This window comes from Pseudooceanicola marinus, from assembly GCF_020177265.1.
Classification (GTDB): Bacteria; Pseudomonadota; Alphaproteobacteria; order Rhodobacterales; family Rhodobacteraceae; genus Pseudooceanicola; species Pseudooceanicola marinus_A.
On the sequence record NZ_JAIVMC010000002.1, the window covers coordinates 1 to 57671 of the forward strand.

Annotated in this window: 36 protein-coding genes and 1 pseudogene (1 of these 37 running past the window's edge); 18 read left to right on the top strand and 19 right to left on the bottom strand. The window is 63.1% G+C overall.

Annotation, left to right across the window (positions count from 1 at the left end; translation table 11 throughout):
- Positions 1-146 (bottom strand): annotated as a pseudogene (locus LC066_RS04505) (electron transfer flavoprotein subunit beta/FixA family protein); the annotation flags it as partial.
- Between the two features lie 392 nt (positions 147-538).
- Here LC066_RS04505 and LC066_RS04510 point away from each other — a divergent pair.
- Positions 539-3034, top strand: coding sequence for a GcvT family protein (locus LC066_RS04510; protein WP_224896758.1), 2496 nt, complete (start codon positions 539-541; stop codon positions 3032-3034).
- A gap of 193 nt (positions 3035-3227) precedes the next feature.
- Here the strand turns inward: LC066_RS04510 and LC066_RS04515 are convergent, their stop codons facing one another.
- The 8 genes from LC066_RS04515 to LC066_RS04550 all read right to left on the bottom strand — a co-directional run bounded on the left by LC066_RS04515 (position 3228) and on the right by LC066_RS04550 (position 13350).
- On the bottom strand, positions 3228-4325 hold the full coding sequence (locus tag LC066_RS04515; protein ID WP_222476254.1) for a BMP family ABC transporter substrate-binding protein: 1098 nt from the start codon (positions 4323-4325) through the stop codon (positions 3228-3230).
- Positions 4326-4381: 56 nt separating this feature from the next.
- Positions 4382-5302: an ABC transporter permease gene (locus tag LC066_RS04520; RefSeq protein ID WP_085886362.1), complete on the bottom strand. Its 921-nt coding sequence runs from the start codon at positions 5300-5302 to the stop codon at positions 4382-4384.
- On the bottom strand, positions 5302-6384 hold the full coding sequence (locus LC066_RS04525; protein WP_085886361.1) for an ABC transporter permease: 1083 nt from the start codon (positions 6382-6384) through the stop codon (positions 5302-5304). Before LC066_RS04525 ends, LC066_RS04520 begins: the two co-directional genes overlap by 1 nt.
- 102 nt (positions 6385-6486) lie before the next feature.
- On the bottom strand, positions 6487-8004 hold the full coding sequence (locus LC066_RS04530) for an ABC transporter ATP-binding protein (RefSeq protein WP_224896760.1): 1518 nt from the start codon (positions 8002-8004) through the stop codon (positions 6487-6489).
- Positions 8001-8939 carry a xanthine dehydrogenase accessory protein XdhC gene (gene xdhC, locus LC066_RS04535; protein ID WP_224896761.1) on the bottom strand — a complete coding sequence of 313 codons (939 nt, stop codon included), beginning with the start codon at positions 8937-8939 and terminating at the stop codon, positions 8001-8003. The genes LC066_RS04530 and xdhC overlap by 4 nt, the downstream gene beginning before the upstream one ends.
- Positions 8932-11364 (bottom strand): xanthine dehydrogenase molybdopterin binding subunit, encoded by a 2433-nt coding sequence (gene xdhB / locus LC066_RS04540; RefSeq protein ID WP_224896763.1) that lies wholly within the window; start codon positions 11362-11364, stop codon positions 8932-8934. Before xdhB ends, xdhC begins: the two co-directional genes overlap by 8 nt.
- Positions 11361-12728: a xanthine dehydrogenase small subunit gene (gene xdhA, locus LC066_RS04545; RefSeq protein ID WP_224896835.1), complete on the bottom strand. Its 1368-nt coding sequence runs from the start codon at positions 12726-12728 to the stop codon at positions 11361-11363. Before xdhA ends, xdhB begins: the two co-directional genes overlap by 4 nt.
- A 157-nt stretch (positions 12729-12885) precedes the next feature.
- Entirely contained in the window at positions 12886-13350 is a 465-nt protein-coding gene (locus tag LC066_RS04550) for an SRPBCC family protein (protein WP_224896766.1), read from the bottom strand.
- 100 nt (positions 13351-13450) lie between these two features.
- Between LC066_RS04550 and dnaE the strand changes: the two genes are divergently transcribed.
- Entirely contained in the window at positions 13451-16963 is a 3513-nt protein-coding gene (dnaE, locus tag LC066_RS04555) for a DNA polymerase III subunit alpha (RefSeq protein WP_224896768.1), read from the top strand.
- A gap of 72 nt (positions 16964-17035) precedes the next feature.
- Here dnaE and LC066_RS04560 read toward each other — a convergent pair whose 3' ends face one another.
- Positions 17036-17230 (bottom strand): SlyX family protein, encoded by a 195-nt coding sequence (locus tag LC066_RS04560; RefSeq protein ID WP_224896770.1) that lies wholly within the window; start codon positions 17228-17230, stop codon positions 17036-17038.
- Positions 17231-17405: 175 nt separating this feature from the next.
- Between LC066_RS04560 and hisS the strand changes: the two genes are divergently transcribed.
- From hisS to LC066_RS04585, 5 genes are all read left to right on the top strand, one after another.
- Positions 17406-18917 (top strand): histidine--tRNA ligase, encoded by a 1512-nt coding sequence (hisS, locus tag LC066_RS04565; RefSeq protein ID WP_224896772.1) that lies wholly within the window; start codon positions 17406-17408, stop codon positions 18915-18917.
- Positions 18917-20038, top strand: a complete 1122-nt coding sequence (locus LC066_RS04570) for an ATP phosphoribosyltransferase regulatory subunit (protein WP_224896774.1) — start codon at positions 18917-18919, stop codon at positions 20036-20038. The genes hisS and LC066_RS04570 overlap by 1 nt, the downstream gene beginning before the upstream one ends.
- Positions 20035-20730: an ATP phosphoribosyltransferase gene (gene hisG / locus LC066_RS04575; protein ID WP_085886353.1), complete on the top strand. Its 696-nt coding sequence runs from the start codon at positions 20035-20037 to the stop codon at positions 20728-20730. Before LC066_RS04570 ends, hisG begins: the two co-directional genes overlap by 4 nt.
- 328 nt (positions 20731-21058) lie before the next feature.
- The gene (locus LC066_RS04580; RefSeq protein ID WP_224896776.1) at positions 21059-21946 is read left to right on the top strand and encodes a porin; all 888 of its coding nucleotides are present in this window, start codon (positions 21059-21061) and stop codon (positions 21944-21946) included.
- Between the two features lie 460 nt (positions 21947-22406).
- Positions 22407-23330, top strand: a complete 924-nt coding sequence (locus LC066_RS04585) for a hypothetical protein (RefSeq protein ID WP_224896778.1) — start codon at positions 22407-22409, stop codon at positions 23328-23330.
- 110 nt (positions 23331-23440) lie between these two features.
- Here the strand turns inward: LC066_RS04585 and LC066_RS04590 are convergent, their stop codons facing one another.
- Positions 23441-23863: a DUF1489 family protein gene (locus tag LC066_RS04590; RefSeq protein WP_224896780.1), complete on the bottom strand. Its 423-nt coding sequence runs from the start codon at positions 23861-23863 to the stop codon at positions 23441-23443.
- Between the two features lie 242 nt (positions 23864-24105).
- Here LC066_RS04590 and LC066_RS04595 point away from each other — a divergent pair, with 242 nt between their 5' ends.
- Both LC066_RS04595 and LC066_RS04600 read left to right on the top strand, forming a co-directional pair.
- Positions 24106-26394 carry an adenosylcobalamin-dependent ribonucleoside-diphosphate reductase gene (locus LC066_RS04595; RefSeq protein WP_224896782.1) on the top strand — a complete coding sequence of 763 codons (2289 nt, stop codon included), beginning with the start codon at positions 24106-24108 and terminating at the stop codon, positions 26392-26394.
- A 344-nt stretch (positions 26395-26738) separates the two neighbouring features.
- Positions 26739-27275, top strand: coding sequence for a hypothetical protein (locus LC066_RS04600; protein WP_224896784.1), 537 nt, complete (start codon positions 26739-26741; stop codon positions 27273-27275).
- 131 nt (positions 27276-27406) lie between these two features.
- On the opposite strand, the gene LC066_RS04605 is transcribed toward LC066_RS04600, so the two are convergent.
- From LC066_RS04605 to LC066_RS04625, 5 genes are all read right to left on the bottom strand, one after another.
- Complete coding sequence (locus LC066_RS04605; RefSeq protein WP_224896786.1) at positions 27407-29347, bottom strand: tetratricopeptide repeat protein; 1941 nt, start codon at positions 29345-29347, stop codon at positions 27407-27409.
- A 127-nt stretch (positions 29348-29474) separates the two neighbouring features.
- A complete protein-coding gene (locus LC066_RS04610; protein ID WP_224896788.1) occupies positions 29475-32660 on the bottom strand; it encodes a hypothetical protein in 3186 nt (1061 codons plus the stop codon).
- Between the two features lie 48 nt (positions 32661-32708).
- A complete protein-coding gene (locus LC066_RS04615; RefSeq protein WP_224896789.1) occupies positions 32709-34013 on the bottom strand; it encodes an ATP-binding protein in 1305 nt (434 codons plus the stop codon).
- A gap of 87 nt (positions 34014-34100) precedes the next feature.
- Positions 34101-39095 carry a hypothetical protein gene (locus tag LC066_RS04620; protein WP_224896792.1) on the bottom strand — a complete coding sequence of 1665 codons (4995 nt, stop codon included), beginning with the start codon at positions 39093-39095 and terminating at the stop codon, positions 34101-34103.
- A 377-nt stretch (positions 39096-39472) separates the two neighbouring features.
- A complete protein-coding gene (locus tag LC066_RS04625) occupies positions 39473-40027 on the bottom strand; it encodes a metallophosphoesterase (RefSeq protein ID WP_318246703.1) in 555 nt (184 codons plus the stop codon).
- Positions 40028-40396: 369 nt separating this feature from the next.
- Between LC066_RS04625 and LC066_RS21560 the strand changes: the two genes are divergently transcribed.
- From LC066_RS21560 to LC066_RS04650, 5 genes are all read left to right on the top strand, one after another.
- Positions 40397-40585: a helix-turn-helix domain-containing protein gene (locus LC066_RS21560; RefSeq protein ID WP_224896837.1), complete on the top strand. Its 189-nt coding sequence runs from the start codon at positions 40397-40399 to the stop codon at positions 40583-40585.
- A gap of 224 nt (positions 40586-40809) precedes the next feature.
- Positions 40810-41487: a hypothetical protein gene (locus tag LC066_RS04635; RefSeq protein ID WP_224896796.1), complete on the top strand. Its 678-nt coding sequence runs from the start codon at positions 40810-40812 to the stop codon at positions 41485-41487.
- The gene (locus tag LC066_RS04640; protein ID WP_224896797.1) at positions 41484-43637 is read left to right on the top strand and encodes a hypothetical protein; all 2154 of its coding nucleotides are present in this window, start codon (positions 41484-41486) and stop codon (positions 43635-43637) included. The genes LC066_RS04635 and LC066_RS04640 overlap by 4 nt, the downstream gene beginning before the upstream one ends.
- Complete coding sequence (locus LC066_RS04645; protein ID WP_224896799.1) at positions 43634-44611, top strand: TniB family NTP-binding protein; 978 nt, start codon at positions 43634-43636, stop codon at positions 44609-44611. The genes LC066_RS04640 and LC066_RS04645 overlap by 4 nt, the downstream gene beginning before the upstream one ends.
- Complete coding sequence (locus tag LC066_RS04650) at positions 44608-46482, top strand: TniQ family protein (RefSeq protein WP_224896801.1); 1875 nt, start codon at positions 44608-44610, stop codon at positions 46480-46482. Before LC066_RS04645 ends, LC066_RS04650 begins: the two co-directional genes overlap by 4 nt.
- 326 nt (positions 46483-46808) lie before the next feature.
- On the opposite strand, the gene LC066_RS04655 is transcribed toward LC066_RS04650, so the two are convergent.
- The 3 genes from LC066_RS04655 to LC066_RS04665 all read right to left on the bottom strand — a co-directional run bounded on the left by LC066_RS04655 (position 46809) and on the right by LC066_RS04665 (position 53187).
- Positions 46809-47903: a topoisomerase II gene (locus LC066_RS04655; RefSeq protein WP_224896803.1), complete on the bottom strand. Its 1095-nt coding sequence runs from the start codon at positions 47901-47903 to the stop codon at positions 46809-46811.
- A gap of 1195 nt (positions 47904-49098) precedes the next feature.
- Positions 49099-49875: a DeoR/GlpR family DNA-binding transcription regulator gene (locus tag LC066_RS04660; RefSeq protein ID WP_222476326.1), complete on the bottom strand. Its 777-nt coding sequence runs from the start codon at positions 49873-49875 to the stop codon at positions 49099-49101.
- 114 nt (positions 49876-49989) lie between these two features.
- Positions 49990-53187: an autotransporter domain-containing protein gene (locus tag LC066_RS04665; RefSeq protein ID WP_224896805.1), complete on the bottom strand. Its 3198-nt coding sequence runs from the start codon at positions 53185-53187 to the stop codon at positions 49990-49992.
- 332 nt (positions 53188-53519) lie between these two features.
- Here LC066_RS04665 and LC066_RS04670 point away from each other — a divergent pair, with 332 nt between their 5' ends.
- The 4 genes from LC066_RS04670 to hflK form a co-directional block, all read left to right on the top strand.
- Complete coding sequence (locus LC066_RS04670) at positions 53520-55148, top strand: acyl-CoA synthetase (protein WP_224896807.1); 1629 nt, start codon at positions 53520-53522, stop codon at positions 55146-55148.
- Between the two features lie 137 nt (positions 55149-55285).
- Positions 55286-56074 carry a ribose-5-phosphate isomerase RpiA gene (gene rpiA / locus LC066_RS04675; protein WP_224896809.1) on the top strand — a complete coding sequence of 263 codons (789 nt, stop codon included), beginning with the start codon at positions 55286-55288 and terminating at the stop codon, positions 56072-56074.
- A gap of 102 nt (positions 56075-56176) precedes the next feature.
- Positions 56177-57565, top strand: a complete 1389-nt coding sequence (gene gor, locus LC066_RS04680) for a glutathione-disulfide reductase (RefSeq protein WP_224896811.1) — start codon at positions 56177-56179, stop codon at positions 57563-57565.
- Positions 57566-57650: 85 nt separating this feature from the next.
- Positions 57651-57671, top strand: partial view of an FtsH protease activity modulator HflK gene (hflK, locus tag LC066_RS04685; RefSeq protein ID WP_224896813.1) — the 5' portion only. 1149 nt of this gene lie beyond the right edge of the window; 21 of the gene's 1170 nt are visible here — the first part of the coding sequence; the start codon lies at positions 57651-57653; the stop codon falls past the right edge of the window.

The window sequence follows — 57671 nt, forward strand, 5'->3', positions numbered from 1 at the left end:
AGCCGGATCGCCTCTTCAACGGCGATCTCGTCGAACGGGTTCATCGACATCTTCACATTCGCAAGATCGACACCCGAACCGTCCGCTTTCACGCGAACCTTCACGTTGTAGTCGATCACGCGTTTGACAGGCACCAGCACCTTCATCGGCGGTCACTCCCTTTGCAACTGCGGCCCAGCTGGATTCGGCAAGGGCCATTCTTCTCCCCGGAGTTGATATAGGCTCGATCCCCGCGTTGACAGGCCAAAAGGGACGCTCTTCGGCACGGCAACGTCACGTTTTTTCCGCGATGCGGCGGTTGTTCCGCAGATCGGTGGGCCTATGAGGCCCGGGAACTGTGACCATGCATCCGGCTCATGAGATCCGCACGGCCGCGCATGGCGCCGGGGCCCGGGCGGGCCCGGGGCGGAAAAACGAAGCGGAATCGACGCGAGGTCGCATTCGGACGACTTTGCGTCGGCTGGACCCTTCGGAATCTGCCCGTGCTGCTAAAGCTGGGCCAGATAGCGTTCAGGCCGTGCTTCAGGGAAAGGTCATCATGAAAACCAACGTCAAAGCTCTCGTCGTCGGCGGTGGTGCCGTCGGCACTTCCATCGCCTACCATCTGGCCAAGGCCGGCTGGCAGGACGTGATGCTGCTGGAGCGGGACGAGCTGACCTCCGGCTCGACCTGGCACGCCGCCGGCCTGCTGCCGCTCTTCAACATGAGCTATGCCACCACCCACATCCACAAGTACTCGGTCGATTTCTACAAGACCCTGGAAGAAGAGACCGGGCTGAACGCCGGCTTCTCGGTCGTGGGCAACCTGCGCATGGCGCAGACCCAGGCGCGCATGGACGAATACATGGTCTATGCCACCACCGCCGAAACCTGCGACGTGCCCTACGAATGGATGACCCCGGCGCAGATCAAGGAGCGCTGGCCGCTGGTCAATGTCGAGGGCCTGAAGGGCGCGATCTTCCACCCCACCGACGGCTACATCAACCCCGCCGATGTCACCATGGCCATGGCCAAGGGCGCCCGTCAGCGCGGCGTGATGATCGAGCGGAAGTGGCAGGTGGACGGCTATCACTGGACCGGCGAGGCCTGGGAAGTGACCTGCACCAAGATGGTGGAGAAGGGCGGCAACCTCGTACCCTCCGAGGAGCAAATCGTCATCACCGCCGAGCATGTTGTCACCGCCACCGGCAACCACGCGCAGCGCACCGCGCGCCTGTTGGGTATCAAGACGCCTGCGATTCCGGTCGAGCACCAGTTCATCGTCACCGAGCCCGACCCCGCCCTGGTCGAATACCGCAAGCAGGGCGGCGAGGAGCACCCGGTGCTGCGCGATGCCGACGCCAAGTGGTACGTGCGCGAGGAACGTGGCGGCTGGATCCTCGGCCCCTATGAGCTGAACGCGCCGTCGCGCTTCCGCTTCGGGGTGCCCGACAGCTTCCGCGCCGACCTGTTCCCGCTGGATCTGGAGCGGATCGAGGAAGAGTACATGTCGATGATCCATCGTCTGCCATCTTCCGAAACCGTTGGTCTGAAAGACGATTTCAACGGCCCGATCTGCTATACTCCGGATGGCAACCCGCTGGTCGGCCCGGCGCCGGGGCTGCGCAACATGTGGCTGGCCGAGGGCTTCTCCTTCGGGATCACCGCCGCGGGCGGCACCGGCTATTACCTGGCGCAGATGATGGTCGAGGGCGAGGCCGAGATCGACATGGCGTCGCTCGACCCGAAACGCTACGGCGACTGGCAGACCAACGACTGGGCGGCGGCCAAGAACGAAGAGTCCTACGAGCACGTCTTCATCCTGCACCACCCCGATGAGGAGCGCGAAGCGGCGCGCCCCCTGCGCACTTCGCCCGCCTATGACCGCCAGAAGGCCGCCGGCGCGCAGTTCGGCTCCGTCAACGGCTGGGAACGCCCCAACTACTACGCGCCCGAAGGATTCGACGATCACGCTTCGCGCAGCTTCCGTCGTGGCGGCTGGTGGCAGTACGCCGTGGAGGAGGCCAAGGCCGTGCGCGAGGGCGTGGGCCTGATCGACGCCACCGCCTTCACCAAGCATACGGTGACCGGCAATGGCGCGACCGAGTTCCTTGATCGTTTCACCTGCAACAAGCTGCCCAAGGTCGGCCGCATCAACCTGACCTACGCGCTGACCACCGCCGGCACCACGCGCACCGAATACACCATCGTGCGCAACGGCGAGGACAATTACTACCTCGTCTCCGCCGGGGCCTGGGCGGCCTATGACCGCGACTACCTGCTGAAGGCGGCCGAGGATTTCATGGCCGAGACCGGCAAGCTGGTCATCGTGCAGGACGTCACGACCCAGTGGGGCGTCTTCGCGATCGCGGGCCCCAAATCCCGCGACGTTCTGAAGAAGCTGATCCGCGACGCGGAGCCCGAAACCGCGCTGTCCAACAAGCGCTTCCCCTGGCTGTCCGCGCGTCAGATCGAACTGGGCATGGTGCCGGTGAACGCTATCCGCGTCGCCTATACCGGCGAGCTGGGTTGGGAGCTGCATCACCCGATCGAGATGCAGAACCACCTGTGGGATGCGCTGGTCGCCGCCGGGGCCGAGTTCGACATGAAGCTGGTCGGCGCGCGTGCCCAGAACTGGCTGCGCCAGGAGAAGAGCTATCGCGCCTTCGGCAACGAGCTGGGCCGCGACGCGACCCCGGCCGAGGCTGACCTGCCGCGCTTCATCGACAGCTCGAAGGAGTTCTTCGGCAAGGCGGCGATGGAGGCCAAGGGCATCCGCTCGAAATGCGTCACCCTGCTGATCGATGGGCCCGAGGATGCCGATCCCTGGGGCCGCGAGGCGCTGTATCTGGACGGCACCAAGGTTGGCCGCCTGACCTCGGGCGGCTACTCGGTGGCCTTCGGCAAGTCCATCGGCATGGGCTACGTCAAACCGGAGCAGGCGGTCGTGGGCCAGAAGCTGAAGGTGAAGATGTTCGACCAGCTGTGGGATGCCGAGATCGTGGAGGACAGCCCCTACGATCCGAAGAACGCCACCATCCGCATGGACGGCTAAGGGCGGCGCCCGGGTTTCGGCCCTCCGGGCCGATGCCTCCGGCGGGAGTATTTTCAGCCATCGTATGAACAGGGCGCGTGCGGGCAACCGGGCGCGCCTTTTCGTATGTGGGGCGTTTGGGGCGGGCGCTGGATATGAAAACGCCCCGGCGGATGGATCCACCGGGGCGCTGCTGTCTGTCAGGCGGGGCCGCTTATTGCGGGACCGAGCCTTCGATGCCTTCGACGTAGAACATCATGCCGGCCAGGGTGCCGTCATCGGCCACTTCGCCCTCTTCCAGCCAGACGGAGCCGTCCTGCTTGTTGATCGGGCCGGTGAAGGGGTGGTACTCGCCCGAGGCGATCGCATCCTTGATCTCCAGCGCTTCGGCCTTCACGTCCTCGGGGACCACCTCGGTGATCTCGCCGATGCCGACCATGCCGGTGTCGATGCCTTCCCAGACGTTGTGGCTTTCCCAGGTGCCGTCCATGACCGCCTCGACGCGCTCGATGTAGTAGGGCGCCCAGTTGTCGATGATCGAGGACACGCGGGGGGAGGGGGCGTATTCCGCCATGTCACCCGCCTGGCCGAAGCCGATCACGCCACCGGCTTCCTGCGCGGCCGCCAGCGGCGCGGTGGAATCGGTGTGCTGCAGGATCACGTCGGCGCCCTGTTCGATCAGGGTGCGCGCCGCATCGGCCTCTTTCGCCGGGTCCATCCAGGTGTAGAGCCAGATGATCTTGAACTCGACGTCCGGGTTCACCTTCTTGGCGTGAAGGTAGGCGGAGTTGATGCCGCGCACCACTTCCGGAATCGGCACGGAAGCGATGTAGCCGATCACGTTGCTCTCGGTCATGTGGCCGGCGATGGTGCCCTGCACGGCGCGACCTTCGTAGAAGCGCGCGGAATAGGCGGCCATGTTGTCGCCGGTCTTGTAGCCGGTGGCATGCTCGAACTTCACGTCCGGGAACTTGGCCGCGACGTTCACCGTCGGGTCCATGTAGCCGAAGGAGGTGGAGAAAATGATGTCGGCGCCGTTCAGGGCCATCTGGGTCATCGCGCGTTCGGCGTCGGGGCCTTCGGGCACGTTCTCCTGGTAGACCAGCTCGACCTTGTCCGAGCCGATCTCCTCGACCATCTTCATCGCGGATTCATGGTGGTGCTGGGTCCAGCCGCCGTCATTGATCGGGCCGACGTAGACGAAGCCGACCTTGGTCACGTCGTCCTGCGCGAAGGCGGCGCCGGTGGACAGGGCGGTCATCGCGGCGGCCGTGGCGGCCCCGGCGAGGAAACTCCGTTTTTTCAGAAGCATTACAATCTCCCATTGCTTGGTTGTTTGGCCCCTTCGGGGCGCGATTTTGCCAGGCCTCACTGCGAGGCGTGGAAGGTGCGACCGAGGGAGGCAGGCGCCCCGCTGCGGTCGAAGGACATCAGGACCAGCACCACGATGGTGATCAGGTACGGGGACATGGAAAGGTATTCTGCGGGAATCGCAACCCCCGCCGCCTGCAGGTTCAGCTGCAGCACGGTGACGCCCCCGAAGAGGTAGGCGCCCAGGAGGACGCGCCAGGGTTTCCAGCTGGCGAAGACCACCAGCGCCAGGGCGATCCAGCCCACGCCGCCGGTCATCCCTTCGGTCCATTGCGGCACGCGGATCAGGCTGATGTAGGCCCCGCCCAGTCCAGCGCAGGCGCCGCCGAAGAGGATCGCCAGGATGCGGATGCGGATCACCTTGTAGCCAAGCGCATGGGCCGCGTCGTGGTTTTCGCCCACGGCCTTCAGGATCAGCCCGGCGCGGGTGTATTTCAGGAAGGCCCAGGTCAGCGCCACCAGGATCAGCCCGGCGTAGACCATCGGATCGTGGTTGAACAGGATCGGCCCGACGACCGGCAGATCGCTGAGCGGGCCGAAGTCGAGGCGCGGCGTGGGCGGCGGGCGGATGCCCACGTAGTTCTGCCCGATCAGCGACGACAGCCCCAGCCCGAACAGCGTCAGCGCCAGGCCCGAGGCGACCTGGTTGGCCAAGGCGAACTGGGTCAGCACGGCAAAGAGGAAGGACAGCACGGCCCCGCCGCCCGCCGCCGCCAGGAAGCCGAGGAAGGGCGATCCGGTGCCCACGGCCACGGCAAAGCCGCAGACCGCGCCGGTGATCATCATCCCTTCGACACCGAGGTTCAGCACACCGGCCTTTTCGGTGATCAGCTCGCCGATGGCGGCGATCATTACGGCGGTGGCCGCGACCATCAGCGAGGCGATGAGCAGGGCGGGATTGATCGCAGAGAAATCCATCAGGCGGTCTCCCCCAGGGTGATGCGGATACGGAAGTTGGTCAGCACGTCGACGGCCAGCAGGAAGAACAGCAGCATCCCCTGGAAGACCTGGATGGCAGCGGCCGGAAGCTGCAGCGCGCTTTGCGCTGCCTCGCCGCCGATGTAGGTCAGCGCCATCAGCAGACCCGCCAGCACGATGCCGATGGGATGCAGGCGCCCCAGGAAGGCTACGATGATCGCGGTGAACCCGTAGCCCACGTTGAACCCGGTGGTGATCTGGCCGGCGGGGCCCGCGACCTCGAACATGCCCGCAAGGCCCGCCAGCGCGCCGGCGGTGCCCATGCAGAACAGCACCAGCCGCGCCGGTTTCACGCCGGAGAACCGCGCGGCGCGCGGCGCCTCGCCGGTCAGCCGGATCTGGAAGCCCAGCAGGTGCCGGTTCAGCAGCACATAGGCCAGGATGGCGGCGATGAAGGCCGCGGCCACGCCCCAGTGCATGCCCGATCCGGCGATGATCTCGGTGTTATGGGCCGAAGGGTATTGTTGCAGGTTGCGCGAGCCGGGGAAGCCGAAGCCCTCGGGGTTTTTCATCGCGCCGATGGCCATTGCGGACAGGAAGTTCTCGGCCACGTAGACCAGCATCAGCGAGACAAGGATCTCGTTGGTGCCGAACTTCACCTTCAGAAGCGCCGGAATCATCGCCCAGGCCCAACCGCCAAGGGCGCCCGCGAGGATCATCAGCGGGAAGATCCACCAGGCTTCCAGCGGGTAGAGTGCCAGCGCGACACCGGCGCCCGCGATGGCGCCCATGATGTACTGTCCCTCGGCGCCGATGTTCCAGATTCCCGCCTTGAACCCCAGCGACAGGCCAAGCGCGATCAGGATCAGCGGCCCGCCCTTCACCAGAAGCTGCGGACGGTAGTAGAAGGCGAACTCGCCAAACAGCGGATCCCAGAAGATGATGCGGATCGCCGCCACCGGGTCCTTGCCCAGGATGGCAAACAGTAGCCCGCCGGCGACCATGGTGATCAGCACAGCGAGAACGGGCGTGATGTAGGACAGCGTCTTGGAGGGCTGCGGCCTCTTTTCCAGGAAGATCATGCGCGGCTCCCCCCGCGGGCGGGCGCGCGGCCCATCCCCTTCATCTCGTTCCAAATACTCATGCGACGGCCCGACAGGGACAGGCGGCCGAAAGCCTGGCGATCAGGCATGGGCCACCTCCATCCCGTGAGCGCCGCCCATCATCAGGCCGATCTCTTCCATGCTCAGCCCCTTGGCCGGCTTGATCTCCGACAGGCGGCCCTCGTTGAGGGCGGCGAAGTTGTCGGAGACCTCCATCAGCTCATCCAGGTCCTGGGAGATGACGATGACGGCCGTGCCGCCGGCGGCCAGATCGAGGATCGCCTGGCGGATGGTGGCAGCGGCGGCGGCATCGACGCCCCAGGTGGGCTGGTTCACGACCAGCACCTCGGGGCGCTGCATCACCTCGCGGCCGATGACGAATTTCTGCAGGTTGCCGCCCGACAGGGCACGCGCCACGGTCTCGGTCCCCGGTGTGCGCACGTCGAAACGCTCGATGATCGCCTCGGCAAAACTTTTCGCCTTGCCCCACTTGAGGAAGCCGTTGGACATCAGCCCCTCACGTTCCGCCCCGGTCAGCAGGGCGTTTTCGGTCAGGCTCATGTTGGGGGCGGCGGCGTGGCCCAGCCGTTCCTCTGGACCCGTCAGCAGGCCCATGCGGCGGCGGGGCGCGGGGCCCCGGGCACCGATCTCGGTCCCGTCCAGCACCACCATGCCGGGCGCGCTGGTGATCTCGCCCGACAGCGCGGCCAGCAGTTCGTCCTGCCCGTTGCCGGCGACACCGGCGAGGCCCAGGACCTCGCCCGCGCGCACCTCCAGCGTGATGTTCTTCAGCGAGGTGCCGAACTGGCTGGGGGAGGCGACCGACAGGTCCTTCAGCGCCAGACGCACATCGCCCGGCGTCGTCGGCTCTCGTTCGGGGCGGTGCAGCTCGCTGCCCACCATCATCTCGGCCATCTGCGCCGCCGTCACCTCGCGCGGGGTGCAGGTGCCCACCTTCTTGCCCAGTCGCAGGATCGTCGCCTCGTCACACAGCGCGCGGATCTCTTCCAGCTTGTGCGAGATGTAGAGGATCGAGGTCCCCTCGGACTTTAGCTTGCGCAGGGTGGCGAACAGGATCTCCACCTCCTGCGGGGTCAGCACGCTGGTCGGCTCGTCCATGATAAGCAGTTTCGGGTCCTGCAGCAGGCAGCGGATGATCTCAACCCGCTGACGTTCCCCGGCCGACAGGTCGCCGACCAGGCGCCAGGGGTCCAGCGGCAGCCCGTATTGTTCCGAGACGGTGCGGATGCGCTCGGCCAATTCCCGGGTCTTCGGCGGCTCGGCCATGCCAAGCGCCACGTTCTCGGCCACGTTCAGCGCGTCGAAGAGGCTGAAGTGCTGGAACACCATGGCCACGCCGCGCGCCCGCGCTTCCTGCGGCTCGGACGGCTCGTAGGCGGTGCCCTTGAAGGCCATATCGCCACTGTCGGGCTTCACCAGGCCATAGATCATCTTCACCAGGGTCGACTTGCCCGCGCCATTCTCCCCCAGCAAGGCGTGCACCTCGCCCTCCTGGATGTTGAAGGACACGTCGTCATTGGCGACCACCCCCGGGTAGGCCTTTGTCAGGCCCACGATTTTCAACAGCGTCCCCGTCACGCGGTTCTCCCCCTCTTGGCGTCTTGTCGCGCCGTGCGTCCCAGTATCTCGGCGGCCACGCCGACCGCAATCTCCTGCGGGTGCTTCCCGAAGGAAGGTTGACCAATTGGACAGGAAATGCCCGCAATCCGGGCAGGCTCATGTCCAAGGGCGGCCAGGCGTTTGCGGAACCGGGCCCATTTGCTGGCCGAGCCGATCAGCCCGCAGGCGGCGAAGCCCCGACGCAGCAGGGCATCGCATAGCGCCAGGTCCAGCGCATGGGAATAGGTCAGGATCAGATGTTCGGCCGTGACAGGCGCATGGGGCACCAGACGCGCCGGATCGGCGGCGGGCAACATGGTCACGTCCTCGGGGATATGCTCGGGGAAGCGGTCGCGCGCGGTATCTACCCAGGTCACCTCGATCCCCGGCAGTGGGGCCAGCGTGGCGACAATGGCGCGGCCCACGTGACCGGCGCCCCAGACCCAGATCGGGCGGGCGGCGCGCGCCAGCGGCTCGATCATCCAGCCCTCGCGCATCTGTGCCTCGGGGGGCGTGCCTTGGGCGCGGGCCTCGGCCAGCAGGCGCTTGACGGCAAAGGGCATCCCGGGCGTGCTGCCGGGCAGGGGGCGGGCATGCAGGTCGCCCTCCAGATCCTCCAGCCGCTTGGCATCCCAGACCTCGTAAAGCAGGGTGACAGCCCCGCCGCAGCACTGCCCCAGGTCGGGCCCAAGTGCGCGCCGGTCCAGCTGGTCCGCGTTCAGGCCTTGCGCCCGCCGGATCGCCTCATGTTCCAGCGTGCCGCCGCCGATGGTGCCGTCCAGAAGGCCCGCGGGGCCGACGATCATCGCCGCCCCTACCTCGCGCGGGACCGAGCCGCGGGTGTCCGCGACGACGACCCGCACCACCCGGGGAACCTGCGCCAAAGCGCGCGCGAGGGCCGCGCGGTCAAGCATTCTTCACCCTGTCGATGGCATCCAGCACCCGTTCCGGCGTGGCCGGCGCATCGAGGCAGGGATAGGTGGTCCCACAGGCCGCCACCGCGTCCGACAGGGCCAGCAGGGCCGAGATGCCCAGCATGAAGGGCGGCTCGCCCACGGCCTTCGAGCGATAGATGGTGGCCGCCGGGTTCGGCTCATCCCAGAGCGCCACGTTGAAGACACGGGGCCGGTCGGAACAGGCAGGGATCTTGTAGGTCGAGGGCGCATGCGTGCGCAGCCGCCCCTTGCCGTCCCAGACCAGTTCCTCGGTGGTCAGCCAGCCCGCGCCCTGCACGTAGCCGCCTTCCACCTGGCCGATGTCCAGCGCCGGGTTCAGCGAGGCGCCCGCGTCATGCAGGATGTCGGTGCGCAGGATGCGGTATTCGCCGGTCAGCGTGTCGACGACCACTTCGGTCAGCGCGGCGCCATGGGCGAAGTAGAAGAATGGCCGCCCGGCGCCCTTGATGCGGTCCCAGTTCAGCTCCGGTGTCTTGTAGAACCCGGTGGCCGAGAGGCTGACCTGCGCCTCGTAGGTCAGCTGCGCCGCCTTGGCGAAGGGCATCTCGTTGCCGCCCGCGTGGACCATGCCGTCGGCAAAGCTCACTTCCTCGACGGCCACCTGATGCAGCTCGGCCACCACGGCGGCGATGCGGTCGCGGATCGTGTCGCAGGCGGCCTTCACCGCCATGCCGTTCAGGTCGGAGCCCGACGAGGCCGCCGTGGCCGAGGTGTTGGGCACCTTGGCCGTGTCGGTGGCGGTGATGCGCACGTCTTCCATCCCGATGCCGAAGCGCGAGGCGGCCACCTGGGCCACCTTCTGGAACAGGCCCTGGCCCATTTCCGTGCCGCCGTGGTTCAGGTGCACCGACCCGTCCTGGTAGACATGCACCAGCGCGCCGGCCTGGTTCAGGTGGCTCAGGGTGAAGGAGATACCGAATTTCACCGGGCTGAACCCCAGCCCCTTCTTCAGCACCGGATTGTTTGCGTTCCAGGCCTCGATCGCCGCCTTGCGCGCGGGGTAGTCGGAGCTCTCCAGCAGCTTTGCGGTCAGCCGGTGCAGGACGAAATCCTCCACCTTCATGCCATAGGGCGTGGTCTGCCCTTCGGTTGCGGCTTCGGGGGTGCCCTCCACGGGGAAGGCGCCTGCTGCCCCGCGCGAGGCCACATCCATTTCCTGGTCGGAAGTATCCCGGGGGGCGGCCGCAGGCCGGGGGGCAGCGCCCCCTGCGGACGGCGCCGCATCCAGCGGACGGTCGGCATAGTAGTTCACCCGCCGCACCTCGACCGGGTCGAGCCGCAGGTCATGGGCGATATGGTCGATGACGCGCTCGATACCGACCACGCCCTGCGGGCCGCCGAAGCCGCGATAGGCAGTGGCGGAACACATGTTGGTGCGCAGCCGGTGGCTTTCGATCCGGGCGTGCGGCAGCAGGTAGGCGTTGTCGGCGTGCAGCATGGCGCGGTCGGCCACGGCCAGGGTCAGATCCTGGGACCAGCCGGCGCGGGTGTACTGGCGGAAATCGACGCCCAGGATACGGCCCGTGTCATCGACGCCGACGGTGTAGTCGATGCGGAAATCATGGCGCTTGCCGGTGATCTGCATGTCGTCGTCGCGGTCGTAGCGCATCTTGGCGGGCCGCCCCGTGAGGCTGGCCACGACGGCGCAGGCCACGGCCAGCGCGTTGCCCTGGCTTTCCTTCCCGCCGAAGCCCCCGCCCATGCGGCGGCTTTCGACGCGCACGGCATGCATCGGGCGCCCGATGGCCTCGGCCACCTTGTGCTGGATCTCGGTCGGGTGCTGGGTCGAGGAGTTGACGATCACGTCGCCGTTTTCCTGCGGCAGGGCAAGGGCCGCCTGGCCTTCGAGGTAGAAATGCTCCTGCCCTCCCATCTCGATCCGGCCCTCGATGATGCGGGGGGCGGATTTGATCGCGGCCTCGGCATCGCCCTTGGACCAGACCAGCGGCGGGTATTCGATGTAGCTCTCGGCCTCCAGCGCCTCTTCCACGGTCAGGATCGGTGCCTCTTCCGCGATCTCCACCTTGGCGCGCGCCGCGGCATGGCGCGCGGCGTGGTGCGAGGTGGCGGCGACGAGGAAGATCGGCTGGCCCACGTAGTTCACGCGACCGGTCGACAGCAGCGGCTCGTCATGGACGGGGGCCGAGGCCACGTCGTTGGCGAAGGGCAGGTCGGCGGCCTCGTAGACGGCGACCACGCCCGGCGCGGCGCGCACCGCGTCGAGGTCGATCGCGGTGATCTGGCCGCGCGCCACGGCGGAGGTGCCGAAGGCCAGGTGCAGCGTGTTCGCCGGCAGCGGGATGTCGTCGATGTAGCGGGCGCGGCCCGTGACATGCAGCGGGCCGGAATCATGGGGCAGGGGCTTGCGCACTTGTTCGGTCATGCCTCGATCTCCAGCACGTCAACGCTCTGGCCCAGGTCGGCCAGCAAGTAGCGGGTCAGCATGTTGCGGGCCGCGGTCAGCCGGTAGCGGGCCGAGGCGCGCATGTCGGACATTGGGGTGAAATCCGCCGCCCATTCCCCGGCGATGGCCGCCAGCGTGTCCTGGGTCCAGGGTTTGCCCAGCAGGGCGGATTCGACGTTGCGGGCGCGTTTCGGGATGCCGGCCATGCCGCCGAAGGCGATGCGTGCGGCGGTGACGATCTCGTCCTCCACCGTGATGCTGAAGCAGCCGCAGACGGCGGAGATGTCCTGGTCGAACCGTTTCGACAGCTTGTAGCAGGCCAGCCGGTCGGGCTGACGTGGGATCGTCACGGCCTCGACGAACTCGCCCTCGGCACGGTCCTGCTTGCCGTAGTCGAGGAAGAACTCCTCCAGCGGGATCGCACGCCGGGTGTCGCCCCGGCGCAGGTGCAGCGTGGCGTCCAGCGCGATCAGCGCGGGCGGGCCGTCCCCGATGGGGGAGCCGTTGGCGATATTGCCGCCCACGGTCGCGGCATTGCGCACCTGGACGGAGGCAAAGCGGCGCAGCATGGCGGCGAGACCCGGATGGTAGGGCGCGATCTCGGGCAGAAGCTCGGCCCAGGTGACCATGGCGCCGATGCGGATCTCGTCCTCGCTGACCGTCACGCCCTTCAGGTCCGCACAGCGGTTGAGGAAGGCGACCTCGCCCAGGTCGCGCATCAGCTTGGTGACATGCAGGCCCAGGTCCGTGGCGCCCGCGACCAGGGTCGCCTCTGGGTGATCGACGTACCAGGCGGCCAGTTGGTCGGCCGTCTCGGGCTGGAAGGCGGGGCCGGGGGCGTCCACCGGCATCTTGAAGGTCGTCGGCAGGTGGGCGGGCGCGGGTTTCGCCGCCGTCTCCTCCGCCGCGCGGATGATCGGTGCATAGCCGGTGCAGCGGCAGAGGTTGCCGGCCAGGGTCAGGTCGTGATCGGTCTCGCCGGTCAGCTGTGCCGTGGCCATGGAAACCGTGAAGCCCGGGGTGCAGAAACCGCATTGCGAGCCGTGGTGATCCACCATCGCCTGCTGCACGGGATGCAGCCCGCCCGAGGGCGGCGCCAGCCCTTCGACCGTGGTTACGGCCTTGCCCTGCAACTGCGGCAGGAACAGGATGCAGGCATTCAGCGCACGCGGCCCGCTTTCATCCGTCACCATGACGGTACAGGCGCCGCAATCGCCTTCGTTGCAACCTTCCTTGGTGCCTGTCAGGCCGCGCTCGATGCGCAGCCAGTCAAGCAGCGTCATCGTGGGCTCGGCCCCTGTCAGGTCCACCCGGTCTCCGTTCAGGTGAAAGGAGAGTGTCATATTGGTCATCACCGCCGCACTACCGTTGCGCCGTTCGTGCCTCTCCGATGCGGCGTAGGAGTGGCGGCGTTCCCCGTGTTGCAGCCCAGAAAAGCGGCGATGGCGCGGCTTGGCAAGCAATTACCGCCTGTATACTGCTGCTTTTTCGGGCGGCTGCCTAGGTCTTGATCTTTGCCGCCAGGGTGGCAAGCTGGTCCGTCGCGGCACCCCAGCCCTCGTGAAATCCCATGTCCAGATGGCGCTGGCGGGCGTCGGGCGTGGCATGCAGCACGGTGGCGGAATAGCGCGTGCCGCCGTCGATCTGCGCGAGGGAGATGATGGCCGTCATGAACCCCTCTGCCGTGGGCCGGAACCCGGCGCCGAGCGCATCGGTGAAGGCCAGCATCTGCCCGGACGCGGCGGCCAGCACGCAGCCTTCGGAGGCGACCTCCTCGCCCTCTGGCAGGCGCATCCGGGTGAAGAACCTCCCCCCGGCGCGGGCCTCGATCACCGCTTCGACCGTTTCCACCGGCGCCGGCGCGAACCATTGGCACAGCAGGTGCGGTTCCGTCCAGCAGCGCCAGATCGCGCCCGGCGGGGCGGCGATGTCGCGGCGCAGGGAGAGGTCTCGGGTCTCGTCCATCGGGGGCCTCCGGTTGGCTGCCCGGCAACTATGGCGGGCCGGGGCGCATGGGGCAAGCACGGCTCTTGTTGGCCCCGTCCGCCGCGCCTAGAACTGGGGGATGAGCGATCCCCGATTCATCCACCTCCGCGTCCATACCGAATATTCCCTGCTGGAAGGGGCCGTGCGGCTGAAGAAGCTGCCGGGCCTGTGCCAGAAGATGGAAATGCCCGCCGTCGCCGTGACGGATACCAACAACTGCTTCGCGGCGCTGGAATTTTCCGTGACCGCCAGCGGGCAGGGGGTGCAGCCGATCATCGGCTGCCAGGTCTCCGTCGCCTGGCACGAACCGCAGCCGGGGGAACGGGCGCAGCCCCCGGGCCCGGTCGTCCTGCTGGCGCAGAACGAACGCGGCTACGAGAACATCATGAAGCTGAACTCGTGCCTCTACGTCGACAAGCACGGGGCGCTGCCCACCGTCTCCCTGGCGGAACTGGAGCAACACTCCGACGGCCTGATCTGCCTGACCGGCGGCCCCGACGGCCCCGTGGGGGCGCTGTTGCAGACCGGGCACCGCCCCGAGGCGCAGGCGATGATGGATCGCTTTGCGCGGGCCTTCCCCGACCGTCTTTACGTCGAGCTGCAGCGTCACCCCGAGGACGGCGGCCTGCCGCAGGCCGAGCAGATGACCGAGCGCGGCTTCGTCGAAATGGCCTATGCCATGGACCTGCCGCTGGTCGCCACCAACGACGTCTACTTCCCCACCACGGACATGTACGAGGCGCATGATGCGCTGATCTGTATCGCCGAGGGCGCCTATGTCGATCAGGCGGAGCCGCGCCGCCGGCTGACGCCGCAGCACTACTTCAAGTCGCCGCAGGAGATGGCGACGCTGTTCGCCGATCTGCCCGAGGCGATCGAGAACACTGTCGAGATCGCCCGCCGCTGTGCCTTCATGGCCTACCGCCGCGACCCGATCCTGCCGAAGTTCGCGGACGACGAGGTGGAGGAACTGCGCCGTCAGGCCAACGAGGGCCTGAAGAACCGGCTGGAGGTGATCCCCCATGCAGTGCCGGTCGAGGAATACCAGAAGCGGCTGGATTTCGAGCTGGGCATCATCGAGGGGATGGGCTTCCCCGGCTACTTCCTGATCGTTGCCGATTTCATCAAGTGGGCCAAGGACCACGACATTCCGGTGGGGCCGGGGCGGGGCTCGGGCGCCGGCTCGCTGGTGGCCTATGCGCTGACCATCACCGACCTTGATCCGCTGCGCTACAGCCTGCTGTTCGAACGCTTCCTGAACCCGGAACGTGTGTCGATGCCCGACTTCGACATCGACTTCTGCATGGACCGTCGCGAAGAGGTGATCCGCTACGTGCAGGAGAAATACGGCCGCGACAAGGTGGGGCAGATCATCACCTTCGGTGCGCTGCTGTCGAAGGCCGCGGTGCGCGACGTCGGTCGGGTTCTGCAGCTGCCCTACGGGCAGGTCGACCGGCTGTCGAAACTGATCCCGGTGGAAGGGGTGAAACCCGTTTCCATCGAACAGGCGCTGCGGGACGAACCGCGCCTGGCCGAAGAGGCCCGCAACGAGGAGGTGGTGAACCGCCTGCTGACCTACGGCCAGCAGGTCGAGGGGCTTCTGCGGAACGCCTCCACCCACGCCGCAGGTGTGGTCATCGCCGACCGGCCCACGGATGAGCTGGTGCCGCTCTACCAGGATCCGCGGTCGGACATGCCGGCCACGCAGTTCAACATGAAATGGGTCGAACAGGCCGGTCTGGTGAAGTTCGACTTCCTGGGTCTGAAGACCCTGACCGTGATCCAGAACGCCATTCAGCAGATCCACCGCTCTGGCCGCGACCTGCATATCGCCGCCGATGGCACCCAGCTGTATGAACCCACGCCGGGCGGCGAGAACCAGATCAACCTGATCCCGCTGGACGACGAGAAAACCTACAAGCTTTACGCCCGCGCCAAGACGGTGGCCGTGTTCCAGGTGGAATCCACCGGCATGATGGACGCGCTGAAGCAGATGAAACCCACCTGCATCGAGGACATCGTGGCGCTGGTGGCGCTCTACCGTCCCGGTCCGATGGAAAACATCCCCGTCTATTGCGAGGTGAAGAACGGCCAGCGCGAGATCACCTCGGTCCACGAGTCGATCGACCATATCCTGGCGGAAACCCAGGGCATCATCGTCTACCAGGAACAGGTGATGCAGATCGCCCAGGAAATGGCGGGCTACTCGCTGGGGGGCGCCGACCTGCTGCGCCGCGCCATGGGCAAGAAGATCAAGGAGGCGATGGACGCCGAACGTCCCAAGTTCGAGGCGGGGGCCGCCAAGAACGGGGTGGACAAGAAGAAGGCGACCGAGGTCTTCGACCTTCTGGAGAAATTCGCCAACTACGGCTTCAACAAATCCCACGCCGCCGCCTATGCGGTGGTCAGCTATTACACCGCCTGGCTGAAGGCCAACCACCCGGTGGAGTTCATGGCCGGGGTCATGAACTGCGATATCCATCTGACGGATAAGCTGACCATCTATTTCCAGGAGGTGAAGAAGGGGCTCGAACTGCCCTACGTGCCGCCCTGCGTGAACCGCTCGGACGCCATGTTCAAGGTGGTGGACGGCGCGCTGGTCTATGGCCTGGGGGCGCTGAAGAACGTCGGTGTCGAGGCGATGAAGCTGGTCGAACTGGGCCGGATGCAGGAAGGTGGCGGCGAGAAACCCTTTGCCACGGTCTTCGATTTCGCCCGCCGGGTCGAGCTGAAGAAGGTCGGCAAGCGGCCGTTGGAAATGCTGGCCCGCGCCGGTGCTTTCGATGAGCTGGACCGCAACCGCCGCCGGATCTTCGAGAGCCTGGAGCCGCTGATGGCCTATTCGGCCGCCTTCTGGGAACAGAAAAGCTCCAACCAGGTGTCGCTGTTCGGCGATGCGGGGGACGACCTGCCCGAACCGCGCCTGGCGCCGGTCAACGACTGGATGCCCGCGGAACGGCTGGCGGAAGAGTTCAAGGCCATCGGGTTCTACCTGTCCGGCCATCCGCTGGACGACTACATGGGCGCGCTGAAGCGCAAGCAGGTGAAGACGCTGGACGAGGTGCACAAGCTGGCCATGGATCAGCCGGTGATCGCCAAGCTGGCGGGCATCGTCACCGGCCGGCAGGAGCGGAAGTCGGCCCGCGGCAACCGGTTCGCCTTTGCCCAGCTGAGCGACCCGACAGGCGCCTACGAAGTCACAATCTTCTCCGAGACGCTGGAGAAGTCGCGCGACTTCCTCGAAAACGGGTCGAAGGTGGTGATCCAGGTGGAGGCCAACGTCGAAGCCGACCAGCTGAAGCTGCTGGCGCGCTCCATCGCGCCGATGGATGGCGTGGTGACGGATGCCGGCGCCGTGGGGCTGAAGATCTTCATCGAGGGGACGGAGGCGATCCCCTCGGTCGCCACGGTGCTGCAGGGATCCGTGGAAACGGTGCGCGGGGTGACCAAGGGGCCGATCCTGTTCTGTCTGATGGATCCGGCCCTGCCCGGCGAGGTGGAGGTCGACGCCCATGCCGAGTTCGCGGTGACGCCCCAGATCAAGGGGGCGATCAAGTCGCTGCCGGGGGTGCTGGCGGTCGAAGAGGTCTGACGGCGCGGGGGCCGGGTTGGGCCCGGTCCCTGCGATCTGCTTTGCGGGCTGGGGTCGTCGCAGTCCGGGGCGTCAGTAGTGCGGGGGGCGTTCGTCACCGATGAACAGGCCGCCGGCGGCATTGGCCTCGCGCTCGGCCTCGCGTTCCATCAGAAGCTGGACCCGGCGGGTCAGCATCATGATCTCTCCCTGTTGCCGCGTGATCGTGTCGGACATATCGTCGACCGCCCGGGTCAGGTGCGCGATCTTCTCTTCCAGGGCCGTCATTCATTATCCTCCGAAACCGGTAAACACTGCCCGGCGAGGAGGCCGGGGCCTGTGACTCTAGCACGTCCATAGTCAGGTTCTACGGGAAACTCGGCGGTCCGCGCGGGCCACCCCTGCTTGCCCCGTCCCCGCCCATGGGCTATGCCCCGCACGCGATAGACCGCGAGGGAAAACGATGGCCAAGGTGAAGAAGACCCCGCGTCCCAAGGCGGAGACCCCGAAGGGGTTCCGTGACTACTTCGGGACAGAGGTGACGGAACGGACGGAAATGCTGGCAAAGATTGCCGCCGTCTACCATCGTTACGGCTTCGAGGCGCTGGAAAGCTCGGCCGTGGAAACCGTCGAGGCCCTGGGCAAGTTCCTGCCCGACGTGGACCGCCCGAACGAGGGTGTCTTCGCCTGGCAGGAGTTCGACGAGAAGGATCAGGGCGACTGGCTGGCCCTGCGCTATGACCTGACGGCGCCGCTGGCGCGGGTCTATGCGCAGCACCGCAACGACCTGCCGACCCCCTACCGGCGCTTTGCCATGGGGCCCGTCTGGCGCAACGAAAAACCCGGGCCCGGCCGCTTCCGCCAGTTCTACCAGTGCGATGCGGACACCGTGGGCTCTGCCTCCGTCGCGGCGGATGCCGAGATCTGCGCCATGCTGGCCGACTGCCTGGAGGAGGTGGGGATCCCGCGCGGGGACTACATCATCCGGGTGAACAACCGGAAGGTGCTGAACGGCGTGCTGGAGGCCATGGGCGTCACCGATGAGGGCCAGGCCGCTGACGTTCTGCGCACCATCGACAAGTTCGACAAGGTCGGCGAGGAGGGCGTGCGCCAGCTGCTCGGCAAGGGTCGCCTGGATGCGTCGGGCGCCTATATCGACGGCGTGGGCCTTGATGACGCGCAGGCCGAGCCGGTGATCGCCTTCCTGACCTCCAAGGGTGCAACCGTGGCCGAGACGCTGGACAACCTGCGCGCCGCCGTGGGCGAAAGCGCCGTGGGCGCGGAAGGTGTCGATGAACTGGCCGAGATCGCTGGCCTGGTCGAGGCGCAGGGCTATGGCGCCGACCGTATCGTCATCGACCCCTCGGTCGTGCGTGGCCTCGGCTACTACACCGGCCCGGTCTTCGAGGCCGAGCTGACCTTCGAGATCCTGGACGAGAAGGGCCGCAAGCGGCAGTTCGGCTCCGTCTCGGGTGGTGGGCGCTACGACGGTCTGGTGAAACGCTTCACCGGCCAGGAAGTGCCGGCGACCGGCATCTCGATCGGCGTCGATCGCCTGCTGGCCGCTCTGCACGCCAAGGGTCGACTGGGCGGGACGCCGCAGGGGCCCGTCGTGGTCACCGTTATGGACAAGACCCGCATGGCCGACTACCAGGCCATCGTCGCGGAGCTGCGCCAGGCGGGCATCCGGGCCGAGGTCTACCTCGGCAACCCGAAGAACTTCGGCAACCAGCTGAAATATGCGGACAAGCGCAACTCTCCGGTCGCCGTTATCGAGGGCGAGGACGAGAAGGCGCGCGGCGTGGTGCAGATCAAGGACCTGATCCTGGGCGCCAAGATTGCCGAGAACGCGACCCTGGAAGAGTGGAAGGAACGCCCCAGCCAGTTCGAGGTGCCCCGCGCCGAGATGGTGGCGAAGATCGCCGAGATCCTGGCCCTCTACGCCGATGCCGGTGACGCCGAAGGGACCGCCTGATGGCCTATTGCCCCCCTGATCGCGCCCGGGTGAAGGCGCGTGCCGCAGACCTGCGCGCGGGGTTCGAGACCGCCGGCGCCGCCGTGGTCGAGGCGCCCGTGCTGCTCTCGGCCGAGGCGCTGCTGGATCTTTACGGCGAGGACCTGCGCGCGCGGGCCTACACGACCTCCGACGCGCTTCGCGGCGAACAGATGCTGCGCCCCGACTTCACCGTGCCCGTGGTGCAGATGCATATGGCCGGTGGCGCCGAACCCGCGCGCTACACCTATTCCGGCGAGGTTTTCCGCCGCCAGGAAGAGGACGAGGCGCGGGCCAACGAATACCTGCAGGTCGGTTTCGAGATATTCGATGGCTCCGACACCGAGGCCGCCGATGCGGAGGTTTTCGCCCGGATGCGCGACGCGGTGGAGCCACTGCGTGAGAAGGTCGGCCTGCGCGCCACCACCGGCGACATCGGCATCCTGCGGGCGGCGGTCGAAGGGCTGTCGACCTCGGGCGCGCGCAAGCGCGCGCTGCGCCGCCACCTGTGGCGTCCGGCCCGGTTCAAGCAGCTGCTGGACCGCTTCGCCGGTCGCACGCCGTTCCCGCCCAGCCGTCTGGCCCTGCTGGAAAAGTCCGATCCCTTCGCCGAGGCGGGCCCCGAGATCGGCCTGCGTGATCGGGCGGAGATCGAAAGCCGGCTGGAGGCCCTGCGCGCCGATGCGGCGGAAACGCCGATTCCCGCCGCAGAGATCGAGCTGATCGAGGGTATCCTGCAGGTGCGGGAGACGCTGCCCAATGCGCTGGAACACCTGCGCGACATTGCGGTCGACCTGCCGGCCATCTCGGATGCCGTCGATCGGCTGAAACGGCGCGCCGCCGCGCTCGACCGCCACGGGGTCAACGTGGAGGCACTGGAGTTCGAGGCCAGCTATGGCCGGACCCACATGGAATACTACGACGGTTTCGTCTTCGGCTTCGTCGTGGCGGGGCGCCCGGACCTGCCGGCCATCGCCTCGGGCGGACGCTATGACGCGCTGACCCGCGAGTTGGGCCGTGGCGCGGGCAAACCCGAGGGCATCCCGGCCGTGGGCGGCATTCTGCGCCCGGGCCTGATGGTCGAACTGGAGGACGCGGCATGAGCCTGAAGCTGGGTGTGCCGTCCAAGGGGCGGCTGATGGAAAAGACCTTCGACTGGTTCGGTAGCCGGGGCATCACCCTGGGCCGGGCCGGGGGCGATCGCGAATACGCTGGCAAGGTCGAGGGTATCGACGGGGTGGAACTGGTCCTGCTGTCGGCGGGGGAGATCCCGCGCGAGCTGAACGCGGGCCGCATCCACCTGGGCGTCACGGGCACCGACCTGGTGCGCGAGAAGCTGGGCCAGTGGGAGCAGCGGGTCGAGGAACTGGCCGAGCTGGGCTTCGGCCATGCGGATCTGATCATCGCCGTGCCGCAGCTCTGGGTTGACGTGGAAACGCTGGATGACCTCGATGAGGCGGCCGCCGTCTTCCGCCGTCGCCACGGATTCCGCCTGCGGATCGCGACAAAGTACCACCGCCTTATCCGCGATTTCATGAAGTCGCACGGCGTGGCGGATTACCAGCTGGTCGACAGCCAGGGCGCCACCGAGGGCACGGTGAAGAACGAAACCGCCGAGGCGGTGGCCGACATCACCTCCACCGGGGAGACCCTGCGCGCGAACCACCTGAAGATTCTCGGGGACGGCCTGGTCCTGAAGAGCCAGGCGACCCTTTTCCGCTCGCGCACCGCGCCGATGGCGGAAGAGGACCGGGCCGCGATGGCGCAGTTGATTCGACGTCTCGACCTGGACTGAGGGCCGTCTGGCGGCAGCGCGCAACCACATCAGACCATTTTCACGCGGGCGCCTTCGGGCGCCCGTTGTCTTTTTCGACCAGGGAAATCCCGCCGGCGGGGCGCATGTGCCTAGTTTTATGACGTAGGCGTGAAAATCGGTGAGGATCGCGTGTTTCGGTTTCCGTGTTGCCAATTTGCCACGAATTTTGCTGAACATCGCAGTTCAGTTTTTCGTTACTCGAACTCCTCGATGGCATGGCGCACAAGCGGCCCCGACGCAGGTTGTGTCGGTCAACCCTCCCTCGGTTCGGCCTTCCTGCGGCACTCTCATACTTAGGACTACGATCATGACCGCATTCAAGCATACCGTCGCCCTGGCCGCTCTGCTGGCTGGCGTGGCAGGCACTGCCTCCGCGCAGGTCGCCTACACCGGCGCAGTGAACCTCGGCTACGCCGACATCGATGGTGACACCGACGGCACCAACCTGACCACCGATTTCGACGCCAACATCGCGTTCAACTCCGGCTTTGAGCTGGACCTGGGCCTGTCGATGAACCGCGTTGACGCGGACGATGTGCCCTTCGACGTGCACATGGACCGCGCCAGCATCGCGCCGAAGTACAACTTCTCCAACGGTCTGACCGCTGGCCTGTACTTCGAGAAGGCAGAGCTGAACATCGGCGAAGACGTCGACATGTTCTCCTACGGCCTGAACGGCGAATACGCCTTCGCCGGTGTCACCTTCGGCGCCTTCTACGGCGAAACCGACATCGACGGCCTGGACGACGACACCACCGATTGGGGCCTGAATGCCACCTACGCCATGGGTGAAACCCTGGCCGTGGCCGGCGGCTTTGCCCGCACCGAGGTCGACTTCGCTGGCGAAGACCTGGACCTGGACGTGTGGAAGCTGGGCGCCGCCTACGACTTCGGCAACAACGTCACTGTTTTCGCTGGCGCCAACTGGGGCGACTTCGAAGGCATGGACGTCGACACCTGGGGCCTCGGCGCCAGCTACGACGCTTCCGAGTTCACCCCGATCCCCGTCATCGCGAGCATCGAATACGCCGAGACCGACGCGGACATGCTGGGTGATATCGACGTGTGGCGCTTCGGCGTGACCCTGCCGTTCGGCAACAAGGGCACCGCTTCCGCACCGCTCAACAGCGTTGCAGGCTCGGCCTTCAACCAGTCGGCGAACACCATCTCCGACGCGCTGGTCACCGCCTTCTGAGGTCGACCCGCGACAGCTTTTCGCGTCTTGGCGCGATGAGGAAATGGCCCGCGCAGTGCGCGGGCCATTTTGCGTTTCGGGCGGAGGACGCCGCAAACGGGCGGCCTGCTGACCCGAACGGGCATGGGGAGCAGGGCAGGGGCCTGCGATCCCGCTCGGGCTCGCCCTGCCCGGTGCTCAAGCCCCGTTTCATGCCCAGGCGAGCGAAGACCTGCCGATTTTACCCCGAGTTGACGTCGGCGGATTCCTGTTTGTCTTGAGGGCCTTGAGGCGGAAATTCGCCAGTGACCCCTGTTCAGGGGGTGTTTCGTGCCCTTTCTGCCACGACCCCGGATCCGGTTGCGCCAACAGGCGCGTTGCGGTCTGCGGTCCGCCCGCAAGAGGCGTAGCATATGTGAAAGAGGCGCCGCTGCTCCCCTCCCCGGCGCCAGGCAGGCAGATTTAGATAAGAGGTTTCGAGATGAACGTTCTCCTGAAAAGTGCCGCGATCGGCGCGCTGATGTCCGGCATGGCAACTGCAGCGGCCGCTCAGATCACCTTCGACGGCGCCATGACCCTGGGGTACGCTTGGGGCGACGCGAAGGGTGCCCTGAGCGGTGGCCCGGACATCGACGGATTCACCATGGACATGGGCGGCACGTTCTCCTTCGGTGGCCCCGTGGACCTGGGCGTGTCGCTCAGCCTGGCAATGCCCGACATCGAGGATGCCGGCACCGACGTCATCCTGAGCAACTTCAGTCTGACGCCCACCTACGATTTCGGCAGCGGCCTCTATGCCGGGGTCTACGTCGAGCATTCCCTGCTCGAGCTGGACTACGGCGATGCCTCCCTGACGTCCTATGGTGTCATCGGCGGTTATGCCGCAGGCCCCTATGACGTCTCCGGCTACATCGGCCAGAGCGAGACCGATCCCGATCTCGCCTCCGGTGCGGATGTGACCGACTGGGGTGTCAGCGGCACCTACCTGGCCTCCAGCGACCTGATGGTCGGTGGCGGTATCGCCCGCAGCCGGCTGGACGTGTCGGGCACCGAATACGATCTGGACATGCTCAAGGTCGGCGCCGCCTACGCCTACAACGAGTTCACCTTCTTCAGCGGTGCGGCCATCGGCAGCGCCGAGACGGTGGACGTCAACCTGATCGGCTTGGGCGTGGCGTATGACCTGACCTCGGCGATCAACTTCCCGCTCAGCGCCAGCCTGGAATACAACAGCAGCGAGCTTGACATGATGGGCACCGATGGTGGCTACGACGTCTGGAAGTTCGGCATCACGCTGCCCATGGGCAACAAGTCTGGGCCGGTCGTGCCGCAGAACAGCATCGCCGCAGGGGCGTTCGACCCGCGTGCGAACACCCTGGTCGACGCGATCGACACCGCCTTCTGACCCGGAGGGGCGCCCGTCCGGGCGCTGCCATGGCAAACGAAACGGCCCGCGCGATGCGCGGGCCGTTCTCGTTAGACGTCTGCTGGTGCGTGCAGGGCGCGGAGATGGGATCAGATCACGCCGATTTCCGCCAGGGCCGCGTCCAGTTCGGGCGGCAGGCTGTCGTCGCTCTCGCGGGCGGCGGACAGGTCACGGGGGGCATCCTCCCGCTTCAGGTAGCGCCAGCCCTGGAAGGGGCGCCGCTGGCTGGGCGCCACGCGGTAGATCGTCGGGTCCAGCACGATGGCGCAGCGGCGGATGCCGTCACCGCGGTCCACTTCCTCCAGCGCGACCACATTTTGCCGCGCCTGGATCTGTCCCTTGATCACCCAGTAGATGGACCCGCCGTCGAGGAGTTCCGCCTCGCGCTTGGGCCACATGCGGGTGACGTGGCGCGGGGCCTGGCCGGTCTGCTCGATCCGCACGGCCTGCCAGGCGGCCAGATCCTCGACCGAGTCGGTGCCGACGGAGAGCTTGATCAGATGGACGGGCATGGGCAACCTGTTTCAGTTTCTTTGACGGAGCAGGGCTCGCGAATTATGGTGGCGGCAACGCAACAGAATACAAGATGTGGTGTTCGTTCTGCCGCCATTCCTGATTGCAGCCGCGTTGCGTCACGACTAGGAAGGTAGCTCGCCCGACCGGGCGCGCAAGTCTCCGCTGCTGGAGGCTGGCCGCCAGCGGGTCGAATATGTAATCCTTTCGCTCGACCACTGCCACCCTGAAAGGGATCCCGATGAGCCGCTTTGCCGCCCCGATCGCCGAACAAGTCTGGGACATGAAATACCGGTTCAAGGAGGCTGACGGCAGCCCCGTGGACCGCAGCGTCGAAGACAGCTGGCGCCGCATCGCCCGTTCGCTGGCGACGGTGGAACAGGACGCGGATCACTGGGAAGAGGTCTTCTATGGCGCGCTGGAGGATTTCAAGTTCCTGCCCGCCGGCCGGATCACCGCCGGCGCCGGCACCGAGCGCAAGGTGACGCTGTTCAACTGCTTCGTCATGGGCACCGTGCCTGACAGCATGGCCGGCATCTTCGACATGCTGAAGGAAGCCGCGCTGACCATGCAGCAGGGCGGTGGCATCGGTTACGATTTCTCGACCATTCGGCCGCGCGGCGCGGATGTGAAGGGCGTGGCGGCGGATGCCTCCGGCCCGCTGTCGTTCATGGATGTCTGGGATGCCATGTGCCGCACCATCATGTCCGCCGGCTCGCGCCGCGGCGCGATGATGGCCACCATGCGCTGTGACCACCCCGACGTGGAGAAGTTCATCGAGGCGAAAAGCGACCCGGCCCGCCTGCGCATGTTCAACATGTCCGTGCTGGTCACCGATCCCTTCATGGAGGCGGTGAAGGCCGACGGCCCCTGGGAGCTGGTCTTCGACGGCAAGGTCTACCAGACCCTTCCGGCGCGCGAGCTGTGGAACAAGATCATGCAGGCGACCTATGATTACGCCGAGCCCGGCGTGATCTTCATCGACCGCATCAACCAGGCCAACAACCTGGCCTATTGCGAGACGATTGCCGCCACCAATCCCTGCGGCGAACAGCCCTTGCCGCCCTACGGTGCCTGCCTGCTGGGATCGATCAACCTGGCGCGACTGGTGGCCCAGCCCTTCCAGGAGGAGGCGAAGCTGGACCCCGCCGAACTAGATCGCCTGGTGCGGACCGCCGTGCGGATGATGGACAACACTGTCGATGCCTCGGGCTTCCCGTTGGAGGCCCAGGCGCGCGAGGCCGAGGCCAAGCGCCGCATCGGCCTGGGCGTCACCGGCCTGGCCGACGCCCTGCTGATGGTCGGTCAGCGCTACGGCAGCGACGAGGCCGCCGCCCAGACCGAGGAATGGCTGCGCCAGATCGCCCGCTCCGCCTACCTGGCCTCCGTCGACCTGGCGAAGGAAAAGGGCGCCTTCCCGCTTTTCGACCGCGACAAGTACCTGGCGTCGGGCACCATGCAGGCCATGGACGAGGACGTGCGCGCCGCCGTGGCAGAGCATGGCATCCGCAACGCCCTGCTGACCTCCATCGCGCCCACGGGCACGATCAGCCTCTACGCGGGCAACGTCAGCTCCGGCATCGAGCCGGTCTTCGCCTATGAATACACCCGCAAGGTCCTGCAAAAGGACGGCTCGCGCACCGAGGAGAAGGTCGTCGATTACGCCGTGCAGATGTGGAAGGACGTGAAGGGCGACGCACCGCTGCCGGACTACTTCGTCAACGCCCAGACCCTGGCCCCGGCCGATCACGTGAAGATGCAGGCAGCGGCGCAGAAATGGGTCGACTCCTCCATTTCCAAGACCATCAACTGCCCCGAGGACATCGATTTCGAGGCGTTCAAGGATGTCTACATGCAGGCCTATGAAACGGGCTGCAAGGGCTGCACCACCTACCGTCCGAACGACGTCACCGGTTCCGTCCTGTCGGTCGAGGACAAGAAGGAAGAGGCCAAGCCGGAGATGCCCGAGGAGGGCGGCGAGGTCGTCTACATGGCCGAACCTCTGGACCGCCCGCAGACGCTCGAAGGCAATACCTACAAGCTGAAATGGCCCGACAGCGAACATGCCATCTACATCACCATCAACGACGTGGTGATCGGCGGCCACCGTCGTCCCTTCGAGGTCTTCATCAACTCCAAGAACATGGAGCATTACGCCTGGACCGTGGCGCTGACGCGGATGATCTCGGCGGTGTTCCGGCGCGGCGGCGACGTCTCCTTCGTGGTGGAGGAACTGAAGGCGGTCTTCGATCCGCGCGGCGGTGCCTGGATCAAGGGTAAGTACATCCCCTCGATCCTGGCGGCCATCGGCGGCGTGATCGAAACGCACCTGATCGCCACCGGCTTCATGGAAAGCGAGGGCCTGGGCCTGAAGACTGACCCGGCGGCCAACGTGGTGGGCCTGGACACCGGCGCAGGCGGCACCAGCCAGAACCGCGGCAAGGCCTGCCCGAGCTGCGGCCAATACACCCTGGCGATGATCGAGGGCTGCATGACCTGCACCTCCTGCGGGCACAGCAAGTGCGGCTGAGGCGCGCGCGGGGGCATGCCCCGTGTGGCGTGCCACGCGACATGACCTAACCGTCTCACAAGGTCATTTTGGCTGAGATGATCAAGAAACGGCCTCGGAGAGTACCCGAGGCCGTTTGCATGTCTGGCTGTGGCGACGGCTAGCGGTGTCTTGCGAGGGCGGCATGCCGAGGAGGACAGCCGAACTTCATTGCGCGTGGTGTGATCGTATGAGGGAAGGCAGGCGCAGTAAGTTGATGCGATTCCGGGTACATTCGTTCTAAATTCGCCAAGAAATTTCGGCCCATACCAGACGCTCATATCGGCCTCATTGCCGCAGGTCAGCTTGCCGGAAGCGGACATTGAATGCTACCTGTAGTGAAGCAAATAATGATGGTTAACGTCCAGCAGGAGGCGACGGTTTTGGCGGGTGTTGAGGTGAACTATTCAAAGACCAGTGAACACCCGGCACGAGCCGACCGGCTCTTCAAGGTCATGATGCGCCTTGAATTTGGCCTCAAAGAGATCGGCTATTGTCAAACCGCAAGAAACCAGAACGCTGAGATTGATTGGGACAGATTTGCCAATGAACGTCTTGGCGCACCGTTTTTTGATGCGATGAAGGCGGCAGGCAACGTGAACGTTCTACTCCAGACGCCGCCAAAGCGGCAAATCGTCGACGGGCAAGGCTACCTGAATTGGGAGCAGGTAGGCGCAGTTTCAAACATCCAGGAGTTAATGGGCTCTCTTCGACGCGTCAGAAACAACCTCTTCCACGGAGGCAAGAGCGGTGACCCGGATAAAGATCGAAACGACGAATTGGTCTGCAACGCGCTCTCTTTAATAGATGCCATTTTACAGCATGACCATGATCTACGAACGATGTTCGAAGGAAACTATTGAGCTGCGTCGGAGGCCGGCCCAATCCGGCATTCATGTTACATTCCAATGCCGCAATACAGCTTCTCCAAAGCGGACATTGTCAGGCCGCAGCGAACTGCGTTGTTCGCGCATGCGCTATTACCCGTTAGGCTTCAACAAGTTAACTCTAATATTGCGAGAACTTCTTCCACAAGTTCATGATTAGGGAATTTCTCGACGGCTCTTAGCCACACGTCCTCGGCTGCGACTATTTCCCCTTCGTTCCAAAGAACACCACCGAGGTTGAACATGGCTATGTCATACTCGGGGTCGAGTTCTATTGCCTTTTCATAGGCTGCGATCGCCTCGGAAGTACGTCCAGTGTTGCTGTTTGCCAAACCTAACTGGAACCAGCTCATTGCGTCGGGTTGAAGATGCTCCGCCTGCTCCAGGAGGATCGGGCGGCTTTCTTCAAAACGGCCGAGAAAATTGAGCGCTGTGCCTAAGCAATAACCATAGTGACCTCCAGCCATCTCGTACGCTTTGCGGAAACACAGCTCGGCTCCCTCCCAATTTCCTTCGTCTTGTGCCCAGTGACCGAGGCGATCCCATGGCAGTGCGGCATCTTCGGCATCGACAATCGCGATATGCTTATCGAATACTGATCGGAACTCAGAATACTCCCCAATATCGTGACCTTTAGCGCGTAGGTAGAAGCTGGTGAGCAGTCGCTCGGCTCGCGCACGCCCCAATTGTGGATGCGTCTCTATGCAGCGATCCCAAAATGCCAACGCAGGCAGCGCACTCTCGACAGAGGTACGCCCGAAAGCTGCAACCTGCCTAGCGCACCATGGCCATATCCAGGGCTCAGAATCTGCATTGCTCAGCAAGCCATTGATTTCGCGGAAAGCTGCACGGGTATCGTCAAGACTAAAAAGGACGTTTATTCGCCAGCCCGAAATCGCCGATGTTCGACCCAGTTTCCGATCAGTAAAGACAACGCGGTCGAAGTAACTCAGCGCCTCCTCGTATCTGCCATTACGATGGTGATAATGGGCAAGTGCGTTATGTGCCTCCGGCAGGTTCGGGTTCAATCGCAATGCTTCGAGATAGTGTTCGGCGGCGATATCCTCGTCGCCGAGCCGCTCAAAGCTAGTGCCGAGGTTCTTGTAACACTGCGCGGCCATCTCCGATGAGCTACTGAAATCGGAATCTTCAAGCGCAGCAATGTATGATGCCTTGGCTTCTTGCTCCTGGTCGAGCGCCGAAAGCGCGTTACCGATAGTGTAATACAGGCTTCCGACTTGAAAGCGTCCTGTATCGAGCCTCGATCGGAAATGCGTTAAGGCTGCCTCGATCCGCTCCACGTCAGGGGATTGATACCCCATTCCCAAGTTTATCTCGGCCATGTAACAAAATCCCATCGCATCGTGATCCGCGCCGAGCACCGAGAGAAACTGCTCGAAAGCAGCGCTGAGAACACGATCCGCGCCGCTCTCATATAACCGTTTGGCTAGTTGCCGCGCGAGGTCTGGGTCCTCTGGCACGTGGAGCTCCGGCTTCGCTTCTCGCACCACGACAGGCATTGCTTCAATTGTCGCTGTCGTTTGTGCGATCCTGCGATCTCGTGCAATCCGCGACCCAGAAAGCGCAAGACTTGCTAATCGGCTCAAACGGTCAACCGTGAGCTCATCGGTGAATAATATCGTTAGGCTCTGTTGATCGGTCCAGTCCTTTCCGCTGTGCTCGTATCGGCGCAGAACCGCATCAACGAAGCTGACGCGAAGCGATTTCGACGGTGAATGATATCCGACATAAAAGCTGTAGGGCTGCGCAACCAGATAATTCAGATTGGCTCGATCAACCGGGATGCTAAACGAGCCATCTGCATTGAGAGCGCGTTCTGTTCCCTTCAGTTGGACATGCACCCGCACATTGGTCGCCTGCCCATTCAAGACCACCTCTATTTGGCAGTCGGTGCCATAGTCCTTCCGGTCAGAACCTTGGAACACAAAGTCTTCGCTATGCGAGATCAGAGCCTGGAAAGCAGCTTCAGCCTCTTCTTCCAAAGCATGGTTGCGATCGCGTTTGGGTAAATCGTCGAACGAGCTCATCTCATCTCTTCAAAGGTACTTTCTGCTTCACAGCTACTAACTCAGAATCCTAATTGCATAGTGTCGGATAGATTAGGACAAGAACAAAGAACGCGAGAAGTGAGTAAGGCACTCACCCGGCACTATATCATCGATGAGAGAGGTACTCGGTGAGCTGCTCGTTGCTCGGGTCCTTATGCTCAAATCGGAGCTGGCCGGTAATCTCTTCACCACCGAAGCGGAAGATGCCCCAGTAGTCGAGCTGGCCACCCCAACCGCTTCTGTGCGGACGGCCGCCATGCGCGCTCTTCTCGCCGCGGAACATCCAGATCAACTCCAGCCCATCTCGTTCTAGAAGTGCGGCCAGAGCGGCACGGTCGACGAGTGCTGCACTATGGCCGACGGATTCGGCGGACGGATCCTTAAATTGGATGACGCCCTTTGCATCGCAAAAGGCGAGCGAGCGCCCCTCCGCAAGCCCAAGTTCAAGACCTCGGACGAGCCGGGGGCCAGGAAGAGAGAGGTTGAACGAGTCCTCAATTGAATAATTGTGACCAGATCGCTCGACATAGCGGTTGGCGATCGTCCCGAAGACCTCGATCTTCGGCGTGCCCAATTCCCAATCACCAAGCAACTGATCATAGGACGGGTGCCATGGATACTCGCCGAGATAAGCGCGCCACGGCAATTCTATCTCGGGTGGGTGGTCGCGCTCGCGCTCCGAGCTGGTCAGTAGCCTGACGAGGCGATCCGCATCCCCCCGCGCTACAAGAAGGGAATGCACCTTGTGCCAAGTCATTCGCAGAAAAACAGATTCGCCGTTATCGACCACCGACTGATTGCGAGTCGCACCCAAATCAAGCACCAGCCAGCGACGACCATCGGGATCGGTCACGTCCAACTGCTTGAGAACATCGGGTACATCGCGGCTCTCGTCGCGCATCCAAGCAATCCTCGCTTGAGGTGGATCCTCGCGCCACCGCGGCGCGTGCGGTGACCACCAGGTCGCTGGTTGTCTGCTACTATCCCGCTCGTTTGTGCGCGTGATCAAGATCGTGGGATCCATCTCTCGAGTGTTGACCTGCCAAGGACCGCGATAGGGCTGAGGCTGATCGCGAAAACCGCCGTCGACCGCGACTAGATCGGAGAGCCGGCCCGTCAGCTCATGATAGGCAATCCATTGATATTTCTTTCCAATCCGTTCGATGCTGTGCTCCATACGGGCGCGGCTCGGCATATGGCGTTCAAATTGGGCAAACCGTTCGGGCGTCCATCCGAGGTCGTGCGCGCGCCAAGCCACCCACCGCCGCGCGGTCTGGCTGTTGAATTCCGGATGCCGTAGCGATGCCTCAGCATCCCACATCCCCTCTTCGACCCAACCCTCAGCATAGATCTGATAATCCTCGTATTCCGCGTCGCTGAGCAGTAACCGGAAATCAGCCGCTGCTGCATCGCGTTCGGCTTGGACCTCCTTTCGAGTTGGCCCTCCATTTCCGTCGTCCGGAACATCCTCGGTATCTTCGAACCATCGGTTGAAATCGTAAGGCATGGCGCTCAATCGTCCGGAAATATCGGTCAAACGCTCCAGTGCTGCCTCGCGGTCACGCCGCCCAGCAATAGCCCGGACATACCACTCGTTGTACCGAGCCTCGTTCGAACGCCCGACCTCTTCGCGCGGCAGTTTTAGGAAGCAATGCGCGAGCGGATCGATCTCATAGCGCGCAAAGTCCCCGTCCTCGAATGCAGAACTCATAATGTCATCGCGCAGGAGTGAACCTGAATAATCCTGAACGAAGCCGGCCAATACCTCGTCGCTGACCGCTTCCAACGGTGGCCCTGCCGGATATGGTGGCCTTGCTCGATCGAGCGATACGCTAGTCGGTAAGACACCACGGTACGCTGCCAATTCGATGATACCCCGCGCATGGTCGCGGATCAGAGCATGAGCCGGAATAGGATCATTCGTGAACACTGCCAAATAGACAGCTTCGGCCAATGCTCCGAGTCCTTCGTTGCTGCCGTTACGGGTTGCCCCGCCATAGACGGCTGCCAAGACACGATCGACAACGTAGGCATCGCTGAGACCAGCAAATCGGTCGATGAGATAGGCGCCTAGCTCGCGCCGATTCACCAGCAACGCAGCCAGCGCTTTTGTTGCCATGTCGCGGACGATCCGGTGACTAAGGCTGGTGAGCCAAGCGAGCATGATCGCGGCCAGCCTAGCGCGCTCGCGTTCGATAGGATTGAGGCCATTGGCTAGCACCCATTGGATCAGCGTATCGATCGCATTGCCATCGTTGGCGGCGAGATAGGTCACACGCACAGACCACTGTTCGTCGCGCTCCGGCATCGACATCGGACGCAACCAATTATCGAGATAGTCCGCGTTGAAGGCGTTGCCGGGTTCGGTCGCAATCGCGATCAGCGTATCGAGCCAAGGGTCGCCGTCCAGATAGTCGGCGTGTTTATCGAGCAATTCCAGCGTGCGTTCACGGAAAGCGTCTTGGCGTCGCCACAGCAGGCTGGTCCGGAAACCCGGCAGTAGGTCGTAGAGCGCGATATCGTCCTCGATGAGATCGAGAAGCTCGAGACCGAAGCGTTCGGGCAACTGCACGGCGAAGGCTTCGGCAATGCCGGCAAAGCGATACGCGCTAGATCCGACCACGTACTCGCGAAGCGACCCACCCGGTGAAAAGGCGGGCGCCGGATCGCTACCGGTTATTGCTGCGTCTAGTAGCTTTTGGGCGATGCGATGGTCGCTCAAGCGCTCGAAAGTGAAGCGGACCAGCTCCACTGTCGTCGAGCCGTCGATGACCGGCTCCACGGTCAGGACTCCCTCATTCTCCAGCTGGAAGAAGAGGCTCTGCTCGGTCTGGTTTTGTGAAGGGTGCAGCTCTTCTAGCAATGCATGGACCTGAGCCATTGGGAGATAGCCGCTGCGCGCCTCCACCATCGCCTGGGTGATCCTTTCAAGCGCCGTCTCGACGATGCGGAGACGCGGGTACAGCCCCATCCGCGCCGTGATCGCATCCGCGACAGCTCCGAAATAGAAATCAAACACACCCGATACACCGGCAAGCCCTCGTGGCAGTTCCTGCTCGCCGCGGCGCTCAAGTGCATCGCAGCAGGTGCGCAGAAACAGGGGGTTTTCGAACTCGGGGGAGAAATTGGGCGCTGCCATGCGCACGATGCCGCGGGCATCGAGATAACGCTGTGCGGCCTGCGCGGCCCGACCAACGAAGCCGGGATGAGCGATACGAGGCAGCGCCGTCTCGTCGATCTCGCGGACGATGTAAGGCAGGAAGGTAGTGCGGCAGGAGAGGATTACCGCCACATGCGAGAAGCGGTCCGCCGTGGCGAGAAACGCTGCAAGACGATTGGCTCATAACGCAACTCCACCGCGTTCATTGATTGCATCGATCATGACGAGCGCGCGCGTGCCTGCTGCTTCGCCAGCGGCGTCCAGCGTGCCGAGAAGCTCATCAGGCGTCGTATTAGTCAGGCCGAGCTGATCGGCGACTTGCCGCCAGGGCTCGCCATCGACGAAGCTGCCGCCCAAGACCAAGACCGCAGGGAAACCTTGGCCGATGTGATGGTTCGCCACATCGGCGAGCAGATGAGACTTGCCAATCCCGGCTTCGCCCGTGACAAGCAGTCGATGCTCATTCGCTAGCCGACTGATTGGCCGCTTGATTTCGTCGGTTACTTTCCCGATCGCCTCGTAAAGCTGATCGACATAGAACTGGGCGTGGCGCGCCTCTTCGCGATCCCCGCCTTGCTGCGCGCGCAGATCCCAGACTGCTGCGGAGCAGGTTCTTAAGGTCTCGCTCGCAACATCTAGAGCTTCTATCCAAGCATCGAAGGGTACTGGGTCGGCCGGACCAATCGATGCTGTTCGGATCAATCCGATGATAGTCTGAAGTTCTGCATCAAGGCCCGCGGCGGGCGCAGCTGCCGACCCTCCAGAAAGCAATCTCGCGATACTGTCGGCCGCGCGATGCCGGGCCTCATCGATATCGTCGGCGCGCCGAGTCAAGCCCTCAACAAAGCTAGGGTCGCGAGCGATCGCGAGTAACCCTCGGCGGATTGGGAGTTCTATGTTGAGTTCGGGCGTATAGCGCGTGCCGAGCGCATGGCGAGTAATTGCAAAACGCGTTTGAAACCAGTCCGGCGTGAAATGCAGAAGGTCGAACCAGTAGTGCCGCCGTCCAGCGTATCTTGGCTCGTTCCGGGAAAGTCGTTCGATGAGCTGCGTTTCGTCCCACAGCTCAATTGCCACCTTACGTGGCGCGACCGCTTTGGTGCGGGCTTGCACCCAGCGATTCCAGCGATCCTTTTCGGAGATTCGATTCCCAACCCGTCCGTCTGAGAGATTGAATGGCAGACTGACGATGAAACGCGAAAGCTGAGGATGACGCGCAATCGCTTGCTTGAAGGATTTCGTCAGCTGCGTAGCTTCGTTGCTCCCAAACTCGAAGAAATACTTGGCCTGCCAACCAGTCTCTCTTCCATCAGCTTCCACTCGATAGCATTCGAGCCCGGCATCGGCGCCTGCACCCTTGCGGTGAAATCGAACATTTTGAGCGGTTTCCAGGACTGCAAGCTGGCAGACCATTTCCTCAAAACCGCCATGCTGGCTTCCATGTTGCGGGCGAATGCTACGGAAATTGATCGTGGGAGAAGACATACTCACTCTGCACTTAAATTTCGGGTCGGGCGACTTCGGTGGGCGCAAATGTAGATCAAAAATCCTGCGTCTGGATGCCGACCCTTTCTAGCCATTCACTCGCCCCAAGAACTCCGCGTCAACGGTCACACCGGCCGTCATCAGAGCATCACAGACTTTGTTCCAAGCAGAGACGTTGGATAGCTGTTCCGCGCTCTGGCCGACCGAAAGGACACGCCGCCCGATGCCGAGCTCGTTCCAAAACCGATTATTGGCTGCCTTGGCCCATCGGTCGGCAGCTGCCGCGAGCGGCGCCTCAGCAGTCGATGGCTCCAGGCATTCGAGAATATGTAAATAAAAGTATGCAATAGTCGGGCACGATGGCGCTTCTCTAGTGATCTCCAGCAGCAGCGGAATGAAGGGCGTCAATTCGGGGTCGCCTAAACCCTTTGTGTAAGCTTGGCACTCACCGAACCCATAGCTCACCCGCATGTAGTAGGCGCTGATGAGTTCCTTCAAATGGATTTCCATACCGTCGCTCGTCGACCACAAATGACCGCGCCAATGCTGTGTCTGCTTAAGTCGTGGCCAAAGAGCCTCGCGCACAGACAGCAGATAGGCTCGATCTTCTGTATCGCCCTCGATTAAATGAAGGTCGCTCTGCACAATGAACGTAGCGGCAGCATCGATGAACGCTTCATCAGAAAAGGCTTTTAGGACATCGAATACCAATGCCTGGCGCGTATCCTCTTGCCAGTGTTGGGCATGCACAGCAGCGAAATGCATCAAACCTCGCGTCCAAACGCGTTCGATATCACCATCGTCTTCGCAGTCCTCGCCTGACGCGTTTGTCGCTAAGAGCCAGTCCCGATTGGCGCGCATGAGCGTTTGCGATATCGCCCCGGCACTTGTGCCGAGACGTTCAAGCGTTCGAAGCCACGCCGTTCCGGTTTTTTCGTCGAAATAGTAGTCTGGCCATTGCGGCTCGGGCGCAGCGCGCTTCTTCGAACCGTTCTTCCTACCAATCGTCAAAGTCCGTCTTGCACGCTTCGAACGCCGCCGAGGCGGCGTCGGCCACTCAGGCTCTGCGCCGTTCTCTCGCCATAGACTTTCTGCCTCAATCGCGGAGGACAAACGCAGTTTCAAGTCTGCGCATCGCTTGTCATAGGAGGCTTCGTCCTCATCGTAATTCGCACGGCGAGGAATCCAGCAGCCGAGAATTGCTAGACGACAGATCGAGATCAAGGCCTTCTCATCGATCCTGCCTGCTGCGGTTCGATGCCGCAGAAAGACTGGCGCGGCATTCATCGGGAATTCCACCACAGACCTCAAAAGCCGGTTTGTATCCGCCTCATCACCGCTAGCGGCGGCTAGATAGAGGAGGCCAGCGATCGCCAGTGATCTCTCGTCGTACATTACATCGTCGCGCGGCCACGTCCTTTCCTGGCCCTTGGACTGCAGTGCTTCGTCAAATATCGATGTGAGCTTAGACCGATATCGCGCTAGTTCTTCAGGTGTGCCAAAGCGTGCTACAAATGCTGCAGCCGCGATGCGCGCCAGCCAAGGATCGTTTGGGTCGTGCGACGTATCTTCGTTTTCGGCAGGCGTGGCGTTGGCAGTCTCATCCAAGATCGCTTCCGCATCGGCAACACTTGCACTGACGGGCTTTGTGTCGTCGTCCATTGCCATGCGGACTGCCAGCGACCGAGTGAAAGCTGAATGTTCCGCGCTCGCAGTGGCGGCACCTTCCTCCAGCCATCGTTTTTGTCCTGGCGGCCAATCGTAAGCCCATCCTTCGCGTTGCTCGCCCGACGCGTCTTTTTCCTTGACCTGCTTGTAGTTGCTCCGGGATGAGAGACGGAGAGCGTGGGACGCCATGAATTCAGGCGAGCCCCATTCGACCGCGTCTTGGGTCCACGGCCCAAGTCGTCTCACAGCGACATCGAGCCGCTGCTGCAGCACAGCAAGCTCTTGCTCAGAACCTCTGAAGACGAGCTGAGGTATGACGTCGTGCAGCGCAAGGCTTCTTGACACACGGTTCGCCAGATCTTCTTCGACAGATCGGTCGGATGCCGGGGCCGGCCGCCAGGCGCTGCCGAGCAGCCCCCCTCCGATCGAGTCAACCCTGTCGATATTGGCCCGCTCTGAGTCCAATGCCAGCGTTTCCGGTGATGCGAGAAGATCTCGTAGGATGCTTCCATTCAGCGAAGAATGAGACAAAACGAGATCGACAACAACAAGCCATAGCGCGCCGAGTATCGGTCCCTCACCAACTACATCTGCAATTACCGATTCAAGTGTATCGCCTTCGTCAAGCCTGCGATGGGACCAGTGCTCTAGAGCCTGAAGTGCCTTGGGCAGCATTGCCGATGGCGTACGTCCGCGCGACCAGCCATAGCTGAACGACGCCGCAATCCTGCGCGTCTCGCCCATGAATTCTACGGTAAAGTGCGGATCACCGTCTTCAGGCGCACACGCGCGCGCTGTCAGTACTCTGATGAAGGATGTGCCAGTGGCAGGTGCTGCCTGAAGAAGCTCCGTGAATACGCCCATGCCACATCGGCCAAGTACAAACGATCTGTCGGCGCGCGACATTGCGTAGGAGCGTCGACCCCTTGCTCTCATGTCGTAGTCGTTCTCATCTTCGTCGTCTTCGGTCGCCCGCAAAAACGCCGCGGCGAATTCCGCGGGCGCAGAGCTCGCCAACCGCCCCGGAAACTCGAGGATCTGGCTCATTGCTGCTTCCGGACGCTTCGAGTTTTTGATTGCGTTCAAATAGCGGGCCGCAACCTCTGGCGACAGCGGCGCCCAGAGCGCAAGTTGCAGTCGAGCTGTTTCGAGAGCATCGTTGGTGACCGCATACTTTATCTCCGGGAGTGTGTCTCGATACCGAGGTAGAGGGCGGTCTGTCTGCTCGATATCCGCGACCAGAATATCGGCCAAGCGACCCAGCAAGACTGGCGCCACTGTCTTTTCTCCAAACGCTGCAAGAATGAGCCAGTTCTGAAAAAGATCTACGACCGCTGACAAAGCAATTGGCTTCAAACGATCGAAGCGCTGCAAACACCATAGGATGAGTCGCATCCACTCCGGACCTTTTGGAAGCGTCATGCCCTCAGGCATTTGAATCCCGTCTGGCAGAGCCTCGCTCAAGAGGGGCGCTGCGGACTGAGTGTGCGATGCGATGAAGCGTCTGACGAGTTGCGCTGCTCGCTCCCCCTTATCCGCCAAGAGAAAACGGTCGTATCGATCGAGCAAGTAGTCGGCATGTTCCGATCGGATAAGCGCCAGCAATACGAGACCCGTCCATCCTGGGGCAACGCCTTCTCCCTCTAGTCGCGCGAGCAGTTCCGGCCACGCCTCGTCCGAGCTGCTTTCGGCAAGCATTCGGCACGCAAGTTCAAACCCGCGGGCCATCCAGAAAGGTGGCGGCGCGGCAAAGGGCAGACCGTCCATCACGTCGGGATCATCCGATAAGACGCAGGCGGCCGACCAATCTGTAAACAAATCGTGCCGGAAGCGAACCCGGTCCGAACGGATTTCGACCAGCACTCCTTCCGCAATCAAACCCGCAACGGCCTGCGCGTCCTGTCCCGCGACATCGACTAGACCGGCGCCCTCGATAAGGCCTTGGCCGACCGCGTAGAGCACGCGCTTGCGCGTGCGGGTCTCGCCGCTCGTACGCTCACTCGTCCCCCCGCCGGAGGCCAGCCAGTCGTTTGCGAGTTCCGCCTCACTGATTGCTTTGGTAGTATCGAGCCGGGTTCTGATGAGCAGCCGCAACTTCAACAGGTTTCGGGCAAGCGGTTTCGCCGGATGATCCGGTCTTAGCAGGCTTGCGAGCTGCGGAGATGCTGCCGCAAGCGCTTCTGCCTCATCGTCATCGAGCCCGTCCAACGTCAGTCGTCCGCGACTAGACAGCTGCCCGAACGTCTCTTCGCCGATCCACGTAGCGGCTTCTTCCTCCCATCCAGGTCGTGCAGTGAACAGCACCGTCAGTCCCTGACATCGCAATCCTGCACGTAAGAGGTCGAGGACAGTCTTTCGTTGCGCGCTGTCACGAAACCGATCAAGACCATCAATACAAAGGTAACCACCGCCATCGCAGGCAAGATCGCTCAGAAACTCGTTTGCCTTCGCCTGTATATCGAACTGTGAGCGCATTGCGGACCAGCCGCCAGGCGGGGTCCGGTCTGGGGCCAGCACCAATATGCGAGAGACCGCTCCACGACTCTCGACAACATTTCTGAGCAGACCGGATTTACCAACGCCGCTAGGCCCCGAAATCTCAACCACGCCGTCCAGCGTCTCCGCCGCCTGAAGTAGCGCCTCCAATTTCCGCCGAGGCTTTTCCCGCGCGAGCCGACATTCATTCACCGTAAGGCCGATGTCCTCAAGCGCATGGCGGCTGAGTTCCTCGATATGGCGGCGCGCCGCCGCTAGCGTTGGCGCTGCACCAATGCCGATACCGACAGCTCCTAACTTTTGGACCAGTTGACTCCGGTCCAGTTCGCCTCCTGTGGCATCAGCCCGAAGGACAAGTCCGAACAGCCCGTCATAGGGGTCGGGACCACCGTTGGCGGATGTCAACTGCCTTGCACGAAAGCGATCATGCTGCTCGGCTATCGAGTTCGGGCGGGCATAATCGAATGTCAGGACTGAGAATGATCGAAGGATCTCGTAGAGAGCATCGCCCCCGGTCTCGCCGCTCGTTTCGAGGTGAACTCTGAACGCAGCAACGAACGCACGCATGTCCTTATTGCTGCGCCCAGGCGTCTCAAGGAGCTTCAGGAACGAAGCGGCATCGATCGTCTGCTGCGCAAGTTCTAATGCTTCCTGCGCGCCATTGTCGATCGCACCCGTGGTGCGCTCGATGGCAACCGCAAAGCGACGGTTCGGCTCGATCTTTCGTGCTCTGACGATTGCGTCTACGATCGATGCGAAATTGGCGTCGCTCTCGGTGAATGCCATCGATCGTTTGACCTGAACCTCAAGACAGCGATCTTCGCCTTCTGAAGTCTTGCCATGGACAATTACGTCGTCGAGCGGATGTTCTTGGCCACCGCGTTGAAATTCAATTCGATCAACAACTGCGCCCGGCATTCCAAAAGGCTCCGTGTTGGCTAGCAATGCCAACGCATAGTGGGTGCCTACTTGCGCTTCAAATTTGGGACCTGCTGGTCCAGTGGATCGTGGACTCGAATCTGAAATTCCGCTGCCTCCAGACCATGTTTTGTTCTGATTTCGAGTTATACCCTAGTAGCAAGTTAAGCCGCAATAGACTGCACATCTCCAGGTCGTTCCCAACGACTGCCGTTGAATGTCTGCTTTTCCTGGTCTGTCGATACTCCAACGCATACGCAGCGAACTTCCGCTTCCCGCCCCTCGCGCCAAGCCTGGCAAACAGATGAGACAAGTTGTGCGAGCGACGGGTGCTGCCTGCCGCTGTACCATTGCGCCGCCTACCGGGCGCAGCGTTTTCAACTCAGTTCGTTCCCGTGCTCCACATCATGCCAGTGCTTGTTCACGGGCAATTTTGCGGCACGTCGCAAAATGTCGGAAGCCTGCACGGGGCGGAAATCCCACTGGTCGACGCCGACGTTCACGCTGTTGCGGGAGCCAGGCCACTGGTCATGAACATGGCCGAAGAGCTGCAAAGCGCCCCGTCGAGCACCGTTCCATGTGATCATCGGGTAGTGGCACAGAACGAGGCTCTGATCGCCGTCCTTGATCTCTGCCATGTACTCGGTGCTGGCCCAGGGTAGCGAAATTACCGCTTCATCATCGTGGTTGCCGATGATCAGGTGCTTGCGCCCAGGGAGGCTATGAAACCAGCTTTCGAACTGTGCCGTGTCCTCGGCGCGTCCGAACGCGAAATCCCCCAGAATCCAGAGGTCATCGTCATGACGGACGCAGGCCTGGAAGTTTGCGATCAACGCGGCGTTCATCTCGGCTGTCGAGGCAAACGGGCGCTTGCAAAAGTCGATGATGCGATGATGGCCGAAGTGCAGGTCGGCCGAATACCAGTTGGCCAAATGCATGCCCTCCGCTTTCGTCTGAATCCGTCCCGGACATTGGCATGTGACTGCACAAAAGCCGAGGACCTCTTTTGGTGTGGCGCGGGGTTTTCGATGCCGTTTGAAACCTTCGTTCCTCCGCCAATGTCCAATGTGAAATCGCCATCTGACATTCCGAGGGTAATGTAGGTTAAGTGTCAGAACTAATTGAGACTTCTCAGGTTAAAGTCCTCATATTCCCCTTGCAAGCTGCTCTGGGGCCTTCCTAGAATCGGTTCAGGTCGGGCAAGCGAACCCGGCTTGATCAGAAACGTTTGTTCCCACTGAAGGCTGCAAGATATGGACGCAGACAAAATGCGCCAGCAGATCGTGAAACTGCATCTCGGGATGTCCGGGACGACGATCACGGAGCTTGCTGAGAGTATCGGATACAGTCGACCTGCGGTGTCGAACGTGTTGGCCGGTAGGAAGAGATCGCCGCAGATCGAAGCGGCAATCGCCGAGCGCACTGGGTTTCGCGCAGACGATCTGTGGCCTGCTGCGAGTGTAAGGAAAAAGGGAGGTCAGAAAGGATGATCTAGAAAAGAGAAAAGCCCCGAGAGCGGACTCTCAAGGGCCTTCATGTCGTTTGGAACCCGACAATCTGAAGGTCTCTCGATTCCCCTCAAAAGTCAAGTCTGGCGGCCGGGTCACCTGACCCGATCAGTCGTGCTCGGCCGTCTTCCATCATTCGACAAGAGGATCGTGAGCGGTTCACCGTGGTCAGTATGACCCACGGGCGATCCCGCACACTGAAAAACATGGAAAAAGAAATCTTCGTGGCCCCCCGGGCCAGCCGTTCGACGCGGAACCTTTCGGAACGCTCCAAGGCGCGAACCTATGTAGAGACAGGCGCTTTCCGACCTTATGGCGGTGAGAGCCAGAAAGTGAAATTCGATAGCCTTGGCGAGTTCGACGCTTTTGCCACGACCACCGCCATCTATCGTGTCGCCGACATGGTAGAGCAACCTCCAGCCATCGAGTACGTCGACGCAGAGGGGCGACCCAGACGCAAGGTGATCGACCAGCTTTATACCTTTGCTGATGGCACCAAGGTCGCCGCCGAGGTGAAACCTGCGGCACGCGCCATGGCCCAGAACCTTGAAGAGCAGCTGAGCTTTGTGGCGGCGGCCATGCCGCCAGAGTTCGCCGAGACCTTGGTTCTGATCACCGAGGAAAATTACGACCAGTGGGAAGCCCTGAATGCGCGCCGCCTCTTGGCGTACAGGCGTGAAGACGATCCGGAAGCCGCGTCTATCATTGCAGGCTTGGCGGCCGAGCTTGAGCTGCCGGTTACCATCCGCGATCTGATCGCGCGGGCTGCCATCGGGGGGAGGGCATGGCCTGAGGTCTTCAAGGCGATCTATGCTGGCGTACTGCGGCCGCTTGAGGACGGCATCATCGACCTCGAGATGCTGGTCGAAGGAGGCTCGAAATGAACGAGATCATTCGCTTAGAGCCATACTCGCAAATCCGACATGGGGGCATAGCCAGCTTGGTCGTCGACCAGGGGCCTTTGGGGGTTACCGTCACGCGCGAAGTTGATGGCAATGTTGCTTTTGATGAGCTGACCTATGATGAGATCAACGATGGCCTGAAGACCGGTCATATCATTGTACAGGACGGCTACCACAGCGAGGAGGCGGCGCGACAGCGCACCAAGTTCGGAGAGCAGGTCGTCTCCCAGTTGCCGCGCAAGCAACGCGGGAAGGTATTCTTCCGGCAGACGTGGTGCGATTTCTTTCTAGATGCCGAGGCGCGCGAAGAAATCGGACGGGATTGGAGGGCCGTCGACGCTTGGATTCTCAAGGTCGCCCCGCAGATAGAGAAGCATATCCCTCAACCCGAAGGGCCTGCCCAGAAACGCAAGTATTGCGGCAAGAAACGATCGCGGAACGAAATCGACCCGCCAAGCTCGTCGGCCCTATTGCGATGGGTGCGAAAGTACCAGGATGCAGGGCGTTCCGTTCTGGCGCTTATCGATAAGAGGCACTTGGCCGGTCGTACAAAGGTGAAATTCGGCCCAGAGAGTGCGGCACTGCTGCGGAAGTGCGCAGATCGTTATGCCAGCTTCAAACGGCCGTCCAAGAAAAGTGTCATTCGGCAGGCAAAGCGGGCGTTTCGGCTGGCCAATGCCTTTCGGGTAGACCGCGGCCTACCGGCTTTGGAAGTGCCGTCCGATAGTACCATCTACAGGGAGATCAACCGTCTCGAGCCCTATTACGTCATGTGCCAGCGCCAGGGGCTGGAGGCGGCCAACAGGCATTTTGCAATCATCGGAGAGGGCCTCAACGTCCTGCGTCCCGGAGAGCGGCTGGAGGTTGATGAGTGGAAGGTCGATCTGATCACCTTTTTCGCGGAAGCCGGCGTGTTCGGGCATCTGACCGAAGAACAGATCAAGACGTTGCCGAAGGGGCGACGCTGGATCTACGTGGTGATCGATGTCCGAACGCGGCTGATCCTCTCGGTGAAGGTATGTGCTGCCCCCAACACTGAAGACGCTATTGCCGCGTTGGACCTTGCCACGCGCGACAAGTCTGAGTTGGCAAAGCTCTTCGGGTGCAAACTGCCCTATTGGCCGGGGACTGGGTTCGAGACCGTTGCCTCTGACCAAGGCGTTGCCTTTGCGAACTTCGACTTCCGAGCTGCTGTGACTGACCTGCGAGGTACGGTCATGTTTCCTCCCGCGGGCGTGCCCAAGTTGCGTGGGCATGTCGAACGGTGTTTCCGGACCTTCGGTGTGGACCTGATGCAGTGCCTGAGTGCGCGCACATATTCGAACATCGTCGAAAAGGGCGACTTCGAACCTGAAGACTATGCGGCGCTTGCCGACGACGAGCTGACACGGATCCTGGTGCGCTTCGTTGTCGACGTGTACAACAACAAGCCACATGGAGGCCTTGGTGGACAGACGCCGCTGAAATGTTGGCGGGAGCTGTGCTCAACGGTCGGGAAACCCCGGCAGCCGGGCCGGTTCGAGCGGTTGGGTGCGTTCGGCCGGAAGTATGCCCGGACGATTTCCGGGCGCGGTGTTCGATTTGCAGGTATCTTCTATACCTGCCAGGCGGTGGAGGACTACTTCCTCTCCAACCCTGATCTCGAAGTCGAAATCCGGGTAGATCATGAAGACTTGGGGCTGATTGAGGTTCACCTTGATGGTGTATGGGTCGTAGCGCGCACCCGCGCAAAGGGGTTCGACGGCCTGTCTCTGGATCTTTGGACGGAGGCCTGCACCAACCTGCGACGGCGTTTCGAGGCAGAGGCGGAGCTGACGCAAGATGTCATTGATCAGGCACTTGCCGATTTTTCGGACGAGGATCGTGCAGCCTCGCAACGGCTTGGTATTTCCGCTCTCGCGCCGACACGGGCCGACGTCGAGCGCAATCGGAAACAGCTTTGGCTTGGTCTGGATGTCGTTGCCGGACACTCTCCTGCGGTTTCCAGAAAGAAGCGTGGGCTGCTGTCCGGCGTGATCCCCAAGGCTGAGAACGCGCCTCCGGCAACCCTGACCGTTCTTCCATCGGAAGAGGACGTGGCCAGTACCCCTTCCTCCCAACGGCCGCGGTGGCGCATGGAGGAGGGTGAATGACCCACATTTCACGTGAGGAGGTCAGCCACATCGTGGCTGACCTTGAAAGCCGCTTCATCGCTCACGACGCCTATCTTGACCTCCAGGATCAGATCGATGACATCTTTTATCGCCGTAAGGCGCACATGGCCGCCGGACGGATGCCCGCGGAACGGGGCATCGTTGTTATCGGGAATGCCGGGGCTGGTAAGACGGTCAGCACCAAGCATGCTTTGGAGCAGCATCCCCAAATTTCGTATGGGTCGCCCCTGCGAGAAGCTCTGACCGTTCGGCTTGAGACCGGCGCAACGATCAAAGGGGTTGGCGTCGATACTCTCGATGCCTTTGGATACGAGAGTAAGAGCGAGCGAAACGCGCATTCCATCTGGCAGCAGGTGATGCGCCAAGCCCGCGCGCATAAGACCTTGTTCTTTCACTTCGATGAGGCTCAGCACATCCTGAGATCCAAGTCGAAGCATGATCTGGACCAAGTCATGCTCGTGTGGAAATCCTGTCTGGAATATGCCACCTGGCCTGTCAGCCTGATCTTGAGTGGGACCTGCGAGCTCCTGGACCTGATCAATCGGGATGATCAGCTAAAGCGACGGTTTGAGCCCGTGCATTTCGCTCCAATGACATACGCCGCGCATGGCCATGAGGTCGTCGGGGTGCTGGAAGCCTATCTCTCGGCAGCGAAGCTAGGACGAGGGCAGTCTTTTCAGGCCGCGTCCTCCGTTCAGCGTCTGCTGCATGCTTCCCGGTACGAGTTCGGACTGACGACGCGACTGATCATCGAAGCCATCAAGATCGCGTTGCTTGAGGGGAGTGCGTCGGTGGAACAAGCGCACTTTGCGACCGCCTATCGCAAGCAGAAAGGCTGTGTGGACGCATTGAACCCCTTCATCGTGGAGAACTTCCGCGCCATCAACACCGGGCAGCTGTTGGGCGGCGCGGACCTCGAGGCGCCGCCAGTCAAGACGAGGGGCGCGGCATGATCCGTCGCTTACCAATCTTGGTAGCGTTGGTGCCGGGGGAAACCCCGGCCTCCTTCGCGTCACGGCTGGCCTGGGCAAATGGCCTGTCTTTCGCATCGGAGTTTTGTGCTGATCAGGGTTTTGCGCTGCAATCTCTTGCTGATGGCGAGGAGCGCGCGCTGTCCATCCTTGCGCAGCTTGGTGGTGTCGACTGCGCCGAGCTTTTGCGAGGGCTCGTGACCAAGGCCTCGACCGGTCAGTACCTGGTCGCCGGGCAACTTGTTGAGAAACGGTGGATCACACGTAGGCGGCTGAGATTTTGCCCGAAATGCGTGGCTGAAGACATTGCGACGTCATCGGCGGCTGGTGCCGCCCAACGGTGCGTTTGGCACATCCCTTCGATCCGGGTCTGCCCGCAGCATGGATGCAGGCTCCACGAGGACGACAGCTATTCGCATAGCCGGGGTCCACACGACTTTGCGGGCCGCATTCGCGACTTGGGGCTTGAACCTGAGCAATTGGAACAACTGGTCGTTCCTCAGGCGCCGACCGGTCTGGAAAGTTATCTGGCTCGCAGAATGGCAGGTGAACGCCAGGACCGCTGGCTAGATGATCTGGGCTTCGGTGCCGTAGCACTCGGTGCCGAGATCCTGGGTATCGTAGACCTCTTCGGGGTGGGGGCGAAGCCGAAGTTCTTGTCGGAAGGCGACAAGAGCCAGGCAGGTGCGCGAGGCTTTGAAATCTTGTCGCGAGGTGAGCGCGGGCTGCGAGATTTGCTCGAGGCTATCCATCGTGACGCTGGGTCGCCGGTCTCCATGTCCCGCCGGCACTATGGCTGCCTGTTCAACTGGCTGGAGCAGTCACACGCGGATCAATATGAACCCTTAAGAGCCATCGTGCGGGATTTCATGGCGGAGACGTACCCCATCGGTGAGGGGGACATGCTCTTCGGCGCGCCTTGTGCCGCTCGGCGTGTCTACAATGTCGAGGCTCTGCGACGTGATCTGGGTCTGGGATATCGTCAAACGTTGGAGCTGTTGCAGGCCAACGGCTTCCTGACTTCTGGTGGGGATGTCGGCAAGGGCGCGCTTCTCGATGCGCGGGCGCTGAAGCCGATCGTCGAGCGCTTCTCCGGGGCCATTTGCCAGGTTGCTGCGCAAAGAAGGGTCAATGCTCCCAGAGCTCAGTTCGATGCACTCGTTGCGGGCGGTATCTTGTCACCGATTGCCGGATCGCCCGCCGGGCGTCCCTATTATGACGAAGGCCAGCTTGATGCTTTCCTCGCTAGCATCAAACCTCGCGTCGAACTGGGCGAAGGGGACGGTGGTGCGGAGCGCCTGGCCGGGATTCAGACGACCTGTCGGAAAGCCGTCGCAGGCGCGGCTGACGTCGTTCGCTTGATCCAGAAGGGGGCGCTGAAAACTGTCGCCAAGTCATCTGAGGAAAGCGGCTACCTGTCTGTGCGGCTGGACCCACAAGAGGTTGCCGAGGCGATGCGTCTGCTCAAGCCAGAAGGGTACCTTCGGTCCACGCTCGCGCGTTATCTGGGGATCAATGAATCCGCCGTCCGGTATTTGGTGGAGGCGGGCCACCTGACGCAAGTTCGGGCACGGCACCCGCACTCACGGAAGTCGATCAAGGTTGTGACCTACGAATCCGTCGATCGTTTCCTGGAGCGATATGTCCCCTGCAAACATCTTGCTGAATTCGAAGGGGAAGGCACGCGGAGTGTCGGTGATCAACTCGAAGCAATCGGGTTGAAGCCGCTTCCATTGTCACCAGCGGGTAGGGGGCGTGTGTTCCTACGCGCTGACGTGCCGTTGGGTCTGCGGGAGCGAGGCAATCGCTTGCGATCTCTCAAGCACGACCACATCGCTTGGCCCGACGTGTGATGCAAGGTTTGCTTTATGGAGTGAACGGCGTTCGGCCCCTCTACGTCAACTCCGCAAGACCCGGCATGATGCCCGTCAGGCATCTACACAACGGGCGTTTACGGTACCTTCGCTGCGCCTAGGGCGAATGGAAGGAACGCGCAGGACGGGGCGATCTTAGCACGGCCTTGGATGGCGAGAGATTGATGTCGCCGATGTGATTGCGAAGTACTGTTTCATTAGCACGGAGAAGCAAAACTCGAAGAAGACCTCAGGAAAGCGCTAAGTGCCACGACATCGTTCACTTTGCTCCCCGCGTGGTGCAAATCTCCGCGCCACTGCAGCTTCTACAAAAACTCCTCAATAAGACTGAATTCTAGCTGGGTCACTTGGTTGCCCCCCTCAAGATATACCGACATCTCGTCAAATATTTTGCTCGTGTCAGAAAGCTGATCATCTGTGTATATAAGAGTTGTGATCCTGTGCTTTCTAAAGTAGTCGCGCAATTTCCCAGCTTCTTTTTCAAAGTTCTTCAGCGCTTCTGCATTTATCTCTTTTTGCGACTTCTTAGCTGTGCTCGCAATGAGGCCATGCGTCGACCACGGTGACATTTCGAAGCCGACTTTTTCTAGAGTCACAGGGTCAATAACACAGAAATCGAGCCTATACTTGTGCTTCTTCTCTTTGCCTCGGTAACGAAGCTCTGGAATCAAGAGGGGGACATCTTCCGGTTTCTTCTGCGATTTGACGTAGTCACAGTAGAGCGCTGCAATCTCTCTTTCATATTTGGATCCAGAGGGTCGCACTAGCACTTTGGTGAAAAAGTTGAGGTAGTCCTCTACGTTGCCGAAAGTGATTGGCGCGGGGTCTCCCTGAACTACCAACCCCGTGGTAAGAACGTGACCGATCGTCCAGTACAGATTGGGAAAGTGTCTGATTTCACTTCTGTCGTTTTCCCATTCTCCATTTTTATTGAATCTCGGCGTTATAAGGATTCCGTAGTCACTATTGTTTTGACCTATCCAAATTTCAGAGTCTGATGCAGAGGGCCGGGTCCGGACAAGTTCATCATAATGACGCAAGAACGACCTCTGCAGAAAGAGAAGGAAGTATTTCTTTGTCGCCTTGGTGTTGGTTAAAGTATGATGGTTAGACTTCAGGGTTGTGGCGCTGAAAGGCGTGCCTCCAGCGGTCCAGCCGTCATTTTCTCGAGCCTTCTTGAAACCACTCAAATATTCAGAGACATATTCATCTGCCGACTTTATCACCTTTTCCTTTAAGTCAATGAACGTGGCGGCCTTGCCTCCGATCAAAGCGTTGAATGACTGCTGATTGTCATATCCGCTATCTTTGGAGACGCGCGGCCATAGTGCAGCCAAATCGGAAGTAATTTCCCTGTCTCGTCTGTTGCGCGCAGTTTTGTTCGGGTCTCTTTTGGCCAATCTAGACGCTCCTATCGACTTCCACATGCAACTTGTCGGGTGACGCTCGGTTGCGCAAGTGGAATATCGCTGTTAGATTTGCGGCGGGTATCCTGGCGCTGCGCAGGGTGCGAGGGGCTGATTTGAGCTGGTGTTTGCAGCTCTCAACAGCCTTACCTTTTGCCGAGTGCCAAGGCCAATATACCGCACGGAGAGGCGATGATAATTCCGATGGCTGGCATGGCCGAGATCGAGGGGGCTGAGAGGCATAGCCTTATCCATTTGACATCTTGGGAGCGAGCCGTCTGCATCCTTGAGCAAGGACGCATTCACGGAAGCCCGGGCTTCCGTGCTTCGTCCACAGAGGCCTATCCGCACTTTCTGATGGCGGGATGGCATAACGTTAACTGGCTACCCGTACCCCACGAGGTCACGCTTTACTTCCGCTGTCGTCTACCGGCGCGGCATCGGGGGGAGGGAAACCTGGTGCCCGAGCCTGGTTGGCTGGAAGTCTTTTCAATCCAGGGCACGCCTTGGCAGTGTTCACTGCATCCGGACAGTCCTGCGCTTGAGTTGGATTCCGTCAGGCCAGTTGGACCACCCGTTCGACCATTGTGGATGCTATCGAAAGAAGGGCGCGAGGAGAAGCGTCTCAGTACGCGCTGATACAAGGCACTGGCCTAGCGGCAGAAGTGTAGAAATGGCGTTCTAATACGCGCTGCCTTCGCATGATTTGGTTATCTGTATATGTAAATATAATGCCTTCCGACGCTCAACTGTTGGGGAATCTTCTATCAAATCTGCTCCAAGCATAATCGATTTAAGGCTCGCTTGAATGGCCACTTCTGACTTTTTTGCGGCTCCCACGCCGCAGTGGCCGAAACGCTCTCGTATCTAGTCTGGCATTTTCTGTTGAGGCGCTGCGGGGAACCTATGTGGAGTATTGCGTATCTTCCTTATCGGCGCACGCAAATTAACGTGATAAACGCGCGTTCCATGTGGCAGAGGGAGCGAAGTCGACTGTGAAGGTCATTCATTATGAAATTTTATAGCAAAAAGCTGTTCCGCAGAGACCGTTCAGCATTGAAAAGAAAAGGTTTCTTATATGCTGGTGGGTCATGTCGCGTGGCACGCCACACCCCGCTTTGAACTAATCAAGAAGGCCCCGCTGGCAACTGCCGCGGGGCCTTTCAATTTCGACGGCGGGAGCTCGGCTTCAGACGGTTTCGACGTCGACGCCACAGGCCGCGGCGCGGCTGGCAATCGGGGCTGGGGGCGGGGCGTCCGAGATCAGCAGATCGACGTCCCGCAGGCTGCCCAGCTGGACCAGCCCGCGGTGGCCGAACTTGCTGCTGTCCACCGCCAGCAGCACGCGGGCCGACTGGCGGATGGCGGCGCGGACGGTCTCGACCTCGGCGCTGTCGTCGTCGCCCAGATCGCCCTCGTCATCCACGCCCGAAACCGACAGGATGCCCAGGTCGAACTTGAACCCGGCGATGAAACTGTCAGCCTGGCCCTGAAAGACGCCGCCGTCGACCTGGCGGACGAAACCGCCGGGGATGGCGATGGTGAAATCCGTGGTCTCGCGCAGGTAGGCGGCGATGCGCAGGCTGTAGCTGACCACGCGCAGGTTGCGTCGGGCCAGCAGGGCGCGGGCGATGGCCTCGCAGGTGGTGCCGGTGTCGAGGAAGATCGAGGCGCCGTCGGGCACCAGGCCTGCGACGTGGCGCGCGATCCGCTCCTTCGCCTCGGCGTTGCGGATGCGGCGCCGGCGCAGCTCCTCGGGGCCGACGGCATCGGCGATCATGGCGCCGCCGTGTAGGCGACGCAGGCGGCCCTGCTTCTCCAGCTCCATGATGTCGCGGCGCGCGGTCTGGGTGGTGACCGAGAACCGCCGTGCGACCTCCTCCAGCGAGACATGCCGCTGCCGGGCCAGCTGCTCCATCAGCAGTTCCTGCCGCTGGGTTTTCTTGTCTGATCCTGTGCCGTCCATCGTATCCGTCTTTGCCCGCGCTGCGCCCCGCCTGTGTACAGGGGCGCGGTTCGATCTTGCAACAAAAGGCCGCGGCGTTGCCGCCGCGGCCCGGTCGTTCAGGGAAGGGGCGCGTCAGAAGCGCAGGCCGACCCCGGCGGTCACCGCGTTGGCGCTGCCCTGGTCGCCGAAGCGGCCCTGGTAGCCGACCGACAGGCTGGCGGTGTCGCTGATCGCGATGGCCGCGCTCAGGCCCAGGGTCACCACGTCCTCGGCCAGGCCGGTGCCTTCCACGTGGAAGGTGTCGCCGCCGGCGAAGGCCATGTCGGCGCTGCCCAGTTCACCATCCATGACGTGGCGCCAGGACAGCTCGCCGCCCAGCGTGGTGCCCTGACCCAGGGCGCGCTCGGCGCGCAGGCCCAGCTCGGCCAGGCTGGCGGAGGCGCCGATGCCACGCAGCGCCAGGGCCGCGTCGCCGCCCGTCTCGGCGCCGGTGCCGCCATCGACCTCGATATGCGACAGGCCGGCGAAGGGGGTCAGGCGGGTGCCGCCCAGCTCCAGCTCATGGGACAGCTCGGCGAAGACCTGGGTTGTGTCGGCCGTGTAGCCGCCGCGCAGGACCTCGGTCGTGCCCGCGTAGTCCGCGCCGCGCCAGACCGACACGTCGCTGCGAGTGTAGAGCAGGCCGCCGGTCAGGGCCGTCTGGCCGAACCGCTGACCTGCCACCAGGCCGAAGTGGGTGTCGTCGCTGTCGGCCTTGCCGGCCAGACCATCGAGGCTGGCCTCGGAGCTGCCGAAACCGGCCATCACGCCCAGGGTCAGGCCGTTTTCCAGCATGCCGTTGACGCCCAGAAGGGTGCCGGTGGCGCTGCGGTCCAGGTCGCGCAGGTCGCCGGTGCCGTCAACCTCGGCATCCTCGCCGTAGCCCTTCAGCCAGAAGCCGGTGGTGCCCGGTGCCAGGTCTAGCGCGGCGTCCAGCTGCGTGCCGGCGATGCCGCCGACCAGGGCGCTTTGACCCGCCAGGGCCCCGGCGGAGGCGGCGTACAGTTCCCCCGACAGGCTGTTGAAGGCGGCGGAGGCAGTGGCCTCGCCCAGCATCACCACGCTGTTGTAAAGCGTATTGCCGTAGCCCAGGCTTTCGATCCCGCCAGCGGCGGCGCGACCGTTGGCCGTGTCGGCCACGCTGTCGAAGGCGGTGTCGTTGCGGGCCAGTTGCAGGGTCAGGGCGTTGCTGCCGTAGGCGAGATCGGCATCGAGGAAGGCCAGGGTGGAATTGACCTGATCGAAGGTGCCCGTCAGCCCGCCATCGGCGGTCAGGATCTGCATCGACAGCTCGGGCGCGTAGTTCAGGCCCTCACCGATCACCAGGGCGGTGCCGCCCAGGATATCGACCTGGCCTGTCACCGCAACCGTGTCGGCATTGCCGTCCTCGTCCGTCTCCACCTCGAAGGTGGAGCCGCTGGCGAAGGTCAGATCGCCATCGACGGTCAGCGCGCCGATGCTGTTGCCCGCGCCGAAGGTGCCGCCCGACAGGACGGAGACCGAGCCGGTGGTGCCGTTGCCGCCCAGGTGGGCGCCGTTCATGACCGTGGTCAGCGAGGAACTGGCGGTGGAGCCGTTGACGACCAGCGTGCCGGCCTCGACATCGGTGGTGCCGGTGTAGCTGTTGTCGCCCGACAGGATCAGCGTGCCCGCGCCGCGCTTGGCCAGGGCGCCGGTGCCGGTGATCTCTCCCTCGGCATCGACCGCGCCCTCGGCATCGCGGATCTCGATCCAACCGCCGGTGCCTTCCAGAGACACGTCGCGCGACAGGCTCTGCATGGCGGTGCCGCGCACGGCCAGGCCGCCGTTCGACAGGCGCAGGGTGGCGTCCGCGCCGCCCATGGCCGCGTCTTCCTCGACCAGGACGGTCCCGCCCGAGGTCACCAGCGTCTCGTCGATGAAGCTGTGATCGTCGATGCAGTAATCCGCGATGGCCTGGGCCAGGCGCGGGTCGTCGCTGGTGCAATCCAGCAGGGTTTTCTTCTCGGCCTCGGTCAGCCCGGTCAGGGTCGGGTTGCCGTTGTCGTCGGCGACCTGGCCCAGGTAGACGTCGGTGCGCATGTTGTTGCGGGTCAGGAAGAACTCGTTGCCTTCCGAGAAGGTGGTGGCCTCGTCGCTCCAGACCAGGCGGGTGCGTTCGTCTTCGGTGCCTTCGTTTTCATGCTCCAGCTTCGGACCGACCCAGCGGAAGTCATGGGCCACGACCTCGTGGTCGGTGAAGGCGGTGCCATTGGGCAGGACGTCGGTCTGGTCCAGGGTGCCGGTGTAGGCGTCGGCGGGGTCATCGGTGATGACGAACCACTTGCCGAAGGGGCGCGAGGCGATGAAGTGGTCGATGCGCACGCGGTCCCAGCTGGGCCAAGTGTTGGTGGGGTCTTCCTCGGCCGAAGGCCAGGAGACGGAGCCGTCGCCCAACTCATGCGGGGCGAAATGTTCACGCTCGGCCTCGGTCTGCAACAGGATGAAGTTGCGCTTGAGGTAGTTCATCGTGACCGGGGTGTTGTTTTCCACCGGGTACATCTCATCCGCGAACAGGTCGTCGGGGATCTGGTCGAGGCTGAGGCTCTCACCGTCATGGGCGTCGATGAAATCGGCCATGGCGTCGGGATCGACGGCGTATTCCTCCAGCAGGGTGCCGTAGAAGCTGTTGTGGCTGCGCAGGTAGTTTTGCAGGATCAACTTTTGCTGCGAGGCGCGGTGGAGGCCACGTTCGGAAACGTCACCGGCGTTCCAGTCGCCGGTCAGGATGACGGGGCGGTTCGTCGACAGGGCCCATTCGGTGATGCCATGCGCCTCGTTCAGGCGGGTGGCCGCGGGGTCGCGGTAGTCGAGGTGCAGCGAGCCGATGACGGTCTCGGGAGCGCCACCGCCGAGCTGGGCGTGCTGATAGGCCACCGCGTCGCCCAGGGTGTTGGTGTCGAAGTCGCCGCCGACCCGGCTGAGGATGCCGCTGTCGCCCTGGCGGATGAATTCGTACTCGCCCAGGCCCGCGTCGCGCAGGATCTTCTGCAGGCCGGTCGGGTAGGCATCGCTGCGCAGTTCCTGCAGGGCGATGACGTCATAGTCGCCGTTGATGAACAGCGGCGCCAGGTCGTCCAGGTCGTTGCGGAACTGGTCGTTCCAGGTGTTCATCGTCAGCACGCGGATGGTGCCGGCGGGGGTGGCGTCCTGCGCCTGAAGGGCGGCGGGGGCGGCCAGCAGGCCGACGGCCGCGACACCACCCAGAAGCGCGGCGCGCAGCCCGGTCGTCAGACCGGCGCGGCGCGAAAGGGGAAGGGGAGAGAGAGGCATGAAGATGTCCCTGAAGTTGACTGGCAGACAGAAATGAGTCGGTGCAACCGCACCCGTCGCCCCTCATGACAGCTGCATATGTAAGTTTTCTTACATTTTGTAATTTTGATAACATTTCTGTCGGATCGCGGCCCGCCAGAGCTTCGGGGCCGGACGCTCAGGGGGGCAGGGGCGCCGCGCCTGCCGGCGTCTCCCTCCGCGATCCGTCGCCGGTTTTGACGCTAACCTGTTGGCAAGGTCGGCCTCTGTCTGGCTATATCGGCTCAGAGGTCTGCCCGGGGGCCGATGCGCCAGCCGGCGCCGGTGGAGAGGGGCAGGCACCGGAGGAGACTATGAACACGATTTTCGACGTGGATCTGGACGCTTGCGCGGCGAACCATGCCCCGCTGACCCCGATCACCTTCCTGGACCGCAGCGCGCGGGTCTATCCTGACCGCATCGCGCTGGTGCACGGCGACCGCCGCCAGGACTGGGCCGAAACCTACGCCCGCTGCCGCCGCCTGGGATCCGCCCTGGCCGGTCGCGGCCTGGGGCGTGGCGACACGGTGGCGGTGATCGCCGCCAATATCCCCGAGCTGTTCGAGGCCCACTTTGGCGTGCCGATGATCGGCGCCGTGCTGAACGCCATCAACACCCGGCTGGACGCCGAGGCCATCGCCTTCATCCTCGACCACGGTGAGGCGAAGGTGCTGATGGTCGACCCCGAGTTTGCGCCTGTCGCGGCGGAGGCGGTGGCGATGTGCCATCGCAGTGACCTGCTGATCGTCGACATCGAGGACCCGCTGCATGGCCCGGCCGATCCCATCGGCGCGCTGACCTACGAGGCCCTGCTGGCCGAGGGGGATCCAACCTTCGCCTGGGCGCCGCCGGGCGACGAATGGGATGCGATCACGCTGAACTACACCTCCGGCACCACGGGCAACCCCAAGGGCGTCGTCTATCACCATCGCGGCGCACATCTGAACGCCCTGGCGCAGATCCATTCCTGGGACATGCCGACCCATTCGGTCTACCTCTGGACGCTGCCGATGTTCCATTGCAACGGCTGGTGCTTCCCCTGGGCGATGGCGGCCAATGCCGGCACCTCCGTCTGCCTGCGCCATGTCCGGGCCGAGCCGATCTTCGAGCTGATCGCGCAGGAGAAGGTCACCCATTTCTGCGGCGCGCCGATCGTGCTGAACATGCTGGCCCAGAACCCGGAGCTGAAGCAGTTTGACCACGAGGTGAAGGTGATGACCGCCGGTGCCTCGCCGCCTGCCGCCGTGATCCAGGCGATGGAGGCCATGGGCGTGGAGGTCACCCATGTCTACGGGCTGACCGAGGTCTACGGCCCCGCGCTGATCTGTGCCTGGAAAGGCGAATGGGACAGCCTGCCGCCCGACCAGCGGGCGAAGATGAAGGCGCGCCAGGGTGTGGGCAACATCGCCCTGAACGAGATCATGGTGGCCGATCCCGAAAGCCTGGCACCGGTGCCCCAGGACGGCCAGACCATCGGGGAGATCTTCCTGAAGGGCCATATCGTCATGCGCGGCTACCTGAAGAACCCCAAGGCCACGGCCGAGGCCTTCCGCGGCGGCTGGTTCGCCACAGGCGACCTGGGGGTGATGCACCCCGACGGCTATGTGGAACTGAAAGACCGGTTGAAGGACATCATCATCTCGGGCGGCGAAAACATCTCCTCGGTGGAGATCGAGGAGGTGCTCTATCGCCACCCGGCGGTGCTGGAGGCGGCGGTGGTCGCCCGGCCGGATGAGAAATGGGGCGAGACCCCCTGCGCCTTCGTCGACCTGAAGCCGAGCCTTGACGTGGATGCCGCCGACATCATCGCCTATTGCCGCGATCACATGGCGCATTTCAAGGCGCCCAAGACGGTGGTCTTCGGGCCACTTCCCAAGACCTCGACCGGCAAGATCCAGAAGTTCCAGCTGCGCGACCGTGCGAAGGCGCTGCCCGTCGGCTGACGTGGCGGAACCGTCTGGGCTCCGCCGCGGCGCGATAGGCGCGCGGCGGGCCCTTTTCCTCGCTCACGGGGCAGAATCCCCCCTCGCATCCGCGCCCCCAACTTCCTATAAGCGGGACAAACAGCGGGAGACGCAGGATGAGCGGAGAGCTTTCCCCCATCGACAAGGCCAAGTTCGTGGCCGCGAAGAGGGCCACCGATTTCGTCGAGGACGGCATGCGTGTCGGCCTGGGCACCGGCAGCACGGCCGCCTGGATGGTGAAATGCCTGGGCGAACGGGTGCGCAAGGAAGGCCTGAAGATCACCGGCGTGCCCACCTCGACCCGCACCGCGGACCTGGCGCGGAGCCTCGGCATCAAGGTGGTGTCTCTGGAAGAGGCGAAGTGGCTGGACCTGACCATCGACGGCGCCGACGAGATCGACGGCGACCTGAACCTGATCAAGGGCGGCGGCGGCGCGCATCTGCAGGAAAAGGTTGTGGCCACGGCCAGCGACCGCATGGTGGTCATCGCCGATGCCGCCAAGGAGGTGGAGACGCTGGGCGCCTTCCCCCTGCCGATCGAGGTGATCCGCTTCGGCTGGCGCACCACCCAGGCGCTGGTGGAAGAGATGCTGATCTCGATGGACGTGCTTGGCCGTGACGTGACCCTGCGGATGCAGGGCGATGCGCCCTTCATCTCCGACGAGGGGAACTACATCCTCGACCTGCACCTGAACCGCATCGGCAACCCGCGCGAACTGGCGCTGGTGCTGAATCAGGTTCCGGGCGTGGTTGAAAATGGCCTTTTCATCGATATCTGCGATACGGTGGTGATCGGCCACGGCGACGGCCGGATCGAGACCCGCGATATCAACAATGGTACCACCGAGGACACGCGCCTCGATTTCGTGGAAGAGGACAACCTGTTCAAGGATCTCTCCGACTGACATTTCCCAGCCGCAGCGGGCCGCCCGGCCCGCCGCGCCCCGGGTCCGGCTGTCCTCCCCCGGCCGCCAGGGGCGTGCGGTACAACGCAAGGACAACGGCCCATGGCATCCGATACCCCCTCGACCTTCGACTATGACCTCTTCGTGATCGGCGCCGGATCGGGCGGCGTGCGCGCGGCCCGCGTGGCCGCCGGCGAAGCGGGCGCCAAGGTCGCCATCGCCGAGGAAAGCCGCTATGGCGGCACCTGCGTGATCCGGGGCTGCGTGCCGAAGAAGCTGATGGTCTTCGCCAGCGGCTACGGCACCATGGCGGCCGAGGCCCAGGCCTATGGCTGGGACATCACCGAAAACGGCTTCGACTGGGGCGTCTTCAAGCCGAAGCTGGAGGCCGAGTTGGACCGCCTGGAAGGCATCTACCAGAAGCTGCTGGATGGCTCGGGCGTCGACAAGTTCGATCAGCGCGCCACCCTGGCCGATGCCCATACCGTGCGTCTGGCCGACGGCACCACCAAGACCGCCAAGACGATCCTGATCGCCACCGGCGGCCGCCCGGTGAAGCCCGAGATCCCGGGCGCCGAGCTGGGGATCACGTCGAACGACATCTTCCATGTGGATGAGCTGCCCAAGCGGATCCTGATCGTCGGCGGTGGCTATATCGGCTGCGAATTTGCCGGTGTTCTCAACGGGCTGGGCAGCCATGTGACCCAGTACTACCGCGGCCTGCAGGTGCTGCGCGGCTTCGACGAGGAAGCCCGGACCCTGATCGCGGACGAGATGAAGATCGCCGGCATCGACCTGAAGACCGGCATCGACGTCGAGAAGCTGGAGAAGACCGGCGACGGCATCCTGGTGCATGACACCCTCGGCGGCACTGCCACCTTCGACCAGGTGCTGTTTGCCACCGGGCGCGCGCCCAACACCGAAGGGCTGGGCCTGGAAGAGGCGGGCGTGACGCTGGGCAAGAAGGGCGAGGTCGTGGTGGACGAGTTCAGCCACACCGGCGTGCCCTCGATCTGGGCCATCGGTGACGTGACCGACCGGGTACAGCTGACCCCCGTCGCGATCCGCGAAGGCATGGCCTTCGTCGAGACGGTGTTCAAGGGCAACCCGACGAAGCCGGACCATGAGCTGATCCCCACGGCGATCTTCACCCAGCCCGAGATGGGCACCATCGGCCTTTCCGAGGAAGAGGCGCGGGACACGGTGAAGGAACCGCTGGAAATCTACGCCACGTCCTTCAAGCCGATGCAGCAGAGCTTCGCCGGCGGTGCCGCGCAGAAGATCCTGATGAAGCTGATCGTCGGCGCCCACAGCCGCACTGTCCTGGGCTGTCACATCGTCGGCCCCTCGGCGGGCGAGATGATCCAGATGGCCGGCATCGCCGTAAAGATGGGGGCCACCAAGGAAGATTTCGACCGCACCGTGGCGGTGCACCCGACCGCGGCGGAAGAGATGGTGACCATGCGCAACCCGGTCCGTACCCTCAGCTGAGGGCGGCAAGTGGTCGCGAAAACTTGAAATTCACGCCTCGGCTGCACAGCTAGGGGCAAAGCATATTGACTGAGAAGGGGAGACAATGGCTGGAGAGAATGGCGGC

Excerpts from the sequence above, each read along its gene's own strand:
- LC066_RS04560 (WP_224896770.1), bottom strand. The coding sequence starts at position 17,230 with ATGACGGCCCTGGAAGAGAAGATCGCGCACCTGACCCGGGCGGTCGAC.
- LC066_RS04595 (WP_224896782.1), top strand. The coding sequence starts at position 24,106 with ATGAGCCGCTTTGCCGCCCCGATCGCCGAACAAGTCTGGGACATGAAA.
- LC066_RS04570 (WP_224896774.1), top strand. The coding sequence starts at position 18,917 with ATGGCCTATTGCCCCCCTGATCGCGCCCGGGTGAAGGCGCGTGCCGCA.
- xdhC (WP_224896761.1), bottom strand. The coding sequence starts at position 8,939 with ATGCTTGACCGCGCGGCCCTCGCGCGCGCTTTGGCGCAGGTTCCCCGG.
- LC066_RS04520 (WP_085886362.1), bottom strand. The coding sequence starts at position 5,302 with ATGGATTTCTCTGCGATCAATCCCGCCCTGCTCATCGCCTCGCTGATG.
- LC066_RS04650 (WP_224896801.1), top strand. The coding sequence starts at position 44,608 with ATGATCCGTCGCTTACCAATCTTGGTAGCGTTGGTGCCGGGGGAAACC.
- LC066_RS04585 (WP_224896778.1), top strand. The coding sequence starts at position 22,407 with ATGAACGTTCTCCTGAAAAGTGCCGCGATCGGCGCGCTGATGTCCGGC.
- LC066_RS04600 (WP_224896784.1), top strand. The coding sequence starts at position 26,739 with ATGCTACCTGTAGTGAAGCAAATAATGATGGTTAACGTCCAGCAGGAG.
- LC066_RS04510 (WP_224896758.1), top strand. The coding sequence starts at position 539 with ATGAAAACCAACGTCAAAGCTCTCGTCGTCGGCGGTGGTGCCGTCGGC.
- LC066_RS04620 (WP_224896792.1), bottom strand. The coding sequence starts at position 39,095 with ATGCCGGGCGCAGTTGTTGATCGAATTGAATTTCAACGCGGTGGCCAA.
- hisG (WP_085886353.1), top strand. The coding sequence starts at position 20,035 with ATGAGCCTGAAGCTGGGTGTGCCGTCCAAGGGGCGGCTGATGGAAAAG.
- LC066_RS04605 (WP_224896786.1), bottom strand. The coding sequence starts at position 29,347 with ATGAGCTCGTTCGACGATTTACCCAAACGCGATCGCAACCATGCTTTG.
- LC066_RS04665 (WP_224896805.1), bottom strand. The coding sequence starts at position 53,187 with ATGCCTCTCTCTCCCCTTCCCCTTTCGCGCCGCGCCGGTCTGACGACC.
- LC066_RS04590 (WP_224896780.1), bottom strand. The coding sequence starts at position 23,863 with ATGCCCGTCCATCTGATCAAGCTCTCCGTCGGCACCGACTCGGTCGAG.
- hisS (WP_224896772.1), top strand. The coding sequence starts at position 17,406 with ATGGCCAAGGTGAAGAAGACCCCGCGTCCCAAGGCGGAGACCCCGAAG.
- rpiA (WP_224896809.1), top strand. The coding sequence starts at position 55,286 with ATGAGCGGAGAGCTTTCCCCCATCGACAAGGCCAAGTTCGTGGCCGCG.
- dnaE (WP_224896768.1), top strand. The coding sequence starts at position 13,451 with ATGAGCGATCCCCGATTCATCCACCTCCGCGTCCATACCGAATATTCC.
- LC066_RS04580 (WP_224896776.1), top strand. The coding sequence starts at position 21,059 with ATGACCGCATTCAAGCATACCGTCGCCCTGGCCGCTCTGCTGGCTGGC.
- LC066_RS04615 (WP_224896789.1), bottom strand. The coding sequence starts at position 34,013 with ATGTCTTCTCCCACGATCAATTTCCGTAGCATTCGCCCGCAACATGGA.
- LC066_RS04525 (WP_085886361.1), bottom strand. The coding sequence starts at position 6,384 with ATGATCTTCCTGGAAAAGAGGCCGCAGCCCTCCAAGACGCTGTCCTAC.
- LC066_RS21560 (WP_224896837.1), top strand. The coding sequence starts at position 40,397 with ATGTCCGGGACGACGATCACGGAGCTTGCTGAGAGTATCGGATACAGT.
- LC066_RS04660 (WP_222476326.1), bottom strand. The coding sequence starts at position 49,875 with ATGGACGGCACAGGATCAGACAAGAAAACCCAGCGGCAGGAACTGCTG.
- xdhB (WP_224896763.1), bottom strand. The coding sequence starts at position 11,364 with ATGACCGAACAAGTGCGCAAGCCCCTGCCCCATGATTCCGGCCCGCTG.
- xdhA (WP_224896835.1), bottom strand. The coding sequence starts at position 12,728 with ATGACACTCTCCTTTCACCTGAACGGAGACCGGGTGGACCTGACAGGG.
- LC066_RS04645 (WP_224896799.1), top strand. The coding sequence starts at position 43,634 with ATGACCCACATTTCACGTGAGGAGGTCAGCCACATCGTGGCTGACCTT.
- LC066_RS04670 (WP_224896807.1), top strand. The coding sequence starts at position 53,520 with ATGAACACGATTTTCGACGTGGATCTGGACGCTTGCGCGGCGAACCAT.
- LC066_RS04515 (WP_222476254.1), bottom strand. The coding sequence starts at position 4,325 with ATGCTTCTGAAAAAACGGAGTTTCCTCGCCGGGGCCGCCACGGCCGCC.
- LC066_RS04550 (WP_224896766.1), bottom strand. The coding sequence starts at position 13,350 with ATGGACGAGACCCGAGACCTCTCCCTGCGCCGCGACATCGCCGCCCCG.
- gor (WP_224896811.1), top strand. The coding sequence starts at position 56,177 with ATGGCATCCGATACCCCCTCGACCTTCGACTATGACCTCTTCGTGATC.
- LC066_RS04635 (WP_224896796.1), top strand. The coding sequence starts at position 40,810 with ATGGAAAAAGAAATCTTCGTGGCCCCCCGGGCCAGCCGTTCGACGCGG.
- LC066_RS04640 (WP_224896797.1), top strand. The coding sequence starts at position 41,484 with ATGAACGAGATCATTCGCTTAGAGCCATACTCGCAAATCCGACATGGG.